The sequence below is a fragment of the Subtercola vilae genome (assembly GCF_004923255.1).
GTDB lineage: Bacteria > Actinomycetota > Actinomycetes > Actinomycetales > Microbacteriaceae > Subtercola > Subtercola vilae.
The window spans coordinates 1-48,729 of record NZ_QYRT01000028.1; the positions used below are offsets into that span (position 1 = coordinate 1).

The window sequence follows — 48,729 nt, forward strand, 5'->3', positions numbered from 1 at the left end:
CAGCAGGAGTGTCGGTTTCGAACTGGGGGCGCACCCTCGGGGACTGCAACGCTTCCAACAACGCCCGCAAACTGCCTGCTTGCAGGGGTGGGAGGAGGGCGATCATTTTGGTCATCCCATCACCCTGAGCCGTGAACCTCACATACCGTTTCGACTGCAACACCCGGTCAGTGGGTTCCACACCGTCAGGGTCAAGATGCGCCCGCACCCGCGACGCCAGCAAACCGATATCGTCCGCGGAGTACCGGAACCCACCCGAGATGTTCCGTGCAGCGTCGACCAACGCTTTTTCGGCGTCACGGATCTCCTGGGTGAACCCCAACTGGGCTGCGACGTCGGTCAGGTTACGAACGATCTGCGCCGCCGCATCCACACCCAAACTGCCATCCGTCAGGCCCTGCTCGACGTGCGGGAAGTTCGACGGGATCACCACCCCATTGATCGACACCCCCGACCTGACACTCTTACCGAGCTTCAGCCAGCTGCTCGCGGTATGCCCTGCCCCACCCGTCACCGCCGCCACCAGCTTCGGTACCGTCGTGAAATTCTGTGCCCGAGACAGCGACCCATCCCCCAACTCCGCCCGGGACCTCTCAGCCACCTCCCCCGCCAACCGCACACGCAACCCGTCCACTAACCGGCCCAGCTTCTCCGCATCTGCGATCCGCGACAACAATGCTTCATCGGCAAGCCCGAAGGGCGCGGCAGCCCCACACCACCCCGCCACAACACCAACCACCTCATCAAAGGCAGCCCCGTCAGCAGCAGGCGAAGTGGTGGGCGATTCATTCATGACCCAAGTCAACCACCAACCACTGACATTCACTCAACAAATCAGGCCCATAACGACCCCCACCAGAAAAGAATCTCAAAAAACTTTTTCGCCCCTAGAGCCAACCGCGCTTCTTGAACGCGAAGTACAGCGCCACGCCCGATCCGAGCATCAACGCCAACGCAAACGGGTACCCGAGAAACCACTTCAGTTCGGGCATGTTTGTGAAGTTCATCCCGTAGATCGCTGCCACCAGTGTGGGAGCAAACAGCACCGCAGCCCACGACGAGATCTTCTTCACCTGCTCGCCCTGGGCGAGGCTCGTCTCGGTCATTCGCGTCATCTCGTCGTTCTGTTTCTGCGCGATGAGCGTCGAGTGAACCGTGAGGCCGTTTTCGAGAAGCGAACGATACGAATCAGCCCGCTCTGTGAGCCGGATGACATGGTCGAGCACGTCACGAAAGTGGCGTTTGATTTCGAGGTCGCCGTCGGCGCTGAGGCCTTCGACGAGGCGGCTGATCATGTCTTCGAGGGGGGTGGTGGCGCGCTGAAACGAGATGACTTCGCGCAGCAGGTCGTAGATGCGGCGGGAGACGTCGCGGTCGCCGCTGAAGATCTGGTCTTCGATCTCGTCGATGTCGTTTTCGAGGCCCGAGAGTACGGGGGCATAGTCGTCGACGATGAGATCGAGGATGCCGTAGAGAATCGTGTGGGTGCCCTCGGCGAGCAGGTCGGGGTGCGCCTCGAGCCGGCGCCGAACTGCGTCGATGTCGGGGAAGTCGAAGTGGTTCACCGAGACCACGAAGTCGGGTCCGAGAAAGAGGTGCACTTCACCGAACTGCACTTTTTCGACGTCGTCGAGGTACTTCGCGGGGCGCAGAACGATGAACAGCGTCTCACCGTAGCGCTCGAGTTTGGCGCGCTGGTGGCCGGTGAGGGCATCGGTCACGGCGAGGTGGTGCAGGCTCAGCTCGTCGGCGACGGCCTGTAGTTCGGCTTTGTCGGGCCGGTTCATATCGATCCAGGCCACGCCCTGGTTGGCGCGCATGACCTCGAAGGTCTCGTCGAGGTTCTTTGGTTCGGCAGTGCGTCTGCCGTCGACGTAAACAGCGTTGTCGGTGATGGTCACGCAGTCAGACTAATGGTGGATGCCCGGCTCTCCTTGCCCGCTGCCCTGGGCTTGCGCGGCGGCCGTCACTCGTTCGATCACGGCCATCGCCGCGCTGTGGCCGCCGAGGCCACTCACTGCTCCTCCTCGGCGTGAGCCTGAACCGCACAGCAGGATCCGCTCGTGCTCCGTCGCCACACCCCACCGCTGGGCGGGGGTGTCGAGCGGCTCGTCGTCGTCGGCGAAGGGCCAGCTGAGGGTGCCGTGGAAGATGTTTCCGCCGGGCAGGCGCAGCGCGTGCTCGAGGTCGAGGGTGGTCTTGGTTTCGATGCAGGGTCGCCCCCGGGCATCCAGCATCAGGCAGTCTTCGATGGGTTCAGCCAGAACGCTGTTCAGCGAGGCGAGCACGGCCGCCTGAACTTCGTCGCGAAACGCGTCGTTGGTCTCCTCGGTGACGAGGCGGTGCGGCACGTGAAGGGCGAAGACAGTGAGGGTGTGGGCGCCGGCAGCGCGCAGTTCGGGCGAGAGGATGCTCGGGTCGGCCAGTGAGTGGCAGTAGATCTCAGCCGGCAGCGGCCGGGGGAGGGCGCCACTGGCGGCAGAGAGGTAGGCCGCATCGAGTTGGCTGTAGGTCTCGTTGATGTGGAAGGTACCGCCGAACGCGGCCTCGGGTGAGAGGGAGGGGTCGCGCAGGGCGGGCAGGCGGGTGAGCATGAGGTTGACCTTGGCCTGGGCGCCTTCGGGGGCGGCCGCACCCGCGGGCGTGCCGGGTGAACCACTCGCGGCGGAGAGCAGCCGCGCCAGCTCGGTGGGCGAGACGTTCGCCAGCACGGTGTCGGCGCGGAGGGTGTGCGGGCGGGCATCCAGAGCGTAGGTGACCTCACCGGTGGGCGACACGGCCGTCACGTCGGCACCGGTCACGAGGGTGGCGCCGGCCGAGCGGGCGGCGGTGGCGAGTGCGGTGGTGACGGCTCCCATGCCGCCCACGGGTACATCCCAGTCGCCGGTGCCGCCGCCGATGAGATGGTAGAGAAAGCAGATGTTCTGGGCGAGGTCGGCGTCGTGGGCGCGGGCGAAGGTTCCAATGAGGGCGTCGGTCAGTACGACCCCGCGCACGACGTCGTTCGCGAGGTGGCGCTCGATGACCTCGCCGATGGGTCGCTCGATCATGGAGTGCCAGAGATGGTCGGCGGCGAGGCGTTCGCGAAGGTCGCTGCGGCGGGGCAGGGGGCCGGTGAGGGTGGGCCAGACCACCTCGGCGAGGCGGCGAGTGTGCTCGTAGAAGTCGGTGAAGGGGTCGGCGTCGGCGGCGCCCCCGATGGCGGCGAACGAGGCGCGGGTGGCATCGGGGTCGGCCGTGTCGATGAGGAGGCCGGCGGTGGCGCGCAGGTCGCCGTCGCCGGGGAGACCGGCGGTTCCGCGCGGCACCGGCGTGTACGACGAGTAGCGGCGCCGCACCAGGGTGAGGTCGAGCCCGAGTTCGGTGATGATCTGCTGCGGAAGAAGGCTCACAAGGTAGGAGTAGCGCGAGAGCCGGGCATCCACCCCCTCGAACGGGCTCGCCGAGACGGCCGCCCCGCCGAGCTCTGGCAGGCGTTCGAGCACCGTCACGGCGAGCCCGGCGCGGGCGAGGTAGGCCGCCGCGACGAGGCCGTTGTGGCCGCCGCCGACGATGACGACGTCGGCCGTGAGGGTGGCGGGTTCGCTGTTCATGCCCCGAGCATAGGCCTGTCGGTTCGCGAGTGTCAGACGAACGACTTAGTCTTCTGAGCACGATGGATGCACAGCTCAACGCCACACGGCAGACGGGCGTACGGCTTGCCACAGGCCGCTCCGTCGCCGCGCCCGCGCGTGCACCGCTCAGCACGGTGTACACGCCCGCGCACCCGGTGAACCTCCGCCAGACCGTCGGCCCGCTGCTGCGTGGGGTCACCGAACCCACCATGCGCTTCACCCCGAACGGGTTCTGGCGGGTCTCCCGCACCCCTCTCGGCCCGGTCACGCTGCACGTCGAGAGTCGCGGGGCTGACGTTCTGGCCACCGCGTGGGGCCCGGGCGCCGAATGGGCTCTGGATGCCCTGCCCGAGCTGCTCGGCAAATCAGACGACTGGTCGGGGCTCGACCTCAGCGCCGTGCCACCCCTCGCCGAGGTGCGGCGGCGCCACCCGGCCCTGTGGCTCACCTGCACCTCGCTCGTCTTCGAGACCCTGGTGCCCACCATCCTCGAGCAGAAGATCACCACAGTCGAGGCGCGCAGGGCGTGGCGGTACCTCGTGGCGAAGTACGGCGAGGTGCCTCCGGGGCCCGCGCCCGAGGGCATGCGCGTACAGCCGAGCGTGCGCGGCTGGCAGCTGATCCCGTCGTGGGAGTGGCACCGGGCGGGGGTCGGCCCCGAACGTTCGCGGGCCATCATGGCGGCGGCAGCGGTCGCCTCCGGGCTCGACCGTCTCGCGGCCGCCGGCCGTTCGGTGGCGGGCGTGCTCGAGAAGCTGCAGACCGTGAGCGGCATCGGCCCGTGGACGGCGGCGGAGACGAGCCAGCGCTCGCACGGGCATCCTGATGCCGTCAGTGTCGGCGACTACCATCTTGCAGCCCATGTGGGGTGGGTGCTCATCGGCGAACCGGTCGATGACGCGGGCATGCTCGAGCTGCTCGAGCCGTGGCGGGGGCACCGGCAGCGGGTGGTGCGGCTCATTCTGGCAAGCGGTGTTCCGAAGCCGCGGTTCGCGCCGCGCGCCACCATTCAGGATCACCGCTGGCACTAGGCCGTGGCGGCCGGTCTGCGGGTTAGTGTCAGAGCATGATCGAACACGCGGAGAACCCCGGGGCAGCGGAGCTCGACGAGGCGCAGGCTGAGGCTGGGGTCGAGCAGGTCGAGCCCGGCAGCGCCGAAGTGCCCGGCGCGCCGGCCGGCCTCCCGGGGCTCGCCGACGAAGCGGCCCTGCTGGTGCGCGAGTGGCTGCGCGAAAGCGCTCAGCTGCCGCCCGACCCTTCCGAAGCCCGTCTGGCCGCCGCCCTGGCCGCACCCGAGACCCTCGCGTTCGCGCTCGACTTCGTCGACGGCGTCATGCGTCCCGACGACCTGGCCGTGGCGGCCGCGAACCTCGAGAAGCTCGCCGAACTGGCGCCCGATGCGCTGCCGGCGCCGCTGCGTTCGGCCCTCCGCGCCGGCGGAACCGTGGGGCAAGCCCTGCCCTGGGCCGTCGTTCCGCTGGCGAAGCGGGCGCTACGCCAGGCCCTCGGACACCTCGTCATCGATGCCACCCCGTCGAAGCTCGCCGACTCCATCGCAGAGCTCACCGCCGACGGATCCCGCCTCACGCTCACCCTTCTCGGCGACCCCGTTCTGGGCGATGCCGCGGCCGCGGCCCGGCTCGAGGGCATCCTCGCGCTCGTGCAGCGCGACGACGTCGATGCCGTCTCGCTGTCAGTGCGGTCGGTCGCCGCGAACGTCTCGCTGTGGGCCTTCGATGAGACGGTCGAACGCGTCGCACACGCGCTGGTTCCGCTGTACCGGGCGGCGTTGCCCGCTGCAGGCTCCGACCGGCGCGCCACGCTGATCACCCTCGACATCGAGCAGTACTGCGATCTCGATCTCACCATTGCCGTGTTCGAACGGGTGCTCGGCCGGCCCGAGTTTCTGAGGCTCGAGGCCGCAATCGTGCTGCAGGCATACCTTCCCGAGGCGCTCGGGGTGCTGCAGGGCCTGCAGCGCTTCAGCGCCGCGCGCGTCGAGCGAGGCGGGGCGCCGATCACCGTGCGGTTGGTGAAAGGGGCGAACCTGGCGGGCGAGGTCGCCGAGGCGGGCATCCAGAACTGGCCGCTGGCGACCTTCGACAGTGCGCTTCAGACTGACACGAACTTCAAGCGGCTGCTCGACTGGGCGTTGACGCCTGCGAGGCTGGATGCCCTCCGCATCGGCATCGCAACCCACAACCTGTTCGACATCGCTTTCGCCTGGTTGCTCGCCGAGCGGCGGGGGGTCACTGAGTGGGTGCACGTCGAGATGCTCTCAGCTGTGGCCTCGCTGGCGGCGGCGCACGCGCAGGTGGTGGCGCGGCACGTCGGCGGTCTGACGCTCTACGTGCCGGTGGTGCATCCGCGGGAGTTCGACGCGGCGGTCGCTCACGTGGTGGGGCAGCTCGGCGGGATGCTGGCGGGCGAAGGGTTTCTCCCGGCAGCGCTCGAGCTCGGGGCGGGCGACGCGCTGTTCGATCGGGAGCAGAAGCGGTTTCTTGCCTCGGTGCGGGAACTCGCGTCGGCGGAGGAGCTGAGTGAGGCGGGCCCGGGGGAGTCGGCGGTGGAGTCGGCTTCGGGGGCGCTGTCTTCGACGCTGAGCGAGGCCCGACCGAACCGAACGCAGAATCGCCTGCGGCCCGACGATCTTGCTGCGCGTGCGGCTGGTTCGTTGCCGCGTACCTCTGTTGGCGCACTCAATACCACGCCGAACACCGACCCGGCGCTGGCCGCGAACCGGGAGTGGGCGGCGCACCTGCTGAGCCGGGTTCCCGACTCGACGCTGGGCTCCGGCGGGGCATCCATCACAGCCGTCGACACCATCTCGATCACCACCGGGGCACTCGACGAGCTGCTCGACAACGCGGCCGAGGCGGGCGCGTCGTGGGGCGCCGAACCGCCCGCCGTTCGTGCAGCCGCCGTGCGCCGCGGCGCGCTCGCGCTCGAGGCGAACCGCGACCGGCTCGTCGAAGTGCTCGCGTCCGAGGTTGGCGCCACGATCGGCGAGGCCGACCTCGAGGTCAGCGAGGCCGTAGACGCTGCCCGCCTCTCTTCCGCGCAGGCTGACGAGGTCGGGCGTGTCGACGGTGCGCGGTTCGTCTCGCCGCGCCTTCTCGTCGTGCTCGCCTCGGCGCAGCCCGCCGTATCGCTCCTGGCCGCAAATGTTCTGGGCGCCCTCGCTGCAGGTGCGGCAGTCATCGTGAGCCCGGCACCCGAAGCCCTTCGTTCGGCAACTGTGCTCGTCGAGGCGCTCTGGGAGGCGGGCATCCGGCGCGAACTCGTCACGCTCTTCGACTTCGACTTCGACTTCGGTCGCGACGAATACGTGCTCGAGCGTGCGCTCGCCACGCATCCGGCGGTCGATCGCGTGCTGTTCTCGGGCTCGCACGAACTGGCCGTGCTGCTGCGCTCGGGGCGCCACGATCTTCGGTTCGGAGGTGAGATCGATGGCGCCGTCGCAAGGGGTGATGCTGCAGCATCCGGTACGGGCGCCGGAATGGGCCCTGCGACCGGCGACGCAACGGGTGCTACAGCGGGCGTCACAACGGGCGCGGCAACGGGCTCCGCGAACATCATCGTCGTCACGCCCAGCGCCGACCTCGACCATGCGGTGGCCGACATCGTGGCGAGCGCGTTCGACCACGCCGGCCAGGCACGCTCGGCCGTGCACACGGTGATCCTGGTGGGGTCGGTTGCGAAGTCGGCCCGTTTTCGCCGCCAACTCGTCGACGCCGTCACCTCGCTGCGGGTGGGTACCGCTGATGACCCCGCAACGCAGGTCGGGCCACTCGTCGCTGCGGCGACGGGTGCGGTGCTGCAGGCGCTCACCACCCTTGGCCCCGGCGAGCACTGGCTCGTCGAGCCGCGCCAGCTCGACACCGACGGCGCACTGTGGTCGCCGGGCGTGCGCACAGGAGTGGCTGCGGGCTCCGAGTTTCAGCGCGCCGAGCATCCGGTTCCCGTGCTGGGCCTCGTGCACGTTGCCACTCTCACCGAAGCGATCGAGTTGCAGAACTCCAGCGCGGGCGGGCTCACGGGCAGGCTGCACTCGCTCGATGCGCTCGAGGTGCGGCAGTGGGTGGCGCAGGTGTCGGCCGGCACTCTGAACGTGAACCGGGGAATGGCCGGAGCCGTGCTGCATCGGCAGCCGGTCGGGGGTTGGAACCGGGCATCCATCGGCCCAGCTGCCCCTGCTGGCGGCCCCGACTTCGTTGCGAGCCTCGTAGCGTGGCAGCCCGAGGAGGGTGTCGCCAGCTCGGAACTCAGCCTTGCCGGCCTCGAGACCAGCGTCGCTGAGCTGCTCACCGCGGCCACGGCAGGGCTCGACTGGCGCGAGTTCGACGCTGTGCGCCGCGCCGCCGTGAGCGACGAACAGGCCTGGCAGCAGCGATTCGCTCCGCGTGACCGATCGCTCACCGTGCTCGAGATGAGCGTGCTGCGGTACCGCCCCGTCGCCGTGGTGATCAGGGTTTCTGAGGGTGAGCAGTTGCGCGACCTGGTGCGCTTGCTCGCCGCCGCGACCCGCGCCGGATCGCCGCTCGCGCTGAGCACTGCGTTCAAGCTGCCCCGGCCGCTCCGCGCGCTGCTGAAGGAGCGGCACGTGCGGGTCTTCGTTGAAGACGACTCCACGTGGCTGCAACGGGCGGCGGTCGTTGGTGACGGTGCGCCGAGAATCCGGATGCTCGGGGGCGACCCTCGCGCCCTGGCCGACGCGCTCGGCGGTAGCCCCGACGTGGCCGTCTACTCGGGGCCCGCCACGCTCGCGGGTCGCGTCGAGCTGCTGCCGTTCCTGCGGCAGCAGACGGTGACCGTCGCTGCGCACCGCGCTGCCACGTTGGCGCGTCTCGCCGACGGCCTGCTCTAGCCGCGCGCCCGCGGGCCGGGTACGGCGGCTCGCTGTGGGGAGGCAGCACACGTGGGGTGCAGCGCGTCAGACCGCGCGCAGCGCCTCGGCGATCGTCGCCAGCGCCGCGTCGTCGCCGAGCCCCAGCTCGCGCACGCGCCGCGCGTACTCGAGCGCCGCCACCTGCGCCTGGCGCTGAGGCCCGTCGCCGGTGGGCGCAACGGATGTGCCCCCGCGCCCGCGCGTGACGAGCACGCCGTCGCGTTCCAGCTCGCGGTAGACCTTCGCCACGGTGTTCGGCGCGAGGCCAAGTTGTTCGGCGAGCCGCCGAACGGGCGGCAGGGCAGCACCCGGTGCGAGAGTGCCACTTCGAACGTCGGTGAGCACCAGCACGCGCAACTGATCGGATGCGGTCGCCGCTGACCGTGCATCCATCGCCCAACTCGAAACCCCCGTGGTGCTCGCGCTGATGGCCTCCGCGCCTCCGCCGGCACCCCCGCCAGCCCCACTCTCGCCAGCCACCAGCTACCTTTTGATGAGGTTCGACAGCACGATGGCGCTGCGGGTGTGGTCGACGTTCGGAGCGATGCGCACTCGCTCAAGTGCCAGCTCGAGGCTCGGAATGTCTCTCGAACGCATGTGCACAATGGCATCTGCGCTGCCGGTCACGGTTCCGGCGTCGACGACCTCTGGAACGCCCGAGAGGATGCGCTTCAGTTCGGCAGGGGCGACGGTGCCGCGGCAGAACAGTTCGACGTAGGCTTCGGTCACTTTTCCGTCGAGCGAGGTGTCGAGCAGAACGGTGAACCCGCGAATGATTCCGTCGGCGATCAGCCGGTCGATGCGGCGCTTGACCGCCGATGCCGAGAGCCCGATGACCTGGCCGATGTCGCCGTAACCGGTGCGCGCGTTGAGCTTCAGGAGGTCGATGATTCGAAAGTCGAGGTTATCCATTCGAACGAGCTTACGCACTTTTATTGCACGGGGTGTAGATTTGCGCCGCTTTCGAGCGCACGACGCCCACCTGTTGACATTAAGTGCGTGCCACACTGGAGGCCTGGCGTGCTCCTCGGAGCCTCTCGGACAACGTCCGCCATCCACTCTTCTCGGAGGATGCCCGTGTCTACCCCACTAACCACCGCGCCCGTCACCCCCGCGCCCGTCACCCCCGCTGCCCAGCACGACCCCGTCACCCTGGCCACACCCGTGACTCCGCCCCTGCGCCGCGCGGCCCCGCACACCTACCTCATGTGCCGCCCCGACTTCTTCACCGTCACGTACAAGATCAACCCGTGGATGGATCCGGCCATCCCCACCGACACTTCCCTCGCCCTCCGTCAGTGGCAGACGCTCTACGACACCTACATCGCCCTCGGCCACACCGTCGAACTCATCGATCAGATCGACGGACTGCCCGACATGGTGTACTCGGCCAACGGCGGTTTCGTCATCGACAACCTCGCCTACGGCGCCAGCTTCACCCATCCCGAGCGCCAGCCCGAGGGCCCCGCGTACATGCGCTGGTTCGCCGACGCCGGTTTCACGGTGGCCGAGCCCCAGAACATCAACGAGGGCGAAGGCGACTTCATGCTCGTCGGCGACACCATTCTGGCGGGCACAGGCTTTCGCAGCGCATCCAACTCCCACGAAGAGGTTGCGCGGCTCTACGACCGCGAGGTCGTCACGCTGAACCTGGTCAACCCGAACTTCTACCACCTCGACACGGCCATTGCGGTGTTGAACCAGTCGGCCGACGAGGCTCCGGATGCTGCGACCATCGCCTACCTCCCGAGCGCTTTCGACGCCCCCAGTCGCGCCGAACTCGAGCGGCGCTACCCCGAAGCCATTCTGGTCAGCGAGGCCGATGCTGCCGTACTGGGCCTCAACTCGATCAGCGACGGATACAACGTGGTCATCGCCTCCCGCGCCACCGGCTTCGAGGCGCAGCTCCGGGAGCGCGGGTACAACCCCATCGGCGTCGACCTGTCTGAGCTACTGCTCGGCGGCGGCGGAGTGAAGTGCTGCACGCTGGAGCTGCGCCGATGAGCGGGGCGGGCGGGGTGCAGGGGAACGCCGCTGCGACGCTCGATGGTGCGGGTCGGAGCGCGAGTGGCGAGGGTGCGGCATCCGGTGCCGGCTCGCTCACCGAGCAGGCCATCGCGCGCGAAGAGGCGCACGCCGCCCATAACTACCACCCGCTGCCCATCGTGGTCGAGTCGGGCGAGGGCGCGTGGGTCACGGGCGTCGACGGGCAGCGCTACCTCGACTGCCTCGCCGCGTACTCGGCCGTGAACTTCGGGCACTCGAACCCCGTGCTGCTGGGCGCCGCGCGTGCCCAGCTGGGGCGCATCACGCTCACGTCGCGGGCCTTTCACAACGACCAGCTCGGCCCGTTCGTCGAGGCGCTCGCCGCCCTCGCCGGCAAAGACATGGTGCTACCGATGAACACGGGGGCCGAGGCCGTCGAGTCGGGGCTCAAGGTCGCACGCGCGTGGGGGTACCGCGTGAAGGGCGTGCCCGATGGCCTCGCCAACATCATCGTGGCCGACGGAAACTTTCACGGCCGCACGATCTCCATCGTGAGTTTCTCCGACGACGCTTCGGCGCGCGACGGGTTCGGGCCGTTCACGCCCGGGTTCCGTTCGGTGCCGTACGGTGACGCGGCTGCTCTTGCTTCTGCGATTGACGAGAACACCGTCGCCGTGCTGCTTGAGCCCATCCAAGGCGAGGCGGGCATCATCGTGCCGCCCGCGTCGTACCTGCCAGCCGTGCGGGAGATCTGCACGGCGGCGAACGTGCTGATGATCGCCGACGAGATCCAGTCGGGGCTCGGCCGCACCGGCAGCACCTTCGCGTGCGACCGGGTGGGTGTCGTGCCCGACCTGTACCTGCTCGGCAAGGCGCTCGGCGGGGGTATCGTTCCTGTCTCCGCCGTCGTCGGCAACGCCGATGTTCTGGGTGTTCTGCGCCCGGGCGAGCACGGCTCCACCTTTGGCGGCAACCCGCTCGCCGCTGCGGTGGGCCTCGCTGTCGTGAAGCTGCTCGCCACCGGCGAGTACCAGGAGCGAGCGGATGCCCTGGGCGCGCACCTGGCAGCGCGCCTCACGGCGCTTCTCGGCCACGGGGTCGTCGCCGTGCGCACCGCGGGGCTCTGGGCCGGCATCGACATCGATCCCGCGCTCGCTTCGGGGCGCGAGGTCTGCGAGCGGCTCATGGTGCGCGGGGTTCTGGCGAAAGACACGCACGGGTCGACCATCCGGCTGGCGCCGCCGCTCACGGTCACGCCGGCCGACCTCGACTTCGCGGTCGACCAGCTCGCGGCGGTGCTCGCGGAGCTCGCGGCGGCTGCGCCGCTCGCGCCCGTCGCCTGACCCGCTCGCGCCCGTCGCCTGACCCGATGGGCTCGTCGACTTTCCCGAGTCTGTCGTTGTGCGCCTTGCGTGGCGACGGTCTGGGGCAAGTCGATCGCCTCCGCCCGGTCGATCGGGCGTGAGCTGCTCGGCCATCCGAGTTCGACGTGCGCTTCGTGGTGGTCTCGTGCGCTGCGTGGCGCCACTGCGTGGCCGATGTGCGATGCCCGTCGCCCTCGTACTCCCCGCGCGGTCAGGGCGCGGTACGGGTGACGCGAGCCCACGAACAGGGCTTCGTTCTCGTGAGCATCAGCCAGAAGCGGTACACCCCACACCGCTGCGGCGGGGCCCACAGCAGAACGGGTGCTCGGGCATCCGCTGCCGAAGGGCCTCGCAGCGACTCCGGATGCCCGCTGGCCTCTCCCTGGCCCGAACCCCGCGAAGCGGAGTCACGATATCGGCGCGCCGAAGCCGCTGCGCACTGACGCCCGCCGCTCGCGCCTGCACGACACTGACCGCGCCGCTGCGGAGTTCCTCCGGGAGTGGTTGTGCACGGTTCGCGCTTCACCCTCCCACCGTCGTGAACTACACGAAGAGGCGGATGACGGCGCTCGCCGAGTTGTTGGTGGGGTTGGTGTCGCCGCCGGAGCCCGTCGGAATTGTGGTTCCGATGGTCACAGGGGCGCCTGCGAGGGTGATCTGCTGAAACTGAACCGTTAGCGGCTGAGAAGAAGCGCCTCCAGCGATGGGGGTGGCATAGATGAAGTAGAGGAAAGTGGGTGAGGTGGTGTCGAGTGTCCAACCAGCGCCGGCATAGGTGACTGCTCCCTTCAGGCTCTCGCTGGGCCTGTCAACGAAGACCGCAGTGGTACCGGTGCTCGGGTCGCTCAGCACGTTCTTCACGGTGACGATGTAGTTCACCGCTGTGGGGGTGTCGTTCGGCAGGATGCTCGGTTCGACCTCGGCGGTCGGAGTGAGGTCGATCAGCGGAAGGGGTGGCTCGGTCGGGGTGGATGTCACTGTGGGTGTGGGAGTCGGCGTGGCCGTCGCACCGCCGGACGGCGTTGGAGTTCCCGTGTTTGTGCCCGCCCCAGACCCCGTGCCCCCACCCGAACCGGTTGTCGACGTCGATACTGCCCCGGTGACCGGCCGCTCAGCGCACGAAGCCGAGTGCGCCGCCGCCTGCGCGGGGGGAGCCCCCGCCGTGCTGATCAGCGCCCCGCCGCCCGCGAGTAGCAGCACGAGCCCGAGCGCCGAAGCGCCGCGCTTGTGTTTGCGGAGCGCAAACCACACCCCGACCCCGGCGGCGACGAGTACCACCCCGACGACGATCCACGAAACGACCGGCAAACCGGTACTGGCAAGACAATCCACTGCGACTCCCAAATGTTCTGGCGAGGCACCGTGGCACCTTCACCCTAAATGACTAACACTCACATTACAGTAGTGAGAGAAAATCGAATATTAGCCTCGTTATCGTGAGCATCAGCCGGAGGTGGTATCCCCCATTCCGCTGCGGCGGTGGCCACCGAAGAACGCGTGCTCGGGCATCCGGTGCCGAACGCTCAACTCACCGTCGTGAATTACACAAAGAGGCGGATGATGGCGCTCGCCGAGTTGTTGGCGGGGTTGGTGTCACCGCCGGAGCCCGCGTCGATGGTGGTCGTGATCGCAACAGGAGCTCCCGCAAGAGTGATGTCCGGAAACTGCACAGTGAGGGGTTGCGAGGAGGCGCCGCCCGCAATTTGACTGGAATAGGTGAAGAAAACCTTATCGGGGGCTGACCTCGTCGAGTCGAGGGCCCATCCGCCACCGCCGAAGGAGACAGGCCCGCTGCTCTCGACGGGAATGACAACGGTGATCTCAACCGGGCCGGTGCTCGGGTCGCTCAGCACGTTCTTCACGGTGACGATGTAGTTCACCGCTGTGGGGGTGTCGTTCGGCAGGATGCTCGGTTCGACCTCGGCGGTCGGAGTGAGGTCGATCAACGGTGCGGGCGGTGCCGTGGTCGTAGGTGGGGGTGTCAACGTCGGGGTGGGCGTGGGAATCGGCGAGACGGTAGGGCTCCCCGATGGCGTCGGTGTAGCGGCGCCCGCGCCCGCGCCTCCACCCGACCCGGGCGTCGACGTCGATACCGCCCCGGCGACAGGCCGCTCAGCGCACGAAGCCGAGTGCGCCGCCGCCTGCGCCGGGGGAGCCCCCGCCGTGCTGATCAGCGCCCCGCCGCCCGCGAGCAGCAGCACGAGCCCCAGCGCCGAAGCGCCGCGCTTGTGTTTGCGGAGCGCAAACCACACCCCGACCCCGGCGGCGACGAGCACCACTCCGACGACGATCCACGAAACGACCGGCAACCCGGTACTGGCAAGACAATCCACTGCGACTCCCAAATGTTCTGGCGAGGCACCGTGGCACCTTCACTCTAAATGACTAACGCTCACATTACAGTAGTGAGAGAAAATCGAATAAAGGAGAAAAGAAAGTGCTACCCGATGTGCACCGGCGCCGAGGTCGCCCGCGCCCGCGGGATGAGTCGCTCGAGCTGCGTCACGTGCTCGGGCGTGAGCTCTTCGAGCGAGTTGACGCCGAGCAGCCGCATGGTGCGCACGATCTGGTCGCCGAGAATCTGAATCATGCGGTCGACACCCTCACGTCCACCCGCCATGAGCCCGTAGAGGTACGCACGCCCCACGAGTGTGAACCGCGCCCCGAGCGCCACAGCCGCCACGATGTCGGCACCCGACATGATGCCCGTGTCGAGGTGAACCTCGTACTCCGTGCCCACCTCGCGAACAACTTCGGGCAGCAGGTGAAAGGGAATCGGTGCTCGGTCGAGCTGGCGGCCGCCGTGGTTCGAGAGCACGATTCCGTCGACGCCCAGGTCGGCGAGGCGGCGAGCGTCTGCGATGTTCTGCACACCCTTCACCACGATCTTGCCGGGCCACTGCGCCTTGATCCAGGCCAGGTCATCGAACGTCACGGTGGGGTCGAACATCGAGTCGAGCAGCTCGCCGACGGTTCCCGACCAGCGGTCGAGCGACGCGAAGGCCAGTGGCTCGGTGGTGAGAAAGTTGACCCACCATTCGGGCCGCGGCAGCGCGTTGATGATGGTGCCGGCCGTGAGCTGCGGCGGAATCGAGAATCCGTTGCGCTTGTCGCGCAACCGCGCCCCCGCCACAGGAACATCGACCGTCACGAGCAGGGTGTCGAATCCAGCCGCGGCTGCCCTCTCAACCAGAGCCATCGAGCGGTCGCGGTCTTTCCACATGTACAGCTGAAACCAGTTGCGACCATTCGGGTTCGCAGCCTTGACGTCTTCGATCGCCGAGGTACCCATTGTCGACAGCGAGAACGGGATGCCCGCCGCAGCGGCCGCGCCAGCCCCCGCTATCTCACCCTCGGTCTGCATCATGCGCGTGAACCCGGTGGGCGCGATACCGAACGGCATCGAGACCGGAGCACCCAGAACATCCCAGCCCGTGGTGACCTTCGACACGTCACGCAGAATCGACGGGTTGAACTGAATGTCTTCGAACGCCTGGCGGGCCCGCGCGAGGCTGATCTCGCCCTCGGCCGCGCCCTCGGTGTAGTCGAAGGCAGCTTTCGGGGTTCGGCGTTTCGCGATGTCGCGCAGGTCGGCAATGGTCAGTGCCGATTCGAGGCGACGCCGCTTCGCGTTCAGGTCGGGGGCCTTGAAGTGCATCAGGGGTGCGAGGTCGCGCACCTTCGGAATTCGACGGTCAACCATGAGTGAGTCCTTTCGGGGTGAGAGGCGGGGTGAGACGTGGGGTGAGGGGTGCCGTGCCGAAACCGGCCTCGGCGTAGTACTGCGAAATGTGGTCGTCGACGGTGGCCCGGGCGACGGCAGGGTCGCCCGCCTCGATGGCGGCGACGATGGCGCGGTGCTCGCGTTTCAATCGGCTCGAGGTGGCCTGCCACGATGCGAGATGGGATGCCCCCGCCAGCGCATAGCTTTCGATCGAGTCGCGCAGCCCCGTCATCATGGCCGCGATGACCTCGTTTCCCGCAGCCTCGGCGAGCGAATAGTGAAATTGAGCGTCGAGCGCGAGAAACTCGGCCGTGGTGGGCTCGGCGTTTCCCGATACCTCCATAGCGTCGAGCAGTTCACGGGCCGCCGACAGATCGGGCTGGGCGAGCGCAGCGAGTTGCCCCGCGACGGCCGTCTCGAGAATCAGCCGGGTGCTCACCACGTCGTCGACACGAAACCCCTGCGCCGCAACCTGAAGCCTGATCAACGACGACATTCCACCCGACGGCCTGGCGATGATGATGGCGCCCGAGCCGGGCCCCGACCCGGTCTGCGTGCGCAACAGGCCAAGCACCTCGAGCACGCGAAGGGCTTCGCGAACCGATGACCGGCCCACCCCCAGCTCGGCCGACAGCGTTCGCTCGGGCGGCAGGTGATCGCCCGGCACGAGGGCGCCCGAAATGAGTTGCGCCTCGATGTGGGCGAGCACGTCTTCCCATGCGCGGGTCGACGATGCGACCCCCGCGGCACCCCGCCCCGCACCGCTCGGCCTCACGAAATCGCCCACCCCGTGCATCCTTTCGCCGTCGAAGAAGAAAAACTGTGGTCTGACCATATGGTCTGACCACACAATACAAGATTCCAGAGAAAAACGGAACCTGAAATTGTCATAGCTGGGTCATAGGCAAAGACCAGAACCCGCTGAGTCTGGCGGGAGAGTATCTCTGCATGACCTCGCATGACTCCTCCCTCGCCCTGGACGTCGTGGTGCCCGTGTACAACGAGCAGAACGCGCTCGAGTCCTGCGTCAGACGCCTGGCTGCCTATCTCACCGAATCGATGTCGGTGGCCTGGCAGATCACCATCGCTGACAACGCCAGCGTCGATGCGACCCCCGAGATCGCCGACCGGCTGGCTGCAGAGATTTCCGCCGTGCGTGTCATCCATACGAAGCGCAAGGGTCGAGGCCATGCACTCAAGATGGCGTGGGGCTCGTCGACCGCACACGTGCTCGCGTATGTCGACGTCGACCTGTCAACTGATCTCGCCGCCCTGCCGCCCCTGGTCGCTCCGCTGCTGTCGGGGCACTCCGACGTAGCCATCGGCACCCGGCTCTCCCGCTCGTCGCGCGTGGTGCGCGGCGGTAAGCGCGAGTTCATCTCCCGCAGCTACAACGTGCTGCTGCACGGCATGCTGGGCGCCAACTTCTCTGACGCGCAGTGCGGTTTCAAAGCCATTCGTGCCGATGTTGCCGCCGCGCTCCTTCCACTCGTGCAAGACGACGCCTGGTTCTTCGACACCGAGCTGCTCGTCATCGCGCAGCGCAGCGGCCTGCGAATCCACGAGGTTCCCGTCGACTGGATCGACGACCTCGACTCCCGCGTCGAAATCGCCTCGACCGTGAAGCAAGACCTGCGCGGCGTCTTCCGCGTGGGCCGCGACCTCGCTCGCGGGGTCATCCCCGTGCAGTCGGTGTACGCCGAGCTCGGCCGTTCGCCCATCGGGCGTGTCGACCGGCCGTCGTTTCTCGGTCAGGTGGTTCGGTTCGCTGTGGTGGGCGGATGCTCCACCATCGCCTACGCCCTCCTCTACCTGCTCTCCCAGGGCCTCATCGGGTCTCAGGCCGCCAACTTCAGCGCGCTGCTCATCACAACCATCGCCAACACCTGGGCGAACCGGCGTTTCACGTTCGCCATTCGCGGGTCGGCAAAAGCTGTCACGCACCAGTTTCAGGGCTTGATCGTCTTTGCGCTTGCCTGGGTCATCACCTCGGGCTCGCTGCTCGCCCTGAACCTGTTCGCGCCGAGCGCGCCCACCGCGGTGGAGCTGATCGTGCTCACCGTTGCCAACCTCGTCGCCACCGCCCTGCGGTTCGTACTGCTGCGCCGCTGGGTGTTCAAGGCACCCGCGGCTGAGCACACAACCGACCGCGAATGCACCTACGGCACCCCCGCCGCTGCCTCGGCCACCGAACATCCCACTCAGAAAGCGAGCGCCGCCTGATGACCAGCAGCACTCTTCCCCGCCCGGTCAGCCCCGGCCGCACAGGCACCCCGTCTTCGAGCGACCTCAGCGCGCGCATCCGGAACCTCGGCCGTTCGCTCATTCGCGGCCGCGCCACCAACGCAGTGTGGGAGCGCCCGGCTCTGCTCGGCCTGCTCATTCTCACGACCCTCGCCTACCTCTGGAACCTCTCGAACAGCGGCTACGCCAACGAGTTCTACTCGGCCGCCGTGCAGGCCGGCTCGCAGAACTGGGAGGCGTTTCTCTTCGGCTCGTCTGACGCCGGCAACTCGATCACGGTCGACAAGCCGCCCGCCAGCCTCTGGATCATGGCGCTCTCGGTGCGCGCCTTCGGCCTGAGCTCGTTCTCGATTCTGCTGCCCGAGGCCCTGATGGGCGTGCTCACCGTGGCCCTCGTCTACGTCATCGTGCGCCGGCACTTCTCGCCGGGAGCCGCCCTCATCGCGGGAGCCGTCATGGCCAGCACGCCGGTGGCGGCGCTGATGTTCCGGTTCAACAATCCCGATGCGCTGCTCGTTCTGCTGCTCACCGCCTCGGTCTACTTCACTCTGCGCGCCATCGAAAGCGGCCGCATGCGCTGGCTCCTGCTCGCCGGCGCCATGGTCGGCTTCGGCTTTCTCACCAAGCAACTGCAGGCCTTCGTCATCCTGCCGCCGCTCGTCGTCGCCTACGCCTGGGCCGCGCCCATCCCGTTTCGCCGCCGCATCGGGCACCTGTTCGCCGCGCTCGGCGCCGTCATCGTGTCGGCAGGCTGGTGGGTTGCGCTCATCGAACTCGTGCCCGCGTCGATGCGCCCCTACGTCGGCGGTTCGCAGAACAACGACTTCCTCGAACTGACCTTCGGCTACAACGGCTTTGGTCGCCTCACCGGCGCCGAAACCGGCAGCGTCACCGGCGGCGCTGGCGGCGGCGCCACGACCGGCGGCCAATGGGGGGCCACCGGCTTCACCCGCCTGTTCGATGGCGAATTCGGCGGCCAGATCGCCTGGCTCATCCCGGCAGCCCTCGCCCTGCTCGTCATCTCGTTTGTGCTCCTGCGTCGCCAGAAGCGAACGGATGCGCGCCGCGCCACCCTCGTCATGTTCGGTGGCTGGCTGGTGGTGACCGGGCTGCTGTTCAGTTTCATGGCCGGAATCTTCCACGCCTATTACACGGTCGCTCTCGCACCTGCCATCGCGGGCGTCGTCGGAGCCGGCGCCGTTCTCCTCTTCAACACCCGCCGCCATCTCTGGGCCCGCCTCGTCTCGGCCGCGCTCGTACTCGTCACCGTCTTCTGGGCCTACTCGCTGCTGACGCGGGCGGCCGAATGGATGCCCTGGCTCAAGTTCGCCGTCGTCATCCTCGGTGTCGTGGCCGCCGTTCTGCTGGTCTTCCGGTTCACGGTTCGCGCTCTACGAATCACGACCATCGTCGTCACCCTCACAGCGGTGCTCCTGGCGCCCACCGCGTACACCCTCGAAACCATCTCGGTCGGACACACCGGCTCGATCGTCACGGCGGGCCCCACTGTCGCATCGTCAACCTCGTTCGGCGGCGGAGCGTTCGGTGCCCGCGGCGGGGCCGGCAACTTCGCCGGTGGCCGGCGCACGGCTGGCGGCGGCACGGCCGGAACCGGCGGTGCCGGTGGTGCGGGTACCGCTCCGCAGGGCGGCTTCGGCCAGCTCGGCGGCGGTACCGGTACCGGCACCGGAGCTGGTACGGGTACGGGCACGACGGGCGGTATGGGTACGGGCGGTACGGGCACGGGAACGCCCGGCGGTACCGGCACCGGCACCCCCACCGGCACCCGCGGCGGTGGCGGCGGCGGCGGAGGCCTGCTCGGCGGAGCCACGGTCAGCACCCAGGTCAGCGCACTGCTGAAGGCCAATGCTTCCAGCTACACCTGGGCGGCCGCGGCCATCGGCTCCCAGAACGCCGCCAGCTACCAGCTCGCCACCCAGGCGGCCGTCATGCCCATCGGCGGCTTCAACGGCAGCGACCCCTCACCCACCCTCGCAGGGTTCACGGCCGATGTGGCTGCGGGCAAGATCCACTACTTCATCTCCTCTGGCAACATCGGAACCTCGAACGGCGGCAGCTCCATCTCCTCCCAGATCGCGAGCTGGGTGGCCGCGAACTTCACCGCCACCTCCGTCGACGGAACCACCCTCTACGACCTGACCGCCGCCTCAACCACGGCGACCAGCTAGCGGCCTCGTGGGGGCTCTGATCGCCCCCGGCTAAGCTGTTCAGCGTCGAAACTTCGCCGTCGAAAGGTTCTGGCTCGTGGGTCGTGTGTTCGTAGTGGGTTCGTTGAACGTCGACTCGGTCGTGCGAGTCGAGCGTCATCCCTCGCCCGGTGAAACCGTTCGGGGCGGCGACCTCGCCACCTTCTGGGGCGGCAAAGGCGCGAACCAGGCTGTCGCGGCCGCCGAAGCCGGGGCAGACGTCATCTTCATCGGCCGTGTCGGCGACGACCCCGAAGGCCACGCCTACCGCACCCGCCTCGCCTCCCGCTCGATCGACGTCAGGCCCCTCGGCATCACCCATGGTGTCACCACCGGCCACGCCATGATCGCCGTCTCCGGCGACGGCGAGAACACCATCATCGTCTCGCCCGGCGCCAACGCCCGTGTCACCCTCGACGACCTCGCCCTCCTCCGCCCCGCCTCCTTCTCCGCCACCGACACCCTCAACACCACCGACACGGCCTACGACTCCGAGCCGGGCGGCATCACTGCAGGAGATGTGCTGCTCGCGTCGCTCGAGCTCGACTTCGACGTGGTGTCCGAAGCGGTGCGCCTGGCTGCGGCCGCAGGGGCGCGGGTGGTGCTGAACCTCGCTCCGTTCGCCGTGCTGCCGGCCGGGGTACTGGCGCTGGCCGACCCCGTGATCGTCAATGAGCACGAGGCAGAGGAGCTCCGGGCATCCGGAGCCCTGCCCCCCTCGGTGCTCATCACTCTCGGCCCTGACGGATCCCGCTGGGGCAGCACAACCGTGCCCGGCACCCGCGTCGACTCCGTCGTCGACACCACTGGGGCCGGCGACACCTACTGCGGAACCCTCGCCGCCCATCTCGCCGCCGGCGCCACCCCCGACGCGGCCATGCTTGCTGCCAGTGCCGCCGCCGCTCGCAGCGTCACCTGGCTGGGCGCCCAGCCCGCCTGACCCCGCTCTGCGCCTCAGCCCCCGCCCCTGGTTCTCCGAGCGGGCCGTTGGCGACCCGCGTGCGCGCTGACGTGGGCCGTCAGGCAGCGGCCGACGTGAAGGTGTGCGCGCCGGGACCGACCGCGAGCAGGCGCCCGTCGGGCAGCTCGAGGGTGCCCGTGGTGCCGAGCGGCAGCGACACATCGACCGTGAGGCTGCCACCCCCCACCCGCCACGCGATCGAGACCGTTCCGTACGGCGACTCGTGCCGCGCACTCGCCGATGTCAGCCCCCCTCCCGGCCGCGGCGCGAACGCGACCGTGCGATACCCGGGCGACGCCGGCGCGAGCCCCGCCACCACGCGGTGCAGCCAGTCGGCCACGGCGCCGAGCGCGTAGTGGTTGAACGAGGTCATCTCGCCCGGGTTGATGGTTCCGTCGGGCAGCTGGCTGTCCCATCGCTCCCAGATCGTGGTCGCCCCGCTCGCCACGGTGTACAGCCACGACGGGCACTCCTGCTCGAGCAGCAGCGCGTAGGCGCGTTCCACCCCGCCGGTGCTCGTGAGGGCGTCGGAGACGACGTTGGTGCCGGCGAATCCGGTGGCGATGCGATTGCCCGCTGTTTCGACGAGCGACGCCAGGCGAGCACCGGCTCCCGCCACCTGGGCGGGAGTGGGCAGAAGGTCGAATTCGATGGCCAGCGCATAGGCGGTCTGGGCGTCGCTCGTGAGCCGGCCATCCGGAAGCACGTACTCGGCAGCGAACGCCGCCCGAACCTCGGCCGCCAGCGCGAAGTACCGCGCCGCATCGGCGGTGAGGCCGAGCACTTCAGCCGAGCGCGCGAGGTGCAGCGTCGACCACGCGAAGTACGCCGTCGCCACGAGGTACCGGTCGGTGAGCGCGTCGGCCGGGTCTTCGGGCGGCGCGGCGGGGTCGAGCCAGTCGCCGAGTTGAAACCCGGTGTTCCACAGACGGCTGGGGCCCGCCAGCGACTCCATCAGGTCGACCCAGCCCTTCGCGCTCTCATACTGGGCCGCGAGGATGCCCGTGTCACCGAATCGCTCGTAGAGCACCCACGGGGTGAGCACCGCCACGTCACCCCACACCGCGCCGGGGCGAATCGGCGTCCACATCTCGCCGCCCGGAATCACCGGAACGTACCAGGGCACCGTGCCGTCAGGCAGCTGCTCGGCCGCCACATCGCGAAGCCAGGAGCCGAGCATTCCCGAGCAGTCGTACAGAAAGGATGCCGTCGGAGCGAACACTTGAATGTCGCCTGTCCAGCCCAACCGTTCGTCGCGCTGGGGGCAGTCGGTGGGAATGTCGACGAAGTTGCCGCGCATGCTCCACCGCACGTTCTCGTGCAGGCGGTTGACGAGCGGGTCTGACGATTCGAACCATCCGGTGCGCGCCATGTCGGTGTGGTAGACCCGGGCAACGATGTCGCCGGGCCGCAGTTCGCCCGGCCATCCGGTGACCTCGGCGTAGCGAAAACCGTGGATCGTGAAGCGCGGCTCCCACACCTCTTCGCCGCCGCCCGCGAGCGTGTAGCGGTCGGTCGCCGCGGCCCCCCGCAGCGGCCGCGTGTAGAGCTCGCCGTCGTGCAGCACTTCGGCGTGCCTCAGCGTCACGGTCTGCCCGCGTTCGCCTCGCACCCGGATGCTCAGCCGACCCGACAGGTTCTGCCCGAAGTCGAGCAGGGTGGCGCCCGACGGGCTCGAGGTGACAGAGACAGGCTCGAGCTCTTCAGTCGAGCGCACTGGCGGCCCCTGCGGCGCGATGAGCACCGTAGCGTCGTGCGGCGAGACCACCACGGGGGTGAACCCGCTCGCGTCGAACCCGGGCGACGACCATCCGGGGCCCGCTACCTCGACGCCATTGCCCGCCCCCGCCGCACCCGCCTCGACCACGTCGCCCGACCCCGCCGTCACCCGCGCGTCGAACGTCTCGCCGTCGTACAGCTCGGTGAACCCGATCGGGCCGAACCCGGCCTGCCAGTCGGCGTCGGTCGCGACTGTCACCGTGCGCCCATCGTCGAGCGTCACCTCGAGCTGCGCGATGAGCGCCAGCTCGGTGCCGTACAGGTTGCGGTGGCCGCCGTTGAAGCCGTACCGCCCGCGAAACCAGCCGTCGGCGAGCCACGAGCCGATCACGTTGGCTCCGGATGCGAGGTGTGCGGTGACGTCGTACGTGTAGTACCGCAGGCGCTCGCCGTAGACGGTCCAGCCGGGGCTGAGGGCGTCGTCGCCCACGCGCTTGCCGTTGATCTCGACCTCGTAGAGGCCGTGCGCGGTGACGTAGAGGCGGGCCGAGGCGACGCCGGCGTCGAGCGTGAATTCTCGGCGGAGCAGCGGCGGGCGCCGGTCGGCTGCGTCGTCTTCGGCCCACGCGGGGCCGGCGGCGAGGGCGCTCCAGTCGCCGGGCTGCAGCAACCCTGCTTCGACCACGCCCTGCTCCGACCACTCGGAGACCGCGCCGAACACCGTGTCGGAGGTGGTTGCGGCGGTCGAGTCGGCGGCGCCCGCGCCGGCACCCCACACCCGCACGCGCACGGCCACCCGTTCGCGCGACGTGAGCGGGGCATCCGGCCACGCCACCAGCACCTGCTCGCCCGACACGATGCGGCCCGACGAGTGCACCTCGCCGCCGCGCTCGAACGACACCTCGTAGGCCGTCTGCACCCACTCGTTGTCGCCCGCGTCGCCGCTGGCCTTCCACGACAGCCGCGGCTCGGCCTCGCCGATGCCGAGGGCGTCGCGGTGGTGCTCGAACGTGGGTGCGGTGATGCTGACGGTCATGGCTGCTTTTCTCTCTGAATCGACGCTGATCTGAAGGGGTGCTGCGGGGTCGTGCAGGTGGTGCGGGTGGTGCGGGCCGGGAAAGGCGGCGCGGGCGGTGCGCGGTGTTTCGCGTCGAGCTGGTCGCGCGAGGCAGCCCGCAGCCCGCCCTACCGCCCCCGCGGCCGGTACCGCGTCGGCCGGAACGTCGCCGACACGACCGCCCGCAACGCCTCGAGCGAGCTGCCCACGGGCACCATGCCCGCCGCGCGCGCTTGCACGAGAATGTTGCCAATGGCCGTCGCCTCCACCGGCCCCGCCAGCACGGTCAGCCCAGTGCGGTCGGCGGTCAGCTGGCAGAGCAGCTCGTTCAGCGAGCCGCCCCCCACGATGTGGATCGCCGAGACGGTCTTGCCCGTCAACTCCGCCGCCTGCTGCACCGTCGTGGCATACGCCACGGCCAGGCTCTCGAGAATCGAGCGCGTGAACTCGGCGGGGTTCTGAGGCACAGCGACCCCGTGTTCTCGGCACCAGTCGGCGATGCGCGACGGCATGTCTCCGGGGGTGATGAACCGGTCATCCGCCGCGTCGAAGACGCTCACGGGTGCGGTGACAGCCGATGCTCGGGCGAGCAGTTCGGCGAGTTCGATGGGGGTTCCGGATGCCCGTTCCCACGTTCTGACCGACTCCGACAGCAGCCACAACCCTGACACATTCTTCAGGTACCGCACCCGCCCGTCGACGCCGCCCTCGTTCGTGAAGTTGGCGGCGCGGCCCTCCTCGCTCACAACGGGCGATTCGAGCTCGACTCCCACAAGCGACCACGTACCGCTCGAGATGTACGCGAAGTCGTCGTCGGTCGCGGGCACCGCGACCACGGCCGATGCGGTGTCGTGCGAGCCCACGAGCGTGACCCCTACGCCCGGCCCGGCACCCAGGTCGGAGGCCACCTCGGGCAGCAGTCGCCCGAGCGAACTCCCGGGTTCGGCGAGCCGCGGAAGAAGGCCCGCAGGCAGCCCGAGGCGCGTCATCAGCTCAGCATCCCAGCCGCGCGTGTGCGGGTTCAGCAGCCCGGTGGTCGACGCGTTCGTGATCTCGGCGACGCCCACGCCGGTGAGCCAGTACCCGAGCAGGTCAGGTATCAGCAATACCGTGTCGGCCAAGGCGAGGTCTCCGGATGCCCGGTCGGCAGCAAGCTGGAACAGTGAGTTGAACGGCAGATGTTGCAGCCCGTTCAACCGGTACAGTTCGGCCGGCCCGACCACCGAGTGCACGGCGGCAACCCCTGCCGTCGTGCGCTCGTCACGGTAGTTGTACGGAGCCCCGAGCATCCGGCCGCCCCGCAACAACGCGTAGTCGACCGCCCACGAGTCGACGCCGATCGACACCACGTCGGGCTCGTCGCGAAGTGCGCTGCGGAGCCCGGCGCCGACCGACCGGTACAACTCGAGGATGTTCCAGTGCAGCCCGAACGCAGCCTCGCCGCTCGCCTGGCCAGCGGCCGCTCCCGCACCCGCATCCGCATCCGCATCCGCGCGGCCTTCGTACACCCGCACAGGTTGATTCGGAAAGCGCGCCACATGCTGCATGCGCACCTCACCGTCGCCCACGTACCCGAGGATCACCCGCCCACTCGTCGCCCCCAGGTCGACCGCGACAACCGCGCTCACCGCCCGCTCCTCCCGCCGCCGCTCGTGAATCCGCCCGCGTTGGAGGAGAAGGAGGCGGTTGAGGAGCGGGCGGCGAGGGCGGCGGGCGGGTGGCTCATCGGAGGAAGGCGGCCGCGACGCCGGCGTCGACGGGGATGTGGAGACCGGTGGTGTGGGTGAGGTCGTGGCCGGTGAGCACGGCGACCGCGTTCGCGACGTGGTCGGGCAATACCTCACGGCCGAGGATGGTGCGCTTGGCGTAGTACGCGCCGAGCTCCGCTTCGGGCACCCCGTACACCGCAGCGCGTTTCGCGCCCCAGCCGCCGGAGAAGATTCCCGAGCCGCGAACGACACCGTCGGGGTTGATGCCGTTCACTTTCACCCCGTGTTCGCCGAGCTCGACCGCGAGCAGGCGCACCTGGTGTGCCTGGTCGGCTTTCGTCGCAGAGTACGCAATGTTGTTCGGGCCCGCGAAAACCGAGTTCTTCGACGAAATGTAGATGATGTCGCCGCCCATCTGCTGGTCGATGAGCACGCGGGCCGCTGCGCGCGACACCATGAACGAGCCTTTCGCCATGACGTTGTGTTGCAGGTCCCAGTCGGCGTCGGTGGTTTCGAGCAACGGTTTCGACAGCGACAGACCCGCGTTGTTCACGACGAGGTCGAGGCCGCCGAACGCGAGCACGGTGGCGTCGATCGCGGCCTGGATGTCAGAAGCCGAGGTCACATCGGCGCGCACCCCGATTGCGACATCGGTCGAGCCGAGTTCGGCGGCAGCATCCTGAGCCTTCTGCAGGTCGAGGTCGGCGATCACAACGCACGCGCCGTCGGCCGCGAGCCGGGTCGCGATGGCCTTGCCGATTCCCGATGCTGCACCCGTGACGAGCGCGATACGCGTCGCATGCGACGCGGGTTTGGGCAGCCGGGCGAGTTTGGCTTCTTCGAGGGCCCAGTACTCGATACGAAACTTCTCTGCCTCATCGATCGGCGCGTACGTCGAGAGCGCCTCGGCACCGCGCATCACGTTGATCGCGTTCGTGTAGAACTCACCCGCGACCCGGGAGGTCTGCTTGTTGGCCCCGTAGGAGAACATGCCCACCCCGGGAATCAGAACGATCGCGGGGTCAGCGCCTCGCATGGCGGGCGAACCTTCGACCTTGTTGCGGTCGTAGTACGCCGCGTACTCGGCACGGTATTCGGCGTGCAGCTCCTTCAAGCGGGCGATCGACTCCTTGACCGTCGCGGTGCCGGGCAGGTCGAGGATCAGCGGCTTCACTTTGGTGCGGAGGAAGTGATCGGGGCATGACGTGCCGAGCGCACCCAGCCGGGGGTGCTCGGCCGAAGCCAGGAAGTCGAGTACCACGGGCGTGTCGGTGAAAGACCCGACCATGGGCCGGTCGACCGACGCGAGGCCGCGGATGCTCGCGCCGAGCGCGGCAGCTTTCGCGCGCCGCTCTTCTTCGGGCAGGGCCTCGTAACCGGCGAGTGCGGGCCCGAACGGCAGTGCGCGGCCGTGCTCGGCGATGTACGCCTCAGCGGTGTCGATGATCCAGAGCGAGTTCGCTTCGGCCTCGTCTGACGTGTCGCCCCACGCGGTGATGCCGTGCCCGCCGAGAATGCAGCCCACAGCGGCGGGGTTGGCGTCTTTGATCGCGGCGATGTCGAGGCCGAGCTGAAAACCGGGGCGCCGCCACGGCACCCAGACCACCTTCGAACCGAAGATCGTGGTCGTGAGGGCTTCCCCGTCGGCCGCGGTCGCGACAGCGATACCGGAGTCGGGGTGCAGGTGATCGACGTGGGCTGCGTCGACGAGGCCGTGCATGGCCGTGTCGATCGAGGGTGCAGCGCCGCCCTTGCCGAACAGGGTGTAGTCGAACGCGGCAACCATTTCGTCTTCGCGCTCAACACCGGGATACACGCTCACGAGCGATCGCAGCCGGTCGACCCGCAACACGGCGAGTCCCGCCTCTTTCAGCGTTCCGAGGTCGCCGCCCGAGCCCTTCACCCACAACAGTTCGACGGGCTCGCCCGTGACCGGGTCGAGTTCCAAACCCTTCGCAGAGGTGTTACCCCCGGCATAATTCGTGTTCCTCGCATCGGAACCCAGACGATTCGAACGAGCAATCAGTTCAGCTGCGGTGGTGTTGGTCATGGTTCAGGCTCCCCAGCTCGCTTGTTGGCCGCCGACACGGGTTTCGGCGATGTTCTTCTGGTACCCCGAGGCGAGGTACGCCTTCATCGGGTCGGCCGGCAGGCCGCGACCCTCACGCCACTCGGCCAGGGCCGGGCGAACGTCGGTGTAGAACGCGTCCATCAGAATGTTGTTGGCGCCGAGCACGTCTTCGGCATTCTGCGCGGCGTCGAGCGCTTCGGTGTCGACCAGCAACGCACGAGCCGTCATCTCCTGAACATTCAGCACCGAACGAATCTGGCCGGGAATCTTGTCTTCGACGTTGTGGCACTGGTCGAGCATGAAGGCAACCGGTGAGCCGGGGCCGTAGCCGCCGCCGCGCACGACCTCGAAGAGAATTCTGAACAGCTGGAACGGGTCGGCCGCCCCCACGATGAGGTCGTCGTCGGCGTAGAAGCGCGAATTGAAGTCGAACGAGCCGAGCTTGCCGAGGCGAAGCAACTGCATGACGATGAATTCGATGTTCGTGCCGGGCGCGTGGTGGCCTGTGTCGAGGCAGACCAGGGCGCGGTCGCCGAGCGCGGAGACCTGGGCGTACGAGGTTCCCCAGTCGGGAACATCGGTGTGGTAGAAAGCGGGCTCGAAGAATTTGTACTCGAGCACCATCCGCTGCGATTCACCGATGCGGTCGTAGATTTTCTGCAGCGAGTCGGCGAGGCGGTCCTGGCGGCCGCGCAGGTTGCCCTGGCCGGGGTAGTTGGTGCCGTCGGCGAGCCAGATCTTGAGGTCTTGAGATCCGGTCGCATCCATCACGTCGATGCACTCGAAGTGATGGTCGATGGCCTTCTGCCGGATACCTGCGTCGATGTGTGTCAGGCTGCCGAACTTGTACGCGTCGTCTTGGAACGTGTTCGAGTTCACCGTGCCCACCGTCACGCCGAGTTCGGCGGCTGTGTCGCGGAGAGCGTCGTAGTCGTCGACCTTGTCCCACGGAATGTGCAGCGCGACCTTGGGTGACAACCCCGTCACCTTGTTCACCTGCGCGGCGTCGGCCAGCTTCTCCTGGATGGTGCGAGGGGTGCCTGGTGTCGAGAACACCTTGAAACGGGTGCCCGAATTGCCGAATGCCCATGACGGCAGCTCGATGACCTGCGACTCGAGCTGCGACAGTAGTGAACTGCTGAGTGTGCCCATGATGATGATCCTTTTCTTACTTCACTGAGACTTGACGAAACTCGATGCCCATGAGGCTTGCTGCTGCTTTGAAATCTGCCGCGCGGTGGCCGGTGGCCAGCGCCCAGTGGTGGTCGGTGCCGGTGGCGCTCCACTCGTCGACCCACTCACCTGGGTCGCAGCCGAAGTCGACGCGTGAGGTGGTGTTGCCGATCGCGAGCAGCGGGCCCGGCACGACGGTTCCTTCGGAGGCCACGAAGACGTAGCTGCCGTCGTGCTCCTGCCCCACGCCGAACACCGTCACGGGCCCGTGCTTCACGTCGAACTCGACGCTCACGCCGTAGCCGCGCTTGCCGTGAAAGACACCGAGGCCGCGAAGAAGCGGGCCGCCCGCGCTGATGGCGAGGTGCGCCGGGCCGTCGTGGCCCATCTCGACCACGTTGTCGGTGAAGTTCAGCGCCTGTATCTCGGTGAACGACCCGCCCGCCCCGAGCGCGTGCGACGCAAGCATGGCGATGCTGGTGCGCAACTCGAACTCGCCGACCGTGGGGATGCCGCGGGCGGTGAGCAGGGATGCCCCCAGAATCATGCCCGCACCGAGACGTTCGTGCAGCTCTCCGCCGAGCCCCCGGTGGTAGTAGGCCAGCGAGTCGAGGTCGAAGTCGCCGATCAGCCGGTCGAGCCCCACTGAGACGCGGGCGCCCCACGCGAAGTCGTCGTCGTTCACCGAGTCGTCGAGCGTGAACACTTCGCGGGCGAGTTGCATGCGCTCGCGAACCTCAGCATCGGTGACGGCATCGACTCGCACGCGCAGGTCGTCGAATTCGAGAATCTCGATGTGCGACCCGAAGGTGGTCGACACGGTGGTGAGGTCGGTCGAGACGTCGAGCATGCCCGGGTAGAGGTGACCCATCAGCCCGTGACGGGCGTTCTTCAGCCGCGCACTGACACCCGCCGCGTGCACCCAGCGCTCGATCCGCACCCAGGCCGACTCCTGCTTCAGATGACCCGAGACCGAACGAAACGGGATGCTCGCCCGACGGAACACGTTCGCAACTTCAGGCACGGGGCACTGCCCGCAGTACGCGAGCCACTTGCCGGTGTCGAAGTTCGCGTGGTCCATCGCTTCGGTGGGCTGCAGATCGATCAGCAGTACGGGAGTGTTGGTTCGTTGGGCGATCGGCAGAACCATCGACGACGTGAGGTAGGTCGAGAGAAAGATGACGATGAGGTCGCAGTCGGCCACGCGCAACTGCTCACCGGCCTTCAGCGCCTCGGGGGCATCCGACACGAACCCTGCATCGACCACGTCGGCGTCGAGCTGCCTGAACCGGTCGGTGATGTACCCGGCCGAGAGTTTCAGCTGCGGCAGAAGGTCAGGAAACTGCGGCCAGTAGGTGCCGAGGCCGCCCGAGACGAGCCCGACGCGGGTCTTTCGCCGCGTGAACGGCTCGAGCGACGCATGCAGTGCGTTCGAGGTGGTGTGGGTCATGGGCTGTTCCTGTGCAAGGGGATGGGTGCCGGGAGACGAAATCAGGCGTGGGCGAGCGCCAGCGTCGACGTGAAGTGGTGTTGGCCCGAACCCACCTCGACGGTGTCTCCGCCGGGAACCACGACGGTCGCCGTGACGCCGGGGGGCACCTCGACGTCGAGTGTGAAGGCGTCACCCTCGAGAGACCAGGCCGAACGGATGAGGCCGCGCACACTTTCGTAACTGGCCGCGGCAGAGGTGAGCGAGCCGCCCACGCGCGGAGCGATGTGCAGGCGCTCGTAGGCGACCGACGTGGCCGCCTGCTCGATGCCGGCCACGTAGCGGTAGAGCCATTCGCCAACAGAGCCCAGCGAGTAGTGGTTGAACGAGTTCATCTCCACCGCCTGGAACCCGGCGTGTTCGGTCCAGCCGTCCCACCGCTCCCAGATGGTCGTGGCGCCCTGGCGAACCGAGTAGAGCCACGAGGGGTACCGGTCGGTCTCGAGCAGGGCGAAAGCGAGGTCGTCGCGGCCGATCTCGCTGAGCACGGGGCAGAGCAGCGACACCCCGACGAACCCGGTGGTCAGCAACCCGTCATGCGCGTCGATCGCTTCGGCAAGGTGCTTCGCAGCGTTTTCACGGTGCTCGCCCGAAACCAGGTCGAAGGCGAGTGCGAGCAGGTAGTCGGTCTGGGTGTCACCTTCAAGGCGGCCATCCTGACCCGTGAAGGTGTCGACGAAGGCCTGCTTGATGCGGGCGGCGAGCTCACCGTAGTGCGCGGCGTCGGCGGTCTTGCCGAGGGCTTCGGCCGACTTCGCCACGAGCTCGGCCGAGTGCGCGAAGTAGGCGGTGGCCATGAGCGGGCGCGGGGTGAGGGCATCGATCTGCAGCCAGTCGCCGTAGTGGTTGCCCACGCGGCGGGTCCAGATGAGGTTCGGGTTGTGCTTCTCGATGAAGTCGACCCAGCGGGTCATCGACTCGTACGAGGTCTCGAGCAGACGCAGATCGCCATACACCCGGTAGAGGTGCCACGGGATGATCACGCCGGCGTCGGCCCACGCCGGAGCCCCGTCGGCGAAGAACTGCGACACCACCGGTGCCACGTCGGGAAACGAGCCCTCAGCGGTCTGGGCGCCGCGTACGTCGGCGAGCCAGCGGGTGAAGAACGAGGCCACGTCGGCGTTCAGGGCCGCCGTGGGCAGAAAGACCTGGGCGTCGGCCATCCAGCCGAGCCGCTCGTCGCGCTGCGGGCAGTCGGTGGGCAGCCCTACGAAGTTGCCGCGTTGGCCCCAGGCGATGTTGCTGATCAGCTGATTGACGTCGGCGCTCGACGTGGTGATCGTGCCGGCGGGTGGCGTGGCGCTCGAGAGTACAACGGCCGTGACGCGCTCAAGCGGCACCGGCTCGTCGAGGCCCTCGATCTCGAGGTAGCGAAAGCCGTGCAGGGTGAAGGTCGGCTCGAAGACATTGCTGTCGGCGCCGGCCGACACGTACACGTCGCGCTGCTGGGCCGTGCGAAGGTTGGCCGTGTACAGCTCGTCATTCTCCAGCACCTCGCCGTGCTTCAGGATGATCGACCGATCAGCCGCGAGAGGCCCGAAGTCGACGCGCACGCGCCCCACCAGGTTCTGGCCGAAGTCGTAGAGCGCGCGGCCATGGGCATCGATGACCACGCTGATCGCGGGTAATTCATCGATGACCTCGATGGGGGCATCCACCTGGGCCAGAAACGTGCTGAAGTCGTCGGTGCGAGTGGCGACCGGCGCCCAGCCGGAGGCGTCGTACTCGGGTGTGTTCCAGGCGCCGAGGTCGCGGCGGGCATCGACGTACTCGCCCATGAGCAGGTCGGTGTAGAAGATGCGGCCGTTCGCGGTCTGCCAGCTGTCATCGGTCACGATGCGGTCGGTGCTGCCGTCGGCGTAGGTGATCTCCAGCTGGGCCCAGGCCTCAGAGGTGACGCCGTAGTGGTTGCCCTGGCGTCGGGCGTCGAAGCCAACGTAGCCGGCCCACCAGCCGTCAGCCAGCACGATGCCGATGGCGTTCTCGCCCTCCTTCACCTGGTCGGTGACGTCATAGGTCTGGTACTGCAGGCGCTCGGTGTAGTCGGTCCAGCCGGGGGCGAGTTCGGCGCTGCCGAGACGGTCGCCGTTGAGGTGCGCGGTGTAGATGCCGTGTGCGGTCGCGTAGAGGCGGGCGCTGGCGATGGGGCCGCGGGCCGTGAAGGCGCGGCGCAGGTACGCGGCCGGCGGAACGTGGCGCATCGAGGTGGGGATGTCGTCGTCGACGGGCGGGTCGAACTCGCGCTCGGGAATGTCGTACGTGGTGTCGGCAGCGACCCAGCCGCCCGCGAAGTCGTCTCGCTCGAGCAGGCCTGTCTCGAACCAGGCCGTGCCGGCCTCGATGACCGTCTGGTCGGTGTCTCTGAGCGTCAGGCTCCACGTGTAACGGGTGCGCGAGTTCAGTGGCCCGTCGTACGTGACCCCCACGGCGGTGCCGGCGTCGACCCAGCCCGTGCTCCAGGCCGCGCTGCCGATTGCGCTCTGGTCGGCGCTGCCCTCGGACGACACGTCGACCCTGTAGGCAGCAGCGGCGGCACCTGAAACGGTGCTCTTCAGTCGCCACGAGAGCCGAGGGGCTGAGATGTCGATGCCGAGAGGGTTTTCACGGTATTCGGTGCGCAGGGCGTAGGCCTGAAGAGTGGTCATTGTGCGGTGCAATCCTTTGATCTGCAAGGCAGGTCTTCGCTGACGCTGCGAAACAATAATTACCACAATCGAAACGTTTCACAAAGCGCGTTGCGATATTCGATGGCGGCTCCAAGACGTTATTCTTCTGTTACTTTTTGGCATATTGACTAATGAACGTGTTCATGCGTAAGTTGTGCTGAGTTCACAGTTGAAACGAATCACAAGCGACGAGGAGGTCGTGATGGCGTTAGAGCGCACAGCTCGACGACGACCCGGTAAATCAAACTTCGGGGTCAAGCGCGGGGCATGGATCTTTTTGCTGCCTGCCGCGGCGATCTACCTGTTCGTTGTTCTGTGGCCGAGCATCCAGGGTGCCGGATTCGCGCTGACCGACTGGAACGGCCTCAACCCGGTCAAGAACTTCATCGGTTTCGACAACTTCGTGAAGCTGTTCAACGACCAGAAGGCCCTCACCTCGGTGTGGCACACGCTCGTGATCGCCGTCACCATCACCGTCGTGCAGAACCTCGTGGGGCTGCTGCTCGCCCTCGGGGTGAACACTCGCATCAAGTCGCGCAATGTCTTGCGGGTCGTGCTGTTCGCTCCCGCGATCATCACGCCGGTGGCCACGGGGTACCTGTGGCAGAACCTGCTCGGCCAGAAAGGTGCGGTCAACGAGTTTCTCGGCTTTCTGGGGTTGCCGCCGCACACCTGGCTGGGTGACAGCAACACCGCCATCTGGGCTATCTGCGTGGTCATCGTGTGGCAGTTCGCCGGCTACTCGATGGTCATCTTTCTCGCCAACCTGCAGGGCATCTCGCAAGAGGTCATCGAAGCCTCGAAAATGGACGGCGCCGGGCCGATCAGGCGGTTCTGGTCGATCATCCGCCCCGAACTCGCGCCGTCGATCACGATCAACCTGATGCTCTCGATCATTGGCGGCCTGAAGATCTTCGACCAGGTCTGGGTCATGACCGGCGGCGGGCCGGGTGGCTCGACCGAGACGATGTCGACCTTTCTCTACAAGAACGCCTTCCAGTTCGGTGACTTCGCGTATGGCATCGCCATTGCCGTGGTGCTGACCGTTCTGGTTGCCATCATCTCTGCCGGGCAGTTCGCGTTGCTCGGCCGCCAGAACAAGGGAGACTGACCCGTGGAGCGTTACACCTGGAAGACGGGCATCCTCGAAGTCGTCATGATCGTGGTGGCCGCGATCTTCTTCATTCCCCTTTTTGTGCTCATCAGTACTGCGTTCAAGGCCACCAACGACCCTTCTGGTTCGCTGCAGCTGCCCGCCAATTTCACCTTCGTCAATTTCTCGAACGCGTGGACAGAGGGGCACCTCGGCAACGCGCTGGCCAACAGCGCCACGGTCACCGTGGTCAGCGTGATTCTGCTCATCGTGCTGTCATCTCTCGCGGCATACCCGCTGGCCCGGGTGACCAAGCGCTGGTCGAAGCTGGCGTTCGCCGGGTTTCTGATCGGGCTGCTGCTGCCCTTCCAGCTCGCCCTCATCCCGCTCTACCAGACCATGCGCGACCTGCACCTGCTCGGCACGGTATGGGCGCTCATTCTCTTCTACGTGGGACTGCAGATGCCGTTCTCGATCTTTCTGTACACCGGGTTTCTGCGGGCGCTGCCGATCGAATACGAAGAAGCCGCTGCCATCGACGGCTCTGGCCTGTTCTCGACGTTCTGGCGGGTGCTTTTCCCGCTGCTTCGGCCCATCACCGGCACCGTGGCCATTCTCAACGTGATCACGATCTGGAACGACTTTCTCACGCCACTGCTCTACCTCAGCGGCTCAGGCCAGCAGACGGTGCCCGTGGCGCTGTTCGCCTTCGTCGGTCAGTACGTCTCGCAGTGGAACCTCGTCTTCGCCGGCCTCATCATCAGCATCTTCCCGATTCTGCTCGTCTACTTCCTCTTGCAGAAGACGGTTATTCAAGGCTTTGCCAGCGGGCTCAAAGGCTAGTCACATCAGCCGGCTCGGCAAGAAAGGCTTCGGCGTCTGTCGGGGCACCCACCACAAAGGAGACAATCACATGCGCTACAAAGCAGTAGGCGCCCTAGCGGCGAGCACGTTGCTCGTGCTCGGTCTGGCGGCCTGTTCCAACGACACCGGCGGCTCGTCGGCCAATGGCAAGACCACCCTCACCTGGGCCTCGACCACCAGTGAGAAGCCGGCCGTCGACGCCATCGTCGCGGCCTACGAGAAGGCGAACCCCGACGTCACCATCACCACCACGACGTCGGACACCGACAACTACCAGACCACCCTCCGCACGCAGCTCTCGAGCGGCACTGCCCCCGATGTGTTCTTCGTGTGGCCAGGCGACGGCAACCCGATGGCCATGACGGTCGTTCAGAAGGCCGGCCTCATCGCCGACCTCTCGAATGAGCCATTCGCTGCGAACATCCCCGCCGGCATCAAGCCTGTCAGCCAGATCGGCGGTAAGACCTACATCGCCCCCGTCACGTTCTCGGGTATCGGCGCCACCTACAACACCACGGCCCTCAAGGCGGCGAACCTGACGGAGCCCACCACGTGGACCGAGCTGCTCAAGTTCTGCGGCGACGCCAAGGCCATCGGCAAGGCCGCGTTCGCGCTCGCCGGCGGTACCCCGTGGAACACGCAGCTGATTCCCTACGCTTTGACACCGACGCTCGTCTACGGGCCCACGCCCACCTTCGCGGCCGACATGTCGGCCGGCAAAGTCACCTTCGCCACGTCGGCGTGGAAGACGGCGCTTGACAAGTACAAGCAGATGCAAGACTCTGGGTGCTTCCAAGACGGCGACCTCGGCACCGCCTACGAAGACGCCCTCAAGCTGGTCTCGACCGGTGACGCGTTCGCTTCGGTTCAGGTGAACTCCTCGATCACCGCGATGCAGCAGGCTGCCCCGAGCGGAACGACTTTCTCGTTCGACCCGCTGCCCGCAAACGATGACGCGACCTCGACCCGCATGGCAGGCGCCGCCGGTGCATCGTACGGCGTGAATGCCTCATCGAAGGTCAAAGATGCCGCGATCAAGTTCGTCGACTACCTCGCGTCGGCGGATGGCACTGCGGTGTACTCCACCGCCGCTGCCGGTATTCCGGCCATCCCGATCTCGACGTTCAAGGTCGACCCTGCTCTCGAGAACTTCGTGAAGTACCAGACCGCTGGCAAGACCGACCCGTTCATGGATCAGCTGTGGCCGAACTCCAAGGTTCAGCAGGTTCACTTCGAGGTTCTGCAGCAGCTGCTCGCCGGTTCGCTCTCCTCGACTGATGCACTGAAGCAGATGGATGCCGCCTACGCCGAGGGCGAAGGCTAAGCACCACCACCCGAGGGCCCGGTTCGCTCTTTCGAACCGGGCCCTCGTCATACCCCGAACAACTCCGGCGCGGCACACAGTCGCGGCCCCGGCCCAGATCCAGCCGAAAGCAGCTCTCCCGTCATGTCTGATGAACTCGTTCGTCGTTTCGAAGACCCCGCCCCCACCTACGGCCCCGTACCGCTCTGGTGGTGGAGCGGCGAGAAGCTCGAGCCCGCCCGCCTCCGCTGGCAGATGCAGCAGCTGGTCGCGCAGAACGTGCACCAGGCCGTGGTGATGAACCTCGCTCCGACCGGGCCGCTGTACGGCGCCCTCGCCGACGACCCGCCGTTCATGTCAGACGAGTGGTGGGTCATCTTCGAAGGTGCCTGCCGCGACGCAGACGAGCTGGGCTTCCAGCTCTGGTTGTACGACCAGATCGGCTTCTCGGGCGCGAACATCCAGGGCCACCTCGTCGCGGCGAACGCCTCGCTGGCCGGGCAGTCGCTCGGCAGCGTTCGGGTCGACGTTTCTGGCGAGACCACCGTGTCGGCCCCCGAGGGGTCGACCGCGCTTGCGGCGTGGTTCATTGCTCCGGATGCCCCCACCTCGCTGCCCGTCACGCTCGACGGCAACGCCGCCACCATCTCTGCCGCGGGTGGCGCGCTCGTGGTGGCCTTCGCCGCCACCCGCGGTTTCGACTACTTCTCGCGCGACGCCTCGGCCGAGCTCATCGACGCCATCTTCGGCGAGTACTCCCGGCACGTGGGCCAGTGGTTCGGCACGGCAATCGGCGGCGTCTTCCAAGACGAACTGCCCGACATGCCCAGCTGGTCGAAAGACTTCGCGGCCGAGTTCGAGGCATCGGCGGGCTACGACCTGCTCACGCTGTTGCCGGCGCTCTGGGGCGACCCGCTCGCCGAGGGCGACACCCGCGACCCCGGCGTTGTTCGAGTCGACTACCACCGCACCCGCGCCCGGCTCGGCGAGGAGGCGTTCTTCACCCCCCTGGCCCAGTGGCTCGCGGGCGCCGGCCTCGAGTGTGGCTTCGACCAGCAGTCCCCCGCTCGTGAGGGCGACCCGGTGGGTGCCACCCGGCTCTACGGCGATTACCTCAGCACTCACTCGCAGTACGGCATTCCGGGCAGCGACCACTGGGGCGACTCGAAGATCCACAGCTCGATGGCGCACGCGAACGGCCACGAGCGGGTCTGGATCGAGTCGTTCCACTCGTCGGGCTGGGGCGGAACCCTCGAAGAGACCTATGACTGGCTGAGCCCGTACTTCCGTCGCGGCGCGAACCTGTACGACCCGCACGCGGTCTACTACTCCACTCGGTCGGGGTGGTTCGAGTGGGCGCCGCCGTCGACGTGCTGGCGCCAGCCGTACTGGCCCGCCTACGGTGAGTTCGCTCTGGCGATCGCCCGTATCTCGTCGACGCTGACGATGGGGGAGCACCGGGCATCCACTGTTCTCTTCTACCCCACCGAGAGTGCACAGTTCGACGTGACGGTAGAGGGCTTCGACCTCGGCGAGCAGCGCTCCACTGCGCACTACCACGAGCTGAACGGCGCCACCTCGTGGTTCGCCGAACGCCGCGGCCTGCTCGAGAGTGCCGGCGTCGACTACGACATTCTCGGCAGCGACACGGTCGCCCGCGCGGTCGTCGACGACGGCGAGCTCCTCATCGGCACCGGCCGGTTTGTGAACGTGGTACTGCCCGACGTGCGGGTCGTGAGCGCTGAAACCGCCCGCGTGCTGCTCGAGTTCGCCCTGAACGGCGGGCTCATCGTGGCAACGGGTGTGCTGCCGAGCATCTTCACGGGTGCCGACGAGAGCGTTGCGGCCGAGCTGCGTGATGGCTTCGCTCTGGCCTGTGAAGCCGGGCGGGTTCGCCTTCTCGAAAGCCCCGACGAGGTGGCGGCGGCACTGCTCTCGCCTCGGGTCGAGGTCACGGCCGACGCCCCCGTCATGCTCCGCCAGGTGGGCGACGCGCACCTGGTCGCCCTCATCGCGCACGACGAGCAGACCGGAACCGTGCAGCCCCTGCTGCCCGGCTTCGAAGACTCGGCCTGGGTCGAGGGTGGTGGCAGCTTCAACTGGAAGGTCTACTGGCACCAGCTCGCCACCGATGGCTACACCTTCGTGCCGCCCACCGGCCGGACGTTCACCGTTTCGGTCTCGGGGCTCGGCGACGCCCCGCTCACGGTTCAGCAGTGGGATGCGCGCACCGGCAAGCGGTACGCGGTGCCGTTCACCCACACTGACGGAACCATCACCGTGCACTCGGAGTTCTCGAGCGGCTCGATCGAGTTTCTCGTCATCGCGCCGTCGCTGCCAGAGCCCACGGGCAACCGCCAGGGCGACCTCGAGACCACGCTCGTGCTCGACGGTGACTGGGGCCTGACGGCCGAGTCGACGCTCGACAACCAGTGGGGTGACCTCGGCGCGAAGAGCGAGACCGGCATCATTCCCATTCAGGTCTGGCAGTTCGAGCACGAAACCGATGAGGCACCCGAAGCGGGCTTCGCCACCGGCGACACTGTGACGGCCACCTTCGGCCCGCTCGCGCTGGTCTCGGGCCCGGGCGACGACTGGAAGCCGTCGACGTTCTCGCTCTCGCGCGGCATTCAGAACGACACCATTCACGACGAGACCCTCGGCCCCAACGGCTACGTTCCCGAAGAGTTCTTCGCCTGGGCCGACGCCCAGGCCGGCGAGACCTACCGGGTTCGCGCCACCATCGAGGTGCCAGAAGGCGACGCCCTCACATTGGTCGTCGGCACCAACGGCACCCGCATCGTGCGCCTCGACGGAGCACTGGCCCCGACCACCGGTGACGGCTACCTCAGCCACACGCCGGTGTCGCCCGCTGCCGCCGTCGACCTCGAACTCGAGATCACCGCAGTGACCACCCAGCCGCTGCGGGCGTACTTCGCCCTCACGAGTGACGTCTCCGCTTTCGCCCGCCCCGAGTGGATCGTGCCGGCCGACGGCTCTGCCCGCTCGACCGGGGTCACCTTCAGCACGAGCTTCGAGCTCGACGGCAGCGAGACCGACCCGCGCATCCAGGTCTCGAGCGAAGCGCCCACCATCATTCTGGTGAACGGCACCGAGGTGGGCCGGCAGGGCGACTTCGACCCCTACAGCGTCAAGCGCTTCACCCGCGTGCACCCGTACAACGTGGGTGCGCTGCTGCACGAGGGCAGCAACGTCATCGAAGTCAACTGTGTCGACGTGGGGCGCCCCATCGCGCTGCGGGTCGACTCCGTGCCGCGCGTGTTGGGTGGCCTGGGTCTTGCGACCACCACCTCGTGGGCGGCCACCCGCGAGGGCGACCCCATCGCACTGGCCTACCGGCTCGCCCAGTGGGAGGACCCCCGTTACGGCTGCATCGTGCCACGCCCGCACCCGCTGCAGGCGGCCACCTGGCTCGAAACCGAGGCGCAGAGCGACACCGTCGTCTCGCTGGTTCCGGATGCCCGGCCGGCCCCCGGCCGCACCGAACGCCTGCGCTTCGCCGTGCCCATCGGCGCCACCCGCATCGAGGTGCCCTCGGCACAGCCGTTCACCGTCTCAGCCAGCGCGGGCCTCACCGTGACGCAGAGCGGAGCCGTATTGCAGCTGGCGCGCCCTGCCGCCGCCGGCGAGACGATCACGCTCGTCTTCACGCCGCAGGGCGGCCGTCGCGGTGGCGCGCTGCTCGACGGGCCGCTGACGGTCGAGACCGGCGAGCAGGCTGCAGAGCTTCTGCCGTGGTCAGAACTCGGGCTCGGCTCACTCGGCGGTGCGGTGCACTACCGGCGGAGCATCCGGGTGCCAGAGGGCAACGCGGCGGCGACACTGCTCGATCTGGGTGCGGTGCGCGGCACCGCGAGCGTGTCGATCGACGGCACTGTGGCGACGACGCTGTTCGCGGCTCCCTGGGTTGCCGATCTCAGCGACTTCGTCAAGCCCGGTACCGAACACGAGCTCGTTGTCACCGTGCGCGGTACCTTGGCGCCGTACGTGCAGTACGCTTCCCCCACGTCTGCTGTCATGGCAGGCCAGACGGTGCACGGGCTCTTCGGGCCGGTGCGGTTGGTGAAGCGGGCCTGAAAGCGGGCCTGAACGCGGCTCGGCCGAGTGCGGAGCAGATGATTCGAGAGTGTGTGACGAAAGGGTGACGACATGGCAGCAGTGAACGTTCGTGATGTCGCTGCCCTGGCCGGGGTGTCACTCGGCACGGTCTCGAATGCGCTGAACCGGCCAGACCGGGTGTCGCCGTCGACCCTGCGACGGGTGCACGATGCCATCGACAAGCTCGGTTTTGTGCGCAATGACGCGGCCCGGCAGTTGCGAGCCGGCCGCAGCCGGAGCATCGGGCTGCTGGTGCTCGACATCGGCAACCCGTTCTTCACCGACCTCGCCGAGGGCGCCGAAGACCGGGCGTCAGAGGCGGGGTTCGCCATGCTGCTCGGCAACAGCCACGGCAGCGCCGCCCGCGAGACGGCGCACCTGGCGCTGTTCGAAGAGCAGCGGGTGCGCGGCATGCTCATCTCGCCCGTGGCGGAGATCTGGCCCCAGGTGACGCGCCTTCGCACCCGAGACATTCCCACCGTTCTGGTCGACCGCGCCATCTCCGACACCTCGTTCTCCTCGGTGTCGGTCGATGACGTGGCCGGCGGCGCGCTCGCCGTGGAACATCTGCTGTCGATCGGCCGGCGCAAGATCGCGTTCGTCGGCGGGCCCACCAAGATCAGGCAGGTCGCCGACCGGCTCGAAGGGGCCAGTCGAGCCCTCAACTCGGTGCCGGGTGCCACCCTCGAGGTGCTGGGCACACGGGCCCTCACTGTGCTCGAGGGTCGGCGCATCGGCGAACTCATCACCGCCAGAGCGCCGGGAGCCAGGCCCGACGCCGTGTTCGCCGCCAACGATCTGCTCGCCGTAGGAGTGCTGCAGGGACTCACCATGGTGAGCAACCTGCGGGTACCCGACGACATCGCCCTCATCGGGTACGACGACATCGCGTTCGCGTCGGCCACCGTGGTGCCGCTCACTTCCATTCGCCAGCCGAGCACGCTCATCGGCCGCACCGCCGTCGAACTGCTGCTCGCCGAGTCAGAGAACTCGGCAGATTACGAGCCCCAGCAGGTGGTGTTCGCCCCCGAACTCGTCGTGCGCGACTCGACCGCTCTCGTCGTGGCCGAGCCGGTGCTCGCGGGCTGAGCGCGCTTGTGGCGCACCGAGAAGGTCGTCACGAGCTGAGGTAGCGCAACCAGACGGTCGCGTTCTTGCAGGCATCCTGGTTCACCGGTTTGTTGATGAAGCCGATGGATGCCCCACCGAACGCCGCGCCCTCACCGGGGTCGATCGTGCGGTTCACCGCCATCTCCGAGTTCGCCAGTTCGTAGTCGCTGGCATCGCACGCGGCGAGGGGTGATCCGTCTGCGGCGGTGACCGCGCTGATACTGACGGTGATGCGGGTGACGTAGACGCTGTGGGCGCCGTCGTTGGAGACGATGCCGGCGAGGGCGCTGGCCGGGGCATCCGGAGCCAGCCCCGCGTTCGTGGAGGTCTGCACGATGGCGAGCGTCACGGTTCTGTCGGGGGTGTCGCCGTCATTGCCCTGATCTTCCGAGCCGATGCCGCCCGGGCCGCCGATGCCCGGCGTGCACTGCCCGACGGTCACCGCCAGTGCGGGCGAGGCCGGGCCGCTCGCCGTACCGAGCATTGCCGCCGCGACCGCAAGCAGCACCATTGCGGCCGAGAGTCTCCTCCGACCGCGCCGCCGACTCCGCGCGAGCAGCACGAGCACGCCCACCAACACGAGCGCCAGCGCGACTCCGAGCGGCCAGAGCGGTGCCAGGCCGGTGTTCGCCAGCGGTTCGCACGTCACAGCGTCACGTTGAAGGCCGTGCTGAGAATGCTGGTTGCACCCGTCGAGGCAGCCTGCAGGGTGTACCCGTTGCCCACGGCGAGCAGCCCGTTGATCTGAATGGTACTGAAGGTTGCCGTACCGCTCACCGCCGTCACCGTGGTGGTGCCGCCGATGGTGCCGAGCAGCCCGAGCAGGCTCGAGTTCGCGCTGATCGAGAGCGTGACCGCGCCCGATCCCACGTTGCCGAACTGGTCGGCGATCGTCACCTGCAGCGCCGGAGTCATGTTCGTGTTCTGTTTGACGCTCGCCGCCGGGTTCACCGTGAACGTGAGCACTGGTGTGCCGATGGTGATCGTCGCTGTCTGTGTGGCGGAGGTGAGCCCGGTGATCGCCGCCGTCAGGGTGGGTGTGCCAACCCGCTTGTCGCCGTAGAAGAACGTCGTCGTGCTCACCCCGGCGGCGAAGCGCACCAGAGCAGTTGTCGTGGCAACGGTGGTCGGGGCGAAGACGGTGCCCGTGGTGCCGGCCGTCGACGTGGTGGTCAGCACCACCGTGTACCCGCCGGTCGGTGCAATCGCAGCGTTGTCGAACGCATCCTGCAGCGCCAGGGTCACCGGCCCGAGGTTGGCGCTCGCCGAGGTGGTGGCGGTCAGGGCCGCCGACGTGAAGACCACTTTGCTGGGCGCGGCCGCGGTCACGGTGAACGCCGAACTGGTGGCGCCCGTGAGCCCGGTACTGGATGCCGCCAGCGTGTACCCGACGCCGGCCTTGTTCACCGAGAGGGTCGAGAAGGTGGCCACACCGCTCGCGTTCGTCGTGGCGGTGAGGGTTCCCGACAGCGTTCCCGCCGCCGGGTTCGTGGCGATGGCGAGTGTGATGCTCGTTCCGGCCACCGGTACGGCCACGCTGGCCGACGTCTCGACGGTGACGGCAACGCCCGGGCTGACGGCGACCCCGGCCACCACGGCCGAGGGCTGCGTGGTGAAGACCAGCTTGGTCGGGATGCCCACCACGACGGCTGCGCTGGCGGTACTCGAGGCCGTCCATGTAGCGCGTACGGCGATGACGGTGTACGTGTAACTGCCGTTCACCGTCACGGTGTCGCTGCAGGAGAGCGCAGTGATCAGGGCGCTCGCCGAGGTGCCGCACGCAGCAGAGGCCACGCTGCCGATCGTGCGCGTGACGTAGTAGCCGGTGGGCGCCGGAACGCTGCTCGACGCGGTGAAGCTCACGGTGAGTGTTCCCGTGCTGGTCGCCGGAACCGTCACGGCCGTCGCCGGGTTCAGTGTTCCCGTTGTCGCTGTGCCTACGCCCTTGCCGGTCGAGCGCCAGAACGCTTCAGCGGGGCTGGAGCCGGCCCCGCCCGCCAGTGCCAGCACCAGAACGAACGCCAGAACCGCCAGGCCCCACCTCGCGGAGCCCCATTTCACTGTGCCCCATTTCACTGTGCCCCACCTCGTCGTGCCCCACCTCGCGGCGCGCACGACGAACGGCAGGGCGCCCCACGATGTTCCGTGAGACTCCCTGCCGTGTCGGGGTGGTGCGGTGTTCATGGTTCAGCTGTCCGTTCCCGGCGCTCCTCGGGTGGTGGGGGCCAGGCCCCTGGCGGCTAGCTGGCTGCGAAGTACAACGGAACAGCGGCACCCTTGCAGGCGTTCTGGTTCGCTGCTGTGTTGTTCATGGTGATGGTCACGGTGCCGGTGAGGGTACCAGCGGGGGCAATGGTGCCGAAGATCACGACGGGGGTGCCCACCGTGTAGTCGGCAGCCGAGCATCCGGGAACCGTGGTCCAGGCAGCACCGGTCGACGTGGCGACGGCCGCGGTGATGGCGGTGAGGTTCTGGTTGCCGGTACCGGGGTTCGTCACGATGAAAGTGACGGTGTCGGTGGGGCCACCGGGCGTGAGGGCTGAGCCGGCCGTTGTCGAGGCGATGGTGAAGGCGGTGTCGGTGCCCGTGGTGGCGCTGCCGACGCCGGTGCCCGTCGAGGTCCAGTAGGCGAAGGCTGCGCCGCCTCCGGCGAGAACGAGAACGGCTGCTGTCACGATGACTGCGATGCGCTTCTTGCTGCTTGTGAATCTAGACATTTTTCCCCCAGGGGTCGGCAACACGGCGATCGCGATGTTCGGCGTCATCACATCAGTTCTGTCACCAGCACGGGGGCATGTCACCCTAACTGTGCAAGAACGCCGACACCTGCGTACCCCGTTCTGACCACGGCTGAAGCGCGTGTGAGCCGCAAATATCCCAGAAACACACCGGCAACACACGGCCACTAGGCTCGCACCATGGTTGACCTGTTCGCCGGCTATGGCGCCACACTCCTGCCCCGTAAGCCCATCAAAGGGGCGCCCGCCTTCGACGAGATGTTCCCTGAGCCGAGCTCGTCATCGCCCGTCGAAGCCCGCGCTGCGTACAAAGACATCTACAACGCGCTGGCTCGCATGACGCAGGAAGAACTGCGTGGTCGCACCGACGCACTCGCCAGTTCGTACCTCGCCCAGGGTGTGACGTTCGACTTCGCGGGTGAAGAGCGGCCCTTCCCGCTCGACGCGGTTCCCCGGGTCATCGAACAGAAGGAGTGGGTGAACGTCGAGGCGGGCATCAAGCAGCGCGTTCGTGCGCTCGAAGCCTTTCTCGCCGACATCTACGGGGCGCAGTCGGCGGTGCGCGACGGGGTGATTCCGGCCGGGCTGGTGAGTTCATCCAGTCACTTCCACCGAGAGGCGGCTGGCATCGTCTCGGCGAACGGCGTGCGCATCCAGGTCTCGGGCATCGACCTCATTCGCGACGAGCAGGGTGCCTGGCGCGTGCTCGAAGACAACGTGCGGGTTCCCTCGGGTGTGAGCTACGTCATCTCGAACCGCCGGGTGATGGCGCAGACACTGCCCGAACTCTTCGTATCGATGCGGGTGCGACCGGTGGGTGACTACCCCAACAAGCTGCTGCAGGCGCTGCGGGCAAGCGCCCCCGAGGGTGTCGAAGACCCCAACGTGGTCGTGCTCACGCCCGGCGTCTACAACTCGGCCTACTTCGAGCACACCCTGCTCGCCCGCCTGATGGGCATCGAGCTCGTCGAGGGCCGCGACCTGTTCTGCTCCGGCGGCCGGGTCTGGATGCGCACCACCGCCGGCCCCACCCGCGTCGACGTCATCTACCGACGTGTCGACGACGAGTTTCTCGACCCATTGCAGTTTCGTGCCGACTCGATGCTCGGCTCGCCCGGCATTCTGCTCGCGGCGCGCCTGGGCAACGTCACCATCGCGAACGCGGTGGGCAACGGCGTGGCCGACGACAAGCTCGTCTACACCTACCTGCCCGACCTGATTCGCTACTACCTCAGCGAAGAACCGCTTCTGCCCAACGTCGACACGTGGCGGCTCGAAGACCCGGGAGCCCTCGAAGAGGTGCTCGACCGGCTGAGCGAGCTCGTGGTGAAGCCGGTCGACGGCTCGGGTGGCAAGGGGCTCGTCGTGGGCCCGGCAGCCTCGGCGAAAGAACTCGACGCTCTTCGCAAACGCCTGCTCAAAGACCCCCGCGGCTGGATCGCGCAGCCCGTGGTGCAGTTGTCGACCATTCCGACCCTGGTCGAAGAGGGCATGCGCCCGCGGCACGCCGACCTCCGCCCGTTCGCGGTGAACGACGGCAAAGACATCTGGGTGCTGCCCGGCGGCCTCACGCGCGTGGCTCTTCCCGAGGGTGAGCTCGTGGTGAACTCCTCGCAGGGCGGAGGCTCGAAAGACACCTGGGTGGTGGGCTTCGCGGGTGGTTTCTCGCCCATCGACGGCACGGCGCAGGTGGCCCAGAACATTCAGGGGCTGGTGGCCGACCAGGCTGCGAACACGCAGGCCATCCCGATCGTGAAGCACGTGCCCGACCAGTCACCCTACGACAAGCCGCGCTCGCACCAAGACCAGCAGGAGCAGCAACAGCAGGAGCAGCAGCAGCAGCACGCCCCCTTGCCGCCGCTGGTGCTGGGTGAGAAGCTGACTGCCGTCGACACCACCGTGGGAGCCGAGTAATGCTGAGCCGTATTGCCGAAAGCCTGTTCTGGATCGGGCGCTACATCGAACGAAGCGACGGCACCGCCCGCATTCTCGACGTGCACCTGCAGCTGCTGCTCGAAGACCCGTGGATCGAGGAGAACCTCGCCTGCCGTTCGCTGCTGGCGGTGATGGGCGCCGAGATACCTCCGGATGACCATGAACTGACCCGCGCCGACGTGCTGGCGATTCTCGCGGTCGACCGCGCGCAGCCCGCGTCGATCGCCTACTCGCTGGGCGCCGCTCGCGAGAACGCGCGGCGCGCCCGCGAGATCGTGTCAACAGAGCTGTGGGAGTGCCTGAACACGACTCGCGCAAAGATGCCGCGAAAGATCGCCGTCGAGAAGACGCACGAGTTCTTCGCCTGGGTGCGCGAGCGCTCGGCGCTGGCCGTGGGAATTCAGGAGTCGGCGGCCTCGCGCGACGAGGCGTGGCACTTCTTCACCCTCGGCCGCTCGCTCGAACGGGCCGACATGACGGCCCGTCTGCTCGCGACCCGCTCGCTCACCGAGGCCAGCGGCCCGTCGTGGACCACGATCCTCCGCTCGTGCGGGGCCTATGAGTCGTACCTGCGCACCTACCGCGGCGTACCCTCCGCCCGCAACGCCGCCGAGTTTCTGCTGCTCGACCGGCTCTTTCCCCGCTCGATTCTGTTCTCGGTCTCCCGTGCTGAGCAGAGCCTTCGCGACATCGAACCCCGAAACACCCGGCTTGCCGTCACCGACCAGGCCCAACGCCTGCTCGGACAGATTCGCAGCCAACTGGAGTACCGACCGATCATGGACATTCTGCACGACCTGCCGCACCAGATGGACCTGGTTCAAGAGGCCACAAGCGAGGCATCCGAGGCCATTCGCCAGCGCTACTTTCCAACCAATGCGGCGCCGAGCTGGGTGGGAGAGAACGTATGAACCGCTTGCGTATTCGCCACGTCACCGGCTATCGCTACGAGGGCGAGGTGCAGGCGTCGTACAACGAGGCCCGCATGCTCCCCGTGTCGAGCGAGGGCCAGTTCGTGCTCTACTCGAACCTCGACATCACCCCGCTCTCGTCGAACCACACGTACCTCGACTACTGGGGAACCCGCGTGTCGTCGTTCGAGGTGCTCACACCCCACAAAGAGCTGAGCCTCACGGCGAACTCGTTGATCGAGGTTCGGCCGCGCGAGCATCCGCCCCACGTGCTGACCTGGGATGCCCTGCGTGACGCTGCGGCGAAGGTGACGTCGACCATCGAGCAGGTCAAGCAGACCGGGCTCACCGAGCCACCAGACGAGGTTGCCGCACTCGCCCGGGAGATCGCCGCCCGGTACGACAACGCGTGCGACGCGGCGCTCGAGATCTGCAGCGAGATCGGCCGTCAGGTGCAGTACATGACGGGGGTGACCGGCGTGCACACCAACGCCCGGGAGGCGTGGGTCGAGAAGAAGGGCGTCTGCCAGGACATCACGCACATCGCGCTCGGCGCACTTCGCTCGGTCGGAATTCCGGCGCGCTACGTGTCGGGCTACCTGCACCCGAAACCGTCGGCCGCGGTCGGCGAGACCGTCACCGGTGAGTCGCACGCGTGGGTCGAGTGGTTCTGCGGTGACTGGCGCGGGTTCGACCCCACCAACTCCATCGACATCGGCGATCGGCACGTCACAGTGGGTCGCGGGCGCGACTACAACGACGTCGCGCCGCTGCGCGGGGTGTACGCGGGGCCGTTCGGATCGCGCTTGTTCGTGAAGGTCGAGATCACGCGCGAGGTGTGAGGGGCGGCCGGCGCGGGCGGCTGGGCCAGGCGGCTGGCCCAGACGGCTGGCGTGCAGCCTGCGGTGGCACAATGAAGCGTGGCTACTTTCAACGATGAACAGGGCGTGCCGATCAGCTACTACCAGTGGCTGGTTCCGGATGCGCGGGCGATCGTGCAGCTCGCACACGGGCTCGGCGAGTACGCACTGCGCTACGAGCAACTCGCCATCGAGCTGAACAATGCGGGCTACTCGGTGTACGCGAACGATCACCGGGGCCACGGTCAGACCGGCCTCGCCCAGTACGGCGGCGATCGGGCGAAACTGGGGCGGCTCGGCCCCGGCGGACTGAGGGCCACGGTGGCGGGCATCCGGCAGTTCACGGCGCTCATCAACAGCCAGAACCCGGGCGTTCCCATTGTGCTGCTCGGGCAGAGCTGGGGCTCGCTGATGGCGCAGAAGGTGTTGAACCTGTCATCGGCGCCCTACGCCGGGGCAGTACTGGTGGGTACCGCGTACCGCATGCCGGGTTCGATGGATGGCGGTGACCTCTCGCGTCGGCACCGCCCGGCCGACGGATCGGGCCACGGCTACGAGTGGCTGAGCCGCGACGTGGCCGTGCAGACCGCCGCCGCGGCCGACGACCTCATGTTCGATGCGAAGGTGCTCGCCCTCTTCGGCGTGGCCGACGGGCTGCGGCTCTTCGGGCGGCCGGCGCGCGGGCTCGACTCCGAGGTTCCCGTGCTGATACTGGCTGGAACCGACGACGTTCTGGGCGGCGAGCAGAGCGTGCAGAAGCTGGCCGCCGCCTACCGCGCCAGAAGCGGCCTGCACGATGTGACGGTCATCACGTATCCGGATGCCCGCCACGAGGTTCTGCGGGAGACCAACCGCGACGAGGTCGTCGCCGACCTCCTCGCCTGGCTCGGCGCCCGCTTCGTCGCCACCCCCTGACCCACCCAC

General features: G+C 67.9%; 34 protein-coding genes. 16 read left to right on the forward strand and 18 right to left on the reverse strand.

Features of this window, described 5'->3' with window-relative positions; genetic code table 11:
- The 3 genes from D4765_RS13265 to D4765_RS13275 all read right to left on the reverse strand — a co-directional run.
- Positions 1–793, reverse strand: a 793-nt coding sequence (locus D4765_RS13265; protein ID WP_136642786.1) for a DUF222 domain-containing protein, incomplete at its 3' end; no start/stop codon positions are given.
- Between the two features lie 94 nt (positions 794–887).
- A complete protein-coding gene (locus D4765_RS13270; protein ID WP_136642787.1) occupies positions 888–1,901 on the reverse strand; it encodes a magnesium and cobalt transport protein CorA in 1,014 nt (337 codons plus the stop codon).
- A 9-nt stretch (positions 1,902–1,910) separates the two neighbouring features.
- Entirely contained in the window at positions 1,911–3,593 is a 1,683-nt protein-coding gene (locus D4765_RS13275) for a phytoene desaturase family protein (RefSeq protein WP_136642788.1), read from the reverse strand.
- Between the two features lie 62 nt (positions 3,594–3,655).
- On the opposite strand from D4765_RS13275, the gene D4765_RS13280 reads away from it, so the two are divergent.
- Together D4765_RS13280 and D4765_RS13285 are read left to right on the forward strand one after the other, a co-directional pair.
- Positions 3,656–4,645, forward strand: coding sequence for a DNA-3-methyladenine glycosylase family protein (locus D4765_RS13280; RefSeq protein WP_237280428.1), 990 nt, complete (start codon positions 3,656–3,658; stop codon positions 4,643–4,645).
- 35 nt (positions 4,646–4,680) lie between these two features.
- Positions 4,681–8,481, forward strand: coding sequence for a proline dehydrogenase family protein (locus tag D4765_RS13285; RefSeq protein ID WP_201799319.1), 3,801 nt, complete (start codon positions 4,681–4,683; stop codon positions 8,479–8,481).
- Positions 8,482–8,547: 66 nt separating this feature from the next.
- Here the strand turns inward: D4765_RS13285 and D4765_RS13290 are convergent, their stop codons facing one another.
- Both D4765_RS13290 and D4765_RS13295 read right to left on the reverse strand, forming a co-directional pair.
- Positions 8,548–8,982: a GntR family transcriptional regulator gene (locus tag D4765_RS13290; protein ID WP_237280429.1), complete on the reverse strand. Its 435-nt coding sequence runs from the start codon at positions 8,980–8,982 to the stop codon at positions 8,548–8,550.
- 3 nt (positions 8,983–8,985) lie between these two features.
- The gene (locus D4765_RS13295; protein ID WP_116281334.1) at positions 8,986–9,414 is read right to left on the reverse strand and encodes an Lrp/AsnC family transcriptional regulator; all 429 of its coding nucleotides are present in this window, start codon (positions 9,412–9,414) and stop codon (positions 8,986–8,988) included.
- Between the two features lie 240 nt (positions 9,415–9,654).
- On the opposite strand from D4765_RS13295, the gene ddaH reads away from it, so the two are divergent.
- On the forward strand, positions 9,655–10,506 hold the full coding sequence (gene ddaH / locus D4765_RS13300; protein ID WP_338054636.1) for a dimethylargininase: 852 nt from the start codon (positions 9,655–9,657) through the stop codon (positions 10,504–10,506).
- On the forward strand, positions 10,503–11,831 hold the full coding sequence (gene rocD, locus D4765_RS13305) for an ornithine--oxo-acid transaminase (protein ID WP_136642790.1): 1,329 nt from the start codon (positions 10,503–10,505) through the stop codon (positions 11,829–11,831). The genes ddaH and rocD overlap by 4 nt, the downstream gene beginning before the upstream one ends.
- 564 nt (positions 11,832–12,395) lie before the next feature.
- On the opposite strand, the gene D4765_RS13310 is transcribed toward rocD, so the two are convergent.
- The 4 genes from D4765_RS13310 to D4765_RS13325 all read right to left on the reverse strand — a co-directional run bounded on the left by D4765_RS13310 (position 12,396) and on the right by D4765_RS13325 (position 16,363).
- Complete coding sequence (locus D4765_RS13310; RefSeq protein WP_161580445.1) at positions 12,396–13,160, reverse strand: hypothetical protein; 765 nt, start codon at positions 13,158–13,160, stop codon at positions 12,396–12,398.
- Positions 13,161–13,393: 233 nt separating this feature from the next.
- Positions 13,394–14,185: a hypothetical protein gene (locus D4765_RS13315; RefSeq protein ID WP_136642792.1), complete on the reverse strand. Its 792-nt coding sequence runs from the start codon at positions 14,183–14,185 to the stop codon at positions 13,394–13,396.
- Between the two features lie 107 nt (positions 14,186–14,292).
- Complete coding sequence (locus tag D4765_RS13320; protein WP_136642793.1) at positions 14,293–15,555, reverse strand: alpha-hydroxy acid oxidase; 1,263 nt, start codon at positions 15,553–15,555, stop codon at positions 14,293–14,295.
- On the reverse strand, positions 15,548–16,363 hold the full coding sequence (locus tag D4765_RS13325; protein WP_237280430.1) for a FadR/GntR family transcriptional regulator: 816 nt from the start codon (positions 16,361–16,363) through the stop codon (positions 15,548–15,550). The genes D4765_RS13320 and D4765_RS13325 overlap by 8 nt, the downstream gene beginning before the upstream one ends.
- A gap of 161 nt (positions 16,364–16,524) precedes the next feature.
- Here D4765_RS13325 and D4765_RS13330 point away from each other — a divergent pair, with 161 nt between their 5' ends.
- From D4765_RS13330 to D4765_RS13340, 3 genes are all read left to right on the forward strand, one after another.
- Positions 16,525–17,799 (forward strand): bifunctional glycosyltransferase family 2/GtrA family protein, encoded by a 1,275-nt coding sequence (locus D4765_RS13330; RefSeq protein ID WP_136642794.1) that lies wholly within the window; start codon positions 16,525–16,527, stop codon positions 17,797–17,799.
- Positions 17,799–20,009 carry a glycosyltransferase family 39 protein gene (locus D4765_RS13335; RefSeq protein ID WP_136642795.1) on the forward strand — a complete coding sequence of 737 codons (2,211 nt, stop codon included), beginning with the start codon at positions 17,799–17,801 and terminating at the stop codon, positions 20,007–20,009. Before D4765_RS13330 ends, D4765_RS13335 begins: the two co-directional genes overlap by 1 nt.
- Before the next feature lie 76 nt (positions 20,010–20,085).
- On the forward strand, positions 20,086–20,967 hold the full coding sequence (locus D4765_RS13340) for a PfkB family carbohydrate kinase (RefSeq protein WP_136642796.1): 882 nt from the start codon (positions 20,086–20,088) through the stop codon (positions 20,965–20,967).
- Positions 20,968–21,046: 79 nt separating this feature from the next.
- Here the strand turns inward: D4765_RS13340 and D4765_RS13345 are convergent, their stop codons facing one another.
- The 6 genes from D4765_RS13345 to D4765_RS13370 form a co-directional block, all read right to left on the reverse strand.
- Positions 21,047–23,743: a glycoside hydrolase family 78 protein gene (locus tag D4765_RS13345; protein ID WP_136642797.1), complete on the reverse strand. Its 2,697-nt coding sequence runs from the start codon at positions 23,741–23,743 to the stop codon at positions 21,047–21,049.
- Between the two features lie 149 nt (positions 23,744–23,892).
- Positions 23,893–25,392 carry a rhamnulokinase gene (locus D4765_RS13350; protein WP_237280431.1) on the reverse strand — a complete coding sequence of 500 codons (1,500 nt, stop codon included), beginning with the start codon at positions 25,390–25,392 and terminating at the stop codon, positions 23,893–23,895.
- A gap of 94 nt (positions 25,393–25,486) precedes the next feature.
- The gene (locus D4765_RS13355) at positions 25,487–27,523 is read right to left on the reverse strand and encodes a bifunctional aldolase/short-chain dehydrogenase (RefSeq protein WP_136642798.1); all 2,037 of its coding nucleotides are present in this window, start codon (positions 27,521–27,523) and stop codon (positions 25,487–25,489) included.
- 3 nt (positions 27,524–27,526) lie between these two features.
- A complete protein-coding gene (gene rhaI, locus D4765_RS13360) occupies positions 27,527–28,696 on the reverse strand; it encodes an L-rhamnose isomerase (protein WP_136642799.1) in 1,170 nt (389 codons plus the stop codon).
- A 16-nt stretch (positions 28,697–28,712) separates the two neighbouring features.
- Positions 28,713–30,167 (reverse strand): L-fucose/L-arabinose isomerase family protein, encoded by a 1,455-nt coding sequence (locus tag D4765_RS13365; RefSeq protein WP_136642800.1) that lies wholly within the window; start codon positions 30,165–30,167, stop codon positions 28,713–28,715.
- A 41-nt stretch (positions 30,168–30,208) separates the two neighbouring features.
- Entirely contained in the window at positions 30,209–32,851 is a 2,643-nt protein-coding gene (locus tag D4765_RS13370; RefSeq protein ID WP_136642801.1) for a glycoside hydrolase family 78 protein, read from the reverse strand.
- A 190-nt stretch (positions 32,852–33,041) separates the two neighbouring features.
- Here D4765_RS13370 and D4765_RS13375 point away from each other — a divergent pair, with 190 nt between their 5' ends.
- The 5 genes from D4765_RS13375 (at position 33,042) to D4765_RS13395 (ending at position 41,340) form a co-directional block, all read left to right on the forward strand.
- On the forward strand, positions 33,042–33,983 hold the full coding sequence (locus tag D4765_RS13375; protein ID WP_201799320.1) for a carbohydrate ABC transporter permease: 942 nt from the start codon (positions 33,042–33,044) through the stop codon (positions 33,981–33,983).
- A 3-nt stretch (positions 33,984–33,986) separates the two neighbouring features.
- A complete protein-coding gene (locus tag D4765_RS13380) occupies positions 33,987–34,808 on the forward strand; it encodes a carbohydrate ABC transporter permease (RefSeq protein WP_136642802.1) in 822 nt (273 codons plus the stop codon).
- A gap of 70 nt (positions 34,809–34,878) precedes the next feature.
- Positions 34,879–36,153 (forward strand): ABC transporter substrate-binding protein, encoded by a 1,275-nt coding sequence (locus D4765_RS13385; RefSeq protein WP_136642803.1) that lies wholly within the window; start codon positions 34,879–34,881, stop codon positions 36,151–36,153.
- 123 nt (positions 36,154–36,276) lie between these two features.
- Positions 36,277–40,230 (forward strand): glycosyl hydrolase family 2 protein, encoded by a 3,954-nt coding sequence (locus D4765_RS13390; RefSeq protein ID WP_136642804.1) that lies wholly within the window; start codon positions 36,277–36,279, stop codon positions 40,228–40,230.
- Between the two features lie 72 nt (positions 40,231–40,302).
- The gene (locus D4765_RS13395) at positions 40,303–41,340 is read left to right on the forward strand and encodes a LacI family DNA-binding transcriptional regulator (RefSeq protein ID WP_136642805.1); all 1,038 of its coding nucleotides are present in this window, start codon (positions 40,303–40,305) and stop codon (positions 41,338–41,340) included.
- A 28-nt stretch (positions 41,341–41,368) separates the two neighbouring features.
- Here the strand turns inward: D4765_RS13395 and D4765_RS13400 are convergent, their stop codons facing one another.
- Genes D4765_RS13400 through D4765_RS13410 form a run of 3 tightly spaced genes read right to left on the reverse strand, consistent with a single transcriptional unit; the run spans position 41,369 to position 44,078 of the window.
- Positions 41,369–42,010: a hypothetical protein gene (locus D4765_RS13400; protein ID WP_136642806.1), complete on the reverse strand. Its 642-nt coding sequence runs from the start codon at positions 42,008–42,010 to the stop codon at positions 41,369–41,371.
- Positions 42,007–43,545 carry a DUF4175 domain-containing protein gene (locus tag D4765_RS13405; RefSeq protein WP_136642807.1) on the reverse strand — a complete coding sequence of 513 codons (1,539 nt, stop codon included), beginning with the start codon at positions 43,543–43,545 and terminating at the stop codon, positions 42,007–42,009. Before D4765_RS13405 ends, D4765_RS13400 begins: the two co-directional genes overlap by 4 nt.
- Positions 43,546–43,601: 56 nt before the next feature.
- Positions 43,602–44,078 (reverse strand): flagellar basal body-associated FliL family protein, encoded by a 477-nt coding sequence (locus tag D4765_RS13410; protein WP_136642808.1) that lies wholly within the window; start codon positions 44,076–44,078, stop codon positions 43,602–43,604.
- A gap of 201 nt (positions 44,079–44,279) precedes the next feature.
- On the opposite strand from D4765_RS13410, the gene D4765_RS13415 reads away from it, so the two are divergent.
- The 4 genes from D4765_RS13415 (at position 44,280) to D4765_RS13430 (ending at position 48,720) form a co-directional block, all read left to right on the forward strand.
- Positions 44,280–46,013, forward strand: coding sequence for a circularly permuted type 2 ATP-grasp protein (locus D4765_RS13415; RefSeq protein ID WP_136642809.1), 1,734 nt, complete (start codon positions 44,280–44,282; stop codon positions 46,011–46,013).
- Positions 46,013–46,945, forward strand: coding sequence for an alpha-E domain-containing protein (locus tag D4765_RS13420; protein WP_136642810.1), 933 nt, complete (start codon positions 46,013–46,015; stop codon positions 46,943–46,945). Before D4765_RS13415 ends, D4765_RS13420 begins: the two co-directional genes overlap by 1 nt.
- Complete coding sequence (locus D4765_RS13425) at positions 46,942–47,787, forward strand: transglutaminase family protein (RefSeq protein ID WP_136642811.1); 846 nt, start codon at positions 46,942–46,944, stop codon at positions 47,785–47,787. Before D4765_RS13420 ends, D4765_RS13425 begins: the two co-directional genes overlap by 4 nt.
- Positions 47,788–47,865: 78 nt before the next feature.
- Positions 47,866–48,720: an alpha/beta hydrolase gene (locus D4765_RS13430; RefSeq protein WP_136642812.1), complete on the forward strand. Its 855-nt coding sequence runs from the start codon at positions 47,866–47,868 to the stop codon at positions 48,718–48,720.
- The last annotated feature ends 9 nt before the right edge of the window (positions 48,721–48,729 follow it).

Excerpts from the sequence above, each read along its gene's own strand:
- rhaI (WP_136642799.1), bottom strand. The coding sequence starts at position 28,696 with ATGGGCACACTCAGCAGTTCACTACTGTCGCAGCTCGAGTCGCAGGTC.
- rocD (WP_136642790.1), top strand. The coding sequence starts at position 10,503 with ATGAGCGGGGCGGGCGGGGTGCAGGGGAACGCCGCTGCGACGCTCGAT.
- D4765_RS13385 (WP_136642803.1), top strand. The coding sequence starts at position 34,879 with ATGCGCTACAAAGCAGTAGGCGCCCTAGCGGCGAGCACGTTGCTCGTG.
- D4765_RS13320 (WP_136642793.1), bottom strand. The coding sequence starts at position 15,555 with ATGGTTGACCGTCGAATTCCGAAGGTGCGCGACCTCGCACCCCTGATG.
- D4765_RS13395 (WP_136642805.1), top strand. The coding sequence starts at position 40,303 with ATGGCAGCAGTGAACGTTCGTGATGTCGCTGCCCTGGCCGGGGTGTCA.
- D4765_RS13425 (WP_136642811.1), top strand. The coding sequence starts at position 46,942 with ATGAACCGCTTGCGTATTCGCCACGTCACCGGCTATCGCTACGAGGGC.
- D4765_RS13335 (WP_136642795.1), top strand. The coding sequence starts at position 17,799 with ATGACCAGCAGCACTCTTCCCCGCCCGGTCAGCCCCGGCCGCACAGGC.
- D4765_RS13410 (WP_136642808.1), bottom strand. The coding sequence starts at position 44,078 with ATGTCTAGATTCACAAGCAGCAAGAAGCGCATCGCAGTCATCGTGACA.
- D4765_RS13415 (WP_136642809.1), top strand. The coding sequence starts at position 44,280 with ATGGTTGACCTGTTCGCCGGCTATGGCGCCACACTCCTGCCCCGTAAG.
- D4765_RS13280 (WP_237280428.1), top strand. The coding sequence starts at position 3,656 with ATGGATGCACAGCTCAACGCCACACGGCAGACGGGCGTACGGCTTGCC.
- D4765_RS13420 (WP_136642810.1), top strand. The coding sequence starts at position 46,013 with ATGCTGAGCCGTATTGCCGAAAGCCTGTTCTGGATCGGGCGCTACATC.
- D4765_RS13355 (WP_136642798.1), bottom strand. The coding sequence starts at position 27,523 with ATGACCAACACCACCGCAGCTGAACTGATTGCTCGTTCGAATCGTCTG.
- D4765_RS13330 (WP_136642794.1), top strand. The coding sequence starts at position 16,525 with ATGACCTCGCATGACTCCTCCCTCGCCCTGGACGTCGTGGTGCCCGTG.
- D4765_RS13285 (WP_201799319.1), top strand. The coding sequence starts at position 4,681 with ATGATCGAACACGCGGAGAACCCCGGGGCAGCGGAGCTCGACGAGGCG.
- D4765_RS13405 (WP_136642807.1), bottom strand. The coding sequence starts at position 43,545 with ATGAACACCGCACCACCCCGACACGGCAGGGAGTCTCACGGAACATCG.
- D4765_RS13390 (WP_136642804.1), top strand. The coding sequence starts at position 36,277 with ATGTCTGATGAACTCGTTCGTCGTTTCGAAGACCCCGCCCCCACCTAC.
- D4765_RS13295 (WP_116281334.1), bottom strand. The coding sequence starts at position 9,414 with ATGGATAACCTCGACTTTCGAATCATCGACCTCCTGAAGCTCAACGCG.
- D4765_RS13370 (WP_136642801.1), bottom strand. The coding sequence starts at position 32,851 with ATGACCACTCTTCAGGCCTACGCCCTGCGCACCGAATACCGTGAAAAC.
- D4765_RS13275 (WP_136642788.1), bottom strand. The coding sequence starts at position 3,593 with ATGAACAGCGAACCCGCCACCCTCACGGCCGACGTCGTCATCGTCGGC.
- D4765_RS13345 (WP_136642797.1), bottom strand. The coding sequence starts at position 23,743 with ATGACCGTCAGCATCACCGCACCCACGTTCGAGCACCACCGCGACGCC.
- D4765_RS13365 (WP_136642800.1), bottom strand. The coding sequence starts at position 30,167 with ATGACCCACACCACCTCGAACGCACTGCATGCGTCGCTCGAGCCGTTC.